A 57671-nucleotide genomic window follows, 5' to 3' on the forward strand; every position below is an offset into this window, starting at 1 on the left:
GGCCCCACCTCTTTGAACTGGCAGAAAGGCACCCGGATATGACTTTCATGCTCTACACCAACGGCACGTTAATTGATGACGCCGTTGCCGACCGCCTAGTGGAAGTGGGCAACATTACGCCGGCCATCAGCCTGGAAGGCTGGCGGGAACGCACCGACGCCCGCCGGGGCAAAGGCGTTTTTGACCGGGTCATGGCGGCCATGGACGCCTTGAGGGAACGGGGCCTGGTCTTTGGCGTTTCCCTTACCATTACCCGGGAAAACGTCGAGGAAGTAACCAGCGATGCCTTTATCGATTTCCTGCTGGAAAAGGGAGTTATTTACGGCTGGAGTTTCCACTACATTCCCATTGGCCGGGAACCCAATCCCGAACTGATGATCACTCCCGAGCAGCGGGCCTACCTGGTGGAGCGCGTGGCCTATATCCGTAACCACAAGGGCCTGCAGCTGGCCGATTTCTGGAATGACGGCGAACTGACCCTGGGCTGCATCGCCGGTGGCCGCCGCTACTTCCATATTACCGCCAGCGGGGCCGTCGAACCCTGCGCCTTTATCCACTTCTCCCTGGATAATATCAAAGAGAAAAGTTTAATGGAGGTGCTCCAGTCGCCCCTCTTCCGGGCCTACCAGCAGCGCCAGCCCTTCAGCGATAATCTGCTGCGTCCCTGCCCCTTAATTGACGTTCCCGCAGCCTTACGGCAGATCATTGCCGCCACAGGGGCCAGGCCTACCCACCCGGGGGCGGAAACGGCCTTAAGCGGACCCATTGGTGCCTACCTGGATGCCAATGCCGCTCGCTGGGGCGCAGTTGCCGATAGAATCTGGCAGGAACGCCACCCGGTGGAAGCAGAAAAAGAATTGACAGCCGGGAAATAAAAGGATATGCTGGGGGTAACATGGTATGGGAGAGGGACGCCTATGCTTACCAGACGCCGATCCCAGTTCCTGGACAGGATCAGGGCAATCTACCAGGAAACCGGGGAGCCGGTCCATTATATTACCGTAGCTGAAGCTTTACAGGTCAGCAAGTGGACAGCCTACGATGTGTTGCTGGAGCTGGAGAAGGAAGGTTTCCTGGAACGGCAGTATATCGTCAACAGTAACGAAAAAACGCCGGGCCGCTCCATGATAATGTTTGTTCCTACCCCCCTGGCCGAAAGTCATTCTACCTTTGCCCTCGACTGGCAGCAGGCCCGCTCCAGGTTGCTGGAAACCTTAAGCAACCTCTTACCCCGGGAGGCCGGCCGGGTGGCGCGGGAACTATTAGAAGAGATGCCCGGCAAGGCCCACCCGGTAATTACCAGCGCCTACACCCTGACTATCCTGCTGGTGTATTTGAAATCCCTGGGGGAAAAGGCCCTGCAGCTGGTGCGCAGTGCCCTGAAGAAAGCGCCACGGCCGGAAGCCGGCCTGCTCCTGGCGACGGGTACGGGCTGGGGCCTGGCCGCCAATATGCTGCCCCAGGGTAACCTGGCCGGACAGCTGGCTGCTTATTTGAGCCGCCTCCAGGAGCAGATCGAGAATTTAACTGGCGGCGAGCACAAACTGCTGCTGGATTTTCTTCATGAAGCCCTGGAACGGGCCAGTTAAAAGGTAAAAGCCCGGTGCTGTATCAGCCCGGGCTTTTTTAAACTAAATGGAGGCTTAAGCTGATGTCCCTGCGGCGCCGTTATATCCACCTCCACCGTTACCGCCAGGTAGTGAATGTCCTGGCCCGCTATGGTTTTGGCTATCTCCTTGACCAGCTGGGGTTGGGCGAGCTAATCTTAAGGCGACCGCGGCGGGAAGCCCCCTTATCTCCCGGAGCGCGCCTGCGCCTGGCCCTGGCTGAACTGGGTCCTACCTTTATCAAGCTGGGGCAAATTTTGAGCACCCGCCCCGACCTTTTGCCAGCGGATATCATTGCCGAGCTGGCCCGCCTCCAGGACCGGGTGCCGCCCTTTCCCTTCGCCGCAGTTCAACATACGGTAGAAAAGGAGCTGGGCCAGCCCCTGGAACAACTCTTTCGCGAATTTGATCCCGAGCCCCTGGCGGCCGCCTCCATTGGCCAGGTACACCGGGCCACCCTGCCCGGGGGCAACCAGGTCATCGTTAAGGTCCAGCGGCCGGGCATAGCAGAACAGGTGCGGGTGGACCTGGAAATTATCTTCGACCTGGCCCGCCTGGCCCAGCGCCATACGGCTTACGGCCAGATCTATGACTTCACCCAGATGGTAGACGAATTTGCCCGCGCCATGGAGGGAGAACTGGATTATACCCGGGAAGGCCGCCATGCCGATCGCCTGCGGGAAAACCTGGCCGGCAACCCCCAGGTCTATATTCCGGCCGTTTACTGGGATTATACCACTGTGCGGGTGCTGACCCAGGAATATGTAGAGGCGGTAAAACTAAACGACCTGGAAGAAATAGACCGGCGGGGTTATGACCGCCGGCGGATAGCCACCAATCTGGCCCGGGCCATTTACCAGCAGGTCCTGGTGGATGGCTTTTTCCACGGCGATCCCCACCCGGGGAACCTGGCGGTACTGCCGGGGGAAGTGATTGTCTTTATGGATTTTGGCCTGGTGGGGGCTTTAAGTGAGGAGCGCCAGGAGCAGTTTATCAACCTGATGCTGGGCATCATCCGCCGCCGCAGCCAGGATGTCCTGCGGACCATTTTGGCCATGGGCGTGGTGCCGGACGGGGTGGATAGGAATGCCCTGAGGCATGACATTGAAACCCTGCGCGATCGCTATTACCACCTCGCTTTAAGCCAGATCAGCCTGGGCCGGGCCGTTGAAGAGCTGCTGCAGCTGGCCTTCAAATATCGTTTACGCCTGCCGCCGGAACTAACCCTGCTGGCCAAGACCCTTATTACCCTGGAAGGCCTGGCCCGGGAATTGGACCCCACCCTGGAGCTCGCTGAACTGGCCGAGCCCTATGGCCGGGAACTCTTACGCCGGCGCTTTAGTGCCGGGGCCCTCTGGCAGGCCCTGGCTGATAACCTGTCTTCCACGTGGGAGATGCTGCAGCACTTGCCCCGCCAGTTCCAGCATATAGTGGAAATGCTGGAAGGGGGAGAATTAACTCTTAAAATTGAACTCCTCAATTTACGCTCCCTGGTGCGGCAGATTGACCGGATTATTAATAAACTAACCATGAGCGTAGTCCTGCTGGCCTTCAGCATCATCATGGCCAGCCTGATTATCAGTACGGCCCTGGGAGCGCCCGGTACCAGCCTCTTTTTCCGCCTGCCCACCCTCGAGATTGGTTTTGGCGCTGCCGGTTTAATGCTTTTGTGGCTGCTGGTGGCCATGTGGCGGGGTAGTCGTGATTGAATAATGTCTCCTGTTAAGGCGAACAATGGAGGTAAAAAGCGGGGGGATGGCCATGCCTTACAGGATAACCAATGCCTGCATTGCCTGCGGCGATTGTACGGTGGTTTGCCCCCGGCAGGCCATTACGGAGGACGGCAGGCCCCATGATGGTGGCGGCAGCAATTCCTGGGAAGGAGTCGCACCCGGGGGGGTTAGGAACAGTTCCCCTGGCAGTCCGGCCGCTTTTTTCCGGATAACGGCTGACTGTGATGCTTGCGGCTGCTGCCGGGAGGTTTGCCCGGCCGGGGCCATTATCTGGGAGGATTAGGCGGGCGGGAGTATGGAGCAGACAAAATTACTGTTGCCAGGCAGGAAAATAGCTTTTTCTGGCGAAAAGGAATAACGTTCCAGGGGGTAGCGGTGTGCGGCGCAAAGAATGGCTTGACTACCTGGGCATTACAACCGGCACCTTGATTACCGCCCTGGGACTGGTGCTTTTCCTGGTTCCCAATAAAATTGCCGCCGGCGGCGTCAGCGGCCTGGCCACGGTGCTCCATTATGTCTTCGGCTGGCCGGTAGGCCTGACCATGCTGGCCCTCAATATCCCCCTTTTCCTGGCCGGGCTGAAAGTCCTGGGCTGGAATTTTGGCCTCAAGACCCTCTACGGTACCCTTATGCTTTCCGTATTTACCGATGCCCTCACCCTGTGGCTCCATGCGCCCACGGCCAATGCCCTGCTGGCCTCTATTTACGGCGGCCTCATGAGCGGTGTGGGGCTGGGAGTTGTTTTCCGCTCCGGCGGGAGCACCGGTGGTACCGACCTGGCGGCCCTCCTCTTTGGCCATTTTCTCCATATCAGCTCCGGGGTGGGCTTGCTCCTGGTTGATGCCCTGGTAATCAGCCTGGCGGGCCTGACCTTTAATGTAGAACTGGCCCTGTATGCCCTGCTGGCCCTAATTTTAACCAGCCGGGCCATTGATGCCATCCAGGAGGGCAGCGGCTATGCCAAGGCAGCTATCATCATTTCCGACCATGCCGAAACCATAGCCCGGCAGGTAATGGAGCAGCTGGATCGCGGCGTAACCGGCCTGGCTGGCCGTGGGCTGTATACGCGCCAGGAACGGGAAGTTTTACTGGTGGTGGTGCAGCGGTCCGAGGTCAGCCGCCTTAAAGCGCTGGTGGCGGCCATTGACCCGCGAGCCTTTGTCATTGTCAGCAATATCCATGAAGTTCTGGGCGAAGGTTTTCGCCAGTGGAGGAGATGATGGGTTTGACAGCAGATTTTCCAGAGTTAACGGCAACGGCGCGTCGGCTGCGGCGGCACATCATCAGGATGGTTGGCGCGGCCGGTTCCGGCCACCCCGGCGGGTCTTTATCGGCGGTAGAAATTATGACGGCCCTCTATTTTAAAGTCATGCGCCTGGACCCGGCCCGGCCGGACTGGCCGGAGCGGGACCGGTTTGTCCTTTCCAAGGGCCATGCCGCCCCGGTCCTTTACGCTGCCCTGGCGGAAAGGGGCTTTTTCCCGGTGGAAAGGATCACCACCCTGCGCCAGCTGGGCAGCCCCCTGCAGGGCCACCCGGACCGTAAAGTCCTGCCGGGAGTGGAGGTTTCCACCGGTTCCCTGGGCCACGGCCTGGCCGTAGCCAACGGCATGGCCCTGGCCGGCCGCCTGGACGGGCGGGATTACCACGTCTATGTCCTCCTGGGCGACGGCGAACTGGAAGAAGGCATGGTCTGGGAAGGGGCCATGGCCGCCGCCCATTATCACCTGGACAACCTGACGGCCATTGTCGATCACAATCATCTCCAGATTGACGGCCGGGTAGAAGACGTCATGTCACCGGAGCCGGTGGCTGATAAATTCCGCGCCTTTGGCTGGGAAGCAAAGACCATTGACGGCCACGATTTCGGCCAGATCCTGGCCGCCCTGGCCTGGGCGCGGCAAGTAAAGGGTAAACCGGCGATTATTATCGCTGAAACCATCAAGGGCAAAGGGGTCAGTTTCATGGAAAACGAGGCCGGCTGGCACGGCAAAGCCCCGAAACCGGAAGAAGTGGAAAAGGCCCTGGCCGAGCTGGCCTGACCGCTACCCCCATGGGCGGCTGACACCCGCCGCCGGTGATGGCTGTTAACGACGGTATGTCCCATAGACGCGAAAAGCAGGGTGCCGGTAAAAGAACCTGCGGGGTGAAGGCCTCCGGCACTCAATCTGGAGTAAGAAAGCTGTTGCTCATACAAGGGCGTACCCCTTGAGGGAGACGCGGAAGAACAAGTAGGGTGAACAGGAAGCCCTTGAGAGATAATACCTTTAGCAGGACACTATTATCGGAGGAAGATATATATGACCAAGATTGCGACCAGGGAAGCTTACGGCAGGGCCCTGGTGGAGCTGGGACGGCAGAACAGCCAGGTAGTGGTCCTGGACGCCGACCTGTCCAAATCCACTATGACCCACTACTTTGCCCAGGAGTTTCCCGAGCGCTTTTTCAATATGGGTATCGCCGAGCAGAGCCTCATGGCCACGGCCGCCGGCCTGGCCTTGAGCGGCAAGATCCCCTTCGCCAGCACCTTTGCCGTCTTTGCCACCGGCCGCGCCTACGACCAGGTGCGTAACGGCATAGCCTATCCTAAAGTAAATGTTAAGATTGGGGCCACCCACGCCGGACTCACCGTGGGGGAAGACGGGGCTTCCCACCAGGCCATCGAAGACATCGCCCTCATGCGCGCCATCCCCAACATGACGGTCATCGTCCCGGCCGACGGGGAGGAAACCAGGCAGGCCGTCTTCGCGGCCGCCGCCCACCAGGGACCGGTGTACCTGCGCCTGGGCCGCCCGGCCGTGCCGGTTATTTACAACGAGAATTATCAATTCCAGATTGGGCGCGCTCACACCTTGCGACAGGGAAAGGATGCGGCCATTATCGCCTGCGGCGTCATGGTCCATGAGGCCTTGAAGGCAGCGGAAGAACTGGCCGCAGCAGGCCTGGACGTCATGGTTGTTAATATGAGCACCATCAAGCCCCTGGACCGGGAGGCGGTCCTGGCGGCGGCAGCCACCGGGGCGGTGGTGACAGCCGAAGAACACACCGTCATCGGCGGCCTGGGGAGCGCCGTCGCCGAGGTCCTGGCCACGGAAAAACCCGTCCCCCTGGCCATGGTCGGCATCCGCGACACCTTCGGCGAGTCCGGCAAGCCGGACGAGCTGATGGCCAAATACGGCCTGACGGCAGCAGACATCGTGGCGGCGGTGAAGGGGTTAAAGGGAAAAAAGGATTAAAATCAAAGTCTCCCTGGAAGCCGCCCTCCGCCGGCGTCCCGGATAAACTGACTACCACAGTTGACTTCTGCGACTTAAAGAACCGCATCGACATTAAACCGCCCCTTAGGGGGCGGTTTTTACTTTTAGCGTGGGGGCAATGCGCCCGCGTGGATGCCGGGACCGGGCCGGTGCCATGACGCCGGCGAGCCGGGGAGGCGTTTCGGGAATTAGTAGGAGCGCTGAAATAATATTGATAATTTGGAAAATATCAGGTGCAGGGGCTGGCAGGAGCGGTGAATAATGTGACGAGGTCTGTTTTTCGTTTGATCGACATGCCGCGCTTCCGGGAAGGAACGCCGGCGAACCGGGGCCGGGGGAACGACTGTCAATGACTGGTTGGGAATAGAACGGGATGGCTTAAAGAGTTACGATTATACATCGTCCGGGATCTGGAGGGCGGCGATAAAGGCGGCGATGTTTTTGGCCGGGACGCCGGTGCGCTCGGACAGCAGCTTGACCAGTGGGTCGGCGGCCAGGGAACGATAGCTGGCCAGGGGTAACGGGGCAGCGGCTCTTTCGACGCCCACCAGCTCGTCCAGGGAAACACCAAAGAGTCGGCTCAGCCTGACCAGCGTCTCCAGGCCGGGCTGCTTCGTCCCGCGCTCCCAGTTGGCGACAGTGGGACGCTCGACGCCGACCATCCTGGCCACGTCTTCCTGCCGCAGGCCCTTCCGCTGGCGCAGCTCCTTTAGCGACTCGCCGAACTTCAGCACGATCATCACCTCCAAAGTTTCTAATAGAAACCTTATATGTTTGGAATCCTATTGACAAGTTTCCAACAGATTACATATAATGTTTCCAGACGGCACATCAGGGGATGAGCAGTACGAGAGAAAAGGAGGCAGCTAATGCGCACTGCCCTGCGCAGGGTCCGGCTCCAGGCCGGCCTGACGCAATCCGAACTGGCCCGACGGGTTGGGTTGACGCGTGCTTCCTACACGAACATCGAGAAGGGGCGCAAAAACCCTTCCGTGGGCACCGCCCTCCGCATCGCCCGGGCCCTCAACCGGCCGGTTGAGGAGCTCTTCGCCGACGAGTCCCCTGCCGTCCAGGACGCCAGGAGCGGAAGGAGGGCGATGCGGGAGGAAGGTTGAACGGGCTCCAGGTGCGTACCGTCGGAAGTAAATATTGCCGTTGCTGCCGCGGATTATGCACAGGGCCGCGGCCTGCCCGGGGAAAGCTGGTGTGCCAGCCGGCGGGCCGGGCGCCGGTCCCGGCGGCGGCGATGCCCGGAGGAGGTGGGAGTAGCAAAGAGAGGGTAGATACGGGTGCACCGGTGACATCCATATCGAGGCAGCTAAATCTCAGCGAGGAGGGTATTGAAAAGAGTGAGTGCGCAATCTTTGACTAAAAGTTTTAAAAAGGCGCGCAGAGCCGTAGCCGTAGTGGCGGTCCTCGCCCTGCTTTTGGCGCTACTGCCGGCGGTGCCGGCGATGGCGACTGCAGCGAATGTCAACGTGTCTCCAAGTTCCGGCAAGGCAGGCGCCGTTGGGAGCTATACTATTACCTTCAGTTCCGACACTTCAGTTAATCCAGGCGACCAGATCGCCGTAATTTTCCCCAGCGCGTTTGGAGACGCGAATGCCGCGGTGGAAAAGGTTACGGTAAACGGTGCAGTGTACAGCTTCAGTGCCCAGCGCCAGGCGCCCGGAGTGTGGTCCCTATACTACACTGGAAGCCAGGCTATTCCGGCGAACGTTTCCTACGCGGTTTACTTCAACAATCTAGTGAACCCCACCACAGCAGACAGTTATCAGATTACGGTCCGCGCCCCCTATCCCACCGATGCCGGGAGTTCGGCAAGTGTAACGATCACTCCAGCGGATCCTGTTAAGCTGGTGATCCAGGGTCTCACGGATGAAGACGGTAGTGCACCTGGCATCCAGATAACGGTCGGTAGCACCCAGAATTTGGTTATCACACTGGTCGACCGGTACGGCAACGTGGGCGCAGAGAACAGCACCGGCAAGGACATCCACGTAAAGCTGACCGATACCGATACCCAGGCTAACTTTGGTAGCAACCAAGAAGTCGAGGTAACAATTGCGCAAGGAGCCACGCAAAATACTGCGGCGTGGACGCCCAAGACCGCTGGCACGGTGACCATCACCGCCACCGACGTGACGGAAAACCCGAACCCGCAGATGCAGGCGGCTTCGGTGGACGCGCAGGTGCGTGCTGCCGCTCCCGCTAGCATTCTGCTGGACGGACCCAGCTATCTCGATAAGGACGCAGAGGGTGCCTATAACGTCACTTTGAAGGATGCCTATGGGAACACGGCCCCAGCACCAGCAGGTGGCATCACCGTTACCCTGGCTGCCAGCCCCGGTGATGGCGTAACTTTCACACCCAGCAGCGTTGTGATCCAAGAAGGTCAAAGCTCAGGCACCTTCAAATTCAAGAGCAGCAAGGCCGATATGTACAACATCACGGCGTCAGCTACCGGTCTGGTGCAGGCCGAAAAGAGGGTCGCCGTGGGCGTGACCGTCCTGAGTAAGCTTGCCGTCACCGCACCGGCTACGGGCGAGGTTGGTATTGCCAACGAAATCACCATCGAGTTAAGAGACCAGTTCGACAAATCGTTTGCCGCTCCGAACGACCTGACGGTCACCCTGAGCACCGACAAAACCGGTACCTTCTACGACAAGCCCTCGAACGGTACTAGCATCCTCAGTGTAACCGTTCCAAAGGGCCAGAGCAGCGTCAAGGTCTACTACGTGCCCGGCACCAACGCCGTTGGCGCTCACAAGCTGATCTTCTCGACTGTTCAGCTTTTGAGCGACGGGCGCTCTACAGGTACCACCGTCACGGCTGAGGCCACCATCAACGTGGGCACCGGCGCTGAGCTTAGCCTCGTGGTGAGCGGGCTCAACTTCACCGCCGGCCAGCGGGGCGAGGTCACCATCACGGTTAAGGACGGCCACTACAACGACGTTCCTGCAGGCCCGAACGGCCGTGTGGTCTACCTGGAAACCGAGAGCCCGACCGGCAAGTTCTACTCTGCTGCTGAGGGCGGCGACCCGATCACCCAGGTGACCATCCCGGCAGGGCAGGCAAGCGTGAAGGTCTACTACGTGGACACCGAGAGCTGGACCAAGAAGGCTATGGCCGACGGTAAGCTTTCATCCGCAGCTGTTTCGGATAGTGGGCTTTACAGCTACACTGTGGCCTTCCGCTCTGAGGGTGTGATTGGCTTCTCCGGAAAGGCTATCGTCAATCCGGACGAGGCCAAGGCCATCACCCTGGACATAGCGCAGCAGGATGTGAACGCGGTGCCCGATTCGATTTGGACCCAGATCGGTTCCAAGATCGGCGCCACCGACCTGATCGGTATTGCCAAGATGCGCGTCGGCGTGGTCGACCAGTACGGCAATCCTGTGCCGCAGAACACGCTGCTTCGCATCTCGGTGAAGAACGACTCGCCGTCGGCGTTCCTCTGGGTTGACTACGCGGAACTCGAGAACGGCGAGTGGGCTGAGGAACACGATGCCTGGCTCATCGTCACCGCGCCTAGCACGTACAACGTGACCGCTTCTGCGGGCGGCTTCGAAGCCGTCTCGAAGCAGGTCGTCTTCGAAGAGCCGTCCCTAGAGATCGTAGCTCCGGCTACGGCCCTGCCCGACACCCGCGTGCCGGTGATGGTAAGGCTCACCAACCTATGGGCTTCCGGCCGTGACCTCGAGGTTGACCTTGCCACCAGCACGACGAACAGCGCCTTCTACGCTACTGATCAAACCGCGGAGCCCATCACCCAGGCAGTCATCCAGGCATATAACAGCGAAGTCACCGTATACCTCGAAAGCGACGACCCGCTGGGCACCGCAGTTGAGCTCACCGCCTCCATCGCCGACCTTAACCTGACGGCAAAGGCAACTATCAACCTCGGCAGGAGTGCTGATGGTACTACGACGCTGAGCCGCGGCTGGAACATCGTCTCCACGCCGTGGACGCTGGCTGAGGGCAAGAACACTATCGATCAGGTTCTGTCCCATCCCGAGTACGTAGAGCAGGCCTACGGCTACGCCAATGGGCAATGGTATCAAGTGACCACCGCGGATCCAGCGACCATGGAACTCCGACCGCTGGAGGCGCTGTACGTGAAGCTCAAGGGTGCCACCGACGCGGCCTTCTGGGCGAGGCGCGGCCTGGGCACGCCGCCGGTGCGGGATCTGGCGGCTGGCTGGAACCTGATCGGCAACCCGGCGAGTAGTGCAACGGGAGCGAACGAAGCTCTCTCCAGCATCACTGGCAGCTACGCGGTGGTGATCAACCCGGCCGGTTGCAACCAGGGTGACTGGGTCTATACCCCGCAGACGGCAACGGTACCTAACATGGAAGCTTTCCGCGGCTACTGGGTCTACATGACCAAGGCCGATAAGTTGGCTGGCCAGGCTATGCCGCCGCTGGAGTAGGGGGTAGGTAAGGAATGCGCAGGCAGCGCCACGTAAGGCTCTTGAGCATGTTGGTGGTCGCTGCCCTGCTCTTAGCGGTGATGGGCGGAGGGCTGGCCCTTGCGCAGGGCACGCCCTCCGCACCCGTCTTGCCGCAGAGCTTCTGGGGCAGCGTGAAGGACGCGAGCGGTAATCCCATTATCTCTGGGACCGTGGAGGCTTGGATGAGCGGCATGAAGCAGGATAGTATCGCCATCGTCAACGGGCAGTACGGCGGTCCTGGTGGTTTTGATGAAAGGTTAGTCGTTCAAGGGACAAGCGAGGAAGTAGGTAAAACCATTGAATTTTATGTGAATGGTGTCAAAGCTAATGAAACGTACCAGTACGCGCCAGGAGAAAAAACGAACCTTAACTTGACCGTAGCTGGAGCACCCCAGCCTCCCCAAGATACTACCCCACCAGCGGTGGTCAGTACGGATCCGGCTGACGGTGCCACTGGAGTTGGGGTTGATAAGACTATCAATGTAACTTTCAGTGAAAGCATTCAGGCAGGAGATGCAAAGGAAGGCGTTTTAGTTAAGGACTCCGCGGGCAACGCGGTGGCTGTGAACACAAGCATCGAGGGCAATATTCTCAATGTAAAGCCAAGCACAAGCCTCGCATACAATACCAAGTACACCGTAGCCATCCCCGCCGGCGCTGTGAAAGACGCGGCGGGTAATAACCTAGCGCAGGCCTACGTGTTCAGCTTCACCACCTCCCAGGCAGTAACGAAAGTAGAAATAAGCGTGCCTTCTGATGGCAAGCTGGACAACTTCACCATGCCGCCTGGCGCTTCCAGCGTAGTTTTGAACCAAGGCGGCGCTCAGATGGAAATCCCGCAAGGCGCTTTTAGCGGCGCAGCAGCAATCACTTTCAAGCCTGTGGATAATACTGGGCTTCCCGGCGCCAGCTCGATAGGCCAGGTCTTTGAAATAAAGATCGAGAAAGTGACCCTTTCCCAACCGGTGACCCTGCGACTGCCTGCACCGGCCGGCGATCGGGTACGGGTGTTTAAGCTGGTAGGCGGCCGCTGGGTTAACCTTGGAGGCACCGTAAGCGGTGGATATGTAGAGGTAAGCCAGAACTTTTTTAGCCTCTTCGCCGCTGCCAATGCCCCGGCACCTCCTACAGCCAGCCCGGAACCCGGCAGCTACACTGGCAGCGTGCAGGTGACCCTTTCTGCGGAATCTGGCGCCACTATCCTTTACGGGCTTAACGCTCCCCCGCAGAACACCTACACAGCGCCCATAACGCTGACCTCGAACGGTACCATCCGGTCGGTGGCAGTGAAGGACAACCTCACCAGCGATGAGGTGAACTTTGCCTACACCGTAACCACTTCCACCGGCAGCAGCGGGGGCGGCGGTGGCGGTGGTGGGGGAGGCGGTGGCGGCGGCTCGACCACCCCTTCCACCAACCGGGTAGAGCAGCCCATCCAGTCCAGTGCGGCGACGGTAGCTGAACTCTCCGGCGTCGCCCGCGTTGACGTGCCGGCCGGGGCGGTTTCCGGCACGGGCGCGACCATCGCCGCCGAGGTGAAAGACGACTCCCTGGCCGCCCAAGCCGGCATGCCCCTCATCAGCAAAGTCGTCGACGTGACCCTGAACAACGGTACCTTGAGCGGGCAGCTAACCATCACCCTCTACTACGATAAAAGCAAGCTCGCCGCCGATCAGCAACCTGTGGCCTGCTATTACAACGCCAGCCAGGGGCAGTGGGTGCGCCTTGAAGGTAGCGTGGACGAAAATGCCGGCACGGTGTCAGTCACTGTCGACCACCTCACCACCTTCGCCGTCTTCGCCGCGGCCAAGGAAGAAACGCCGCCGGTGACCTTCAAGGACATGCAGGGCCACTGGGCCACCGGGACGGTCAGCCGCCTCGCGAGCATGGGCGTCATCTCCGGCTATCCAGATGGTACCTTTAAGCCTGACATCCAGATCACCCGGGCGGAAGCCACCGCCATCCTGGCGCGGGCGCTGAAGCTGGCTCCGGGCACCGAGCAGGACCTGAAATTTAAAGACAACGCCGCCATACCAGACTGGGCCCGTGGGGTCGTCGCAGCGGCTGCCAGGGAAGGGCTGGTGAAGGGTTATCCCCAACCGGACGGCTCGGTAACTTTTGAGCCCGGCCGCTCCATCTCCCGGGCGGAGCTGGCCGCCATAGTGGTCCGCATCCTGGCCATGAAGTCGGGCGCCCCGGCGCCGGCCGAGCTCAAGTTCACCGACACGACCAGCATCCCCGTCTGGGCGCGCCGGAGTGTGGCCCAGGCTGTAGCCAGCGGAATCGTCGCCGGTTATCCCGACAACACCTTCCAGGCCGAGCGACCCGTCACCCGGGCGGAAGCCGCGGCCATGATCCTGCGCCTTCTGGATAAGATTGGAACCTAGGGAGGCCAGTAAAAGTTGCAAGAAGCAAACCAGAAATAACCGTTAAAGAAAAGGCAAAAGGCGGGGCAATTTAAAGCCTCGCCTTATTTTGTTGCGGATAGTAAAGTTTGGCTGACTGTCCGGGGCTCCTGCTCTTTGTTAGCAGCGCCCCGGTTTTATATACAGAGTAGACTGCCAGCGGCCCCTGACTTGAGTGGAATTCCCAACCGGTAAAGGCAAAATTACCGGCGACCGGATGGCATGGATCTGGCAGATAAAAGCCGTCTGGATGACAGGACCCGCCTCAAAATATCGGGCAAAATCACTGTTCCAGCTGTTTCTTCAACACGGCGATCTCGTCCGGAGTAAGCCCCGTAGCTTTAACAATGGTCTCTATATCGACGTTGAGCAGCAGCAGGTTCCGGGCTACTTCTCGTTTGCCCTCCAATTTTCCTTCCAGTTTTCCTTCCAATTTACCTTCCAGTTTCCCTTTCTGTTCGCCTTCTTTTAAGCCTTTTAACAAAGCCTGCTGTTGCATCTCTTCCAGGGTTATTTCCAGGTTGTAAATCATCCGTTCCACCTCCCAGGGATTGCTTGCGTCCAGGATGCCGTCGATTTTTGCGCTAAAATCTCCAGGTATTCTGGGCTTGACGACGTTCTTCAGCCAGGTCGTAAAATGGCGGAACTCATCAGGCGTGAGCCGCCTTAAAATACCTGATAGTTTCTGCAACCTTCCAACCAGGTCTTCCGGGTGCATCCTCTGGTCCAAAAGAAAGATGCCGGCTATCAGATTGGCCACCCTGATTAGCTCTTCTTCGTTGTAACGGTTGACGTCAAATAGCAGGTAGCGGTAGTCCAGAAAATGCCCGCTGAAGTCTTGGTAACCGTCTAGCATTTCTTTGAAGGAGAGCGCCGCCGTCCAGGAGCCGGCCCCGTTGTAGAGCACCGCCGGGATGATGGGCGGCAGGCGGAAATGCTTGCTCTCCCGCTCGTGCTGCGGGGTGTTGTTGTAGATTTCCCGCCAGATTTCAACCATATAGAGCAGCAGCCGGAAAGGGATCAGGTAGTCTACCGTTGACTGCAGCTCCAGCAGGACGTAAAAGATGACGTTTCTATCTTTGGTCTTGAGCCGGTAGACGATATCGGCTTCTTTCTCGCTGAAATCCTGGAGGACGTAGGACTTGTTCACCAGATGAGGTCGTCGGCGTCAATGGCCTCCACCCAGTCTTCCCGGACGAAGGTCTTCAGCAGTTCCAGGAATACCCTTTTGTCGGCCAGGAGCTGCCTGTAACCCTTGTCGTGGGGGTGGTGGGGAGGCCGGGGTTGCCCTTCATTTTCCGGCAAGGGATCACCTTCTTCTGGATTTTATTATAGCATATTTTTGTGGTATGACCGGTGGGGAGAGATATTCGCTGGCACAAAAACGCTAACGGGTGTAGCTATAGAATGCATAAAGAAGGTTTATTAGCCACCTCGCAGTTGAATGGATTTTATTTTGTAACGGAATACCCCGCCCGGTGCATTTACTTCTACTTCATCACCGACTTTTTTTAATAATAATGATTTGCCTACCGGTGATATATATGAGACATCTCTTTCCCCTATACTATTATGAAAGGGATTCACTATGCAAAACTTAAGAACTTCCTGGGTGTCCAAGTCTTGAACTTCAACTTCACTACCGATAGTGACAAAGGGGACTTGACCGCCCGCAGTTTGTGACTTATTTACATTTCTAATAAGCTGGTCAATCTGTTTTATATAATCTTCAATAAGCTTCACAAACTCATTACGTTCTTTTGACGGCTCAGGGAAATATTGTTCAACAAGTTTATTCTTCCCTTCCTCGACTTCTACCAAGTGTTTGACTAAATTTTCAAAGGTAGCTTTCGACAAGGTAACCTTAGCCAATTTAATTCCTCCCAGCATTTGCCCATTAAATGGAAAATCCCATATAAAGCGTAAGGGCGCTTCGCCATAGCGGCGGAGCACCCATTTCAATTACAATATACCATCAGAAACAATCATTGTCAACGGAGTATGATATTGCCATTTAATACAAGGGGTTAAAGTTTCTGGTATTTTCAAAAACAATCCATAACAGTATCGGTAATGTACCATGGACCAAAGTGGTGTACCCCAGCCAAGGCGGGCAGCCCTGCGCTTTAACTCCCTAACGTCCTTTTCGGTAACCGGAGGGTTACCGATATTAGATAACGATGAGACTTTTCTCATCCAGATTGATAACAAAATCGATAGACAAATTATTACAATAACCACCAACCAAAAGGATTCTCGCCATTTGTGTCGAAAACAACCCATGTGGTTGTTTTTTCTTTTCCCCTGGAGGTGCTGGTTTGAGTTTAATCCAATTTTATAATGTTACCAAGGTTTACCCGCCGCATATTACCGCTCTCGATGACCTCAGCGTGAAGATAGATAAAGGCGAATTTGTTTTCCTGGTAGGGCCCAGCGGGGCCGGGAAGACGACCTTTATCCGGCTCCTTTTCCGGGAAGAAGTGCCCACCAGGGGGCAGATTCTCATTGGCGGCCGGAGTATTGCCCGTCTAAAAAGGAGTGAAGTACCTTTTTTGCGGCGCAATATCGGCATCGTTTTCCAGGATTTCCGCTTACTACCGGAATGGACTGTTTTTGAAAATGTAGCCTTTGCCTTACGCGTGATCGAAGTTTCTCCCCGGGAAATTAAACCACGGGTCGAAAAGGCCCTGGAACGGGTGGGTTTGAGCAACCGGGCGCGGATGTTTCCCCACCAGCTGTCCGGCGGCGAGCAGCAGCGGGCGGCCATCGCCCGGGCCATCGTCAACAACCCCCGCATCCTGGTGGCCGATGAACCTACCGGCAACCTTGACCCGGCAACATCCAGGGAAATAATGAAGCTCCTGGAAGAAATAAACTACCAGGGGACCACCGTGATCATGGCCACCCATGCCTGGGATATTGTCAACAGCATGCGCAAGCGGGTTATTGCCCTGCAACAGGGCCGGCTGGTACGGGACGACCGGGAGGGGGCCTACGGTTATGAAGCTTAGAACGGCCGGCTATTTTTTCAAACAGGCCGGCATATCTTTGTGGCGCAATTTCTGGATGAGCCTGGCGGCGGTGGCCAGCGTGGCCATCTCCATGTTTCTCCTGGGAGCCTTTTTGCTCCTAGTCTTTAATGTCAACTATATTGCCGCTAACCTCCAGTCCAATGTCGAAATCGCCGTTTTTCTCCAGGTTGATACCCCGCGCCAGGCAGCTTACCAGGTCCGGGACCAGGTCAAGGCCATGCCCGGCGTGACGGAGGTAACCCTGGTTCCTAAAGAAGAAGGTTTGAAGCAATTAAGCCAGCAATTTGGCGGCGAAGAGGAGCTCTTAGGGGCTACTGGCGGCGTCAACCCCCTGCCCGACTATTTGCGGGTCCGGGTGGCCGACCCGGAAACCATTCACGAAGTGGCGGGGGCTATTGCGAAGCTGCCAGGGGTGGAAAAAGTAAATTACGGCCAGGAGATTGTCGATCGCCTGTTTGCGGTAGTGCGCTGGCTGCGCTGGCTGGGAGCGGGCATTATTCTCGTTTTGGGGCTGGGGGCCCTCTTCCTGATTATCATCACCATCCGCCTGACAGTTTACTCCCGCCGGCGGGAAATCAACATCATGAAGTATGTAGGTGCAACCGACTGGTTTATTCGCTGGCCCTTTTTCCTGGAAGGCCTTTTCTTAGGGCTGGTGGGCTCCGGGTGTGCGGCCCTGGCCATTTATGCCGGTTACAGCCTGCTCTTAACCAGGGCGGGGGCGGCCCTGGTTTTCATACCCCTCCTCAATGACCGGGGACTGTTGTTAAACAGCGTTTTGAGTCTGGTGGCCGGAGGTGCCCTGGTAGGAGCCCTGGGCAGCCTCCTCTCTATCAGGCGTTTCCTGAAGGTCTGATCTAGCGCAGAAGGGAGGTGAAGCCATGCGCGGTAAAGTTACGGCCTGGTTGATCCTGGCGGTTTTTGCCCTGGGTATGCTGCCGGCCTACGGTGCTACCCTGGATGAACTGCAAAAGCAGCAACAGCAAATCCAAAAGAATATCGAGGACCAGCAAAGGCTCCTGGAGCAGAAGAATGATGAAGGCGAAGCCCTCCTGCGGCAACTGCAGCAATTGGAACAGGAGATCAAGGAAAAGGAAGCCCAGATAGCCAGGCTGGACCAGGAACTGAACGCCGCCCAGGCGCGCGTCCAGCAGGCAACTCTCAAGCTGCAGCAGGCCGAAGCGGCCCAGGGAAAACGCATGGATATATTGCGGACCCGCCTCAAGGATATCTACCAGGTGGGCCAGGTAAATTACCTGGAAGTCCTCCTCCAGTCCACCAGCCTGGAAGATTTCCTGGTGCGCATGGAACTCCTGGCCAAGATCGCCCAGGGTGATATGAAGCTCATCCAGGAGATCAAGGCTGAACGGGAAAAGATTGCCGTCCAGAAGGCCGAGCTGGAAGCCGAGCGGGATAAGATTGCCCAGCTGCGGCGCCAGGCCGACGGGGAGCGGGTGCAGCTGGCTTCCCGCCAGGAAAGCCGGCGGCAGCTCCTGGCCCAGGTCGAGGCCGAGAAAAAGCGGGTCGCCGCGGCCCTGGATGAAATGGAAGCCCTGGCCCGCCAGATTGCCGCCAAAATCCGGGCCGAGCAGGCCAAAAGCAAACGCCAGCTGGCACCTGGTGGCACCAAAGGTATGCTCTGGCCGCTGCCGGGTTATACGGATATTTCTTCTCCCTTTGGCTGGCGCATCCATCCCTTGCTGAAGACCAGGCGCTTCCATGACGGCGTTGATCTCCCGGCTCCTGCGGGGACGGAGATCATCGCCCCGTTAGACGGCCAGGTCATATCTACCGGCTACCTGGGGGGGTACGGCAATCACATTGTCATTGATCATGGCGGGGGGTTGTCCACCATGTACGCCCACCTGTCGGCAATCCTGGTCCGGGAGGGCCAGGAGGTAAAGAAAGGCCAGGTAATTGGCCGGGTAGGTTCAACGGGTTGGAGTACAGGCCCTCATCTCCACTTTATGGTCCTGCTCCAGGGTGAGCCCACCAACCCCATGAATTATTACTAATCTCTATCCCTGCTACATAAATTAAAGTATGGGTTCAGGGAATGTTTTAGAGCAGGCGGTGGTTGGCGTGGCAAAGATCTGGCGACAGGTTACCAACGGGCTACTGGTCCTTTGTGTCCTGGTCACCCTGGCCCTGGGGGTGGGGGTGGCGACCCACTTCCAGGAAGTAGAGCAACTGGTTAAGACCTATACCCTGTTGCGCTTCCAGGCGCTGGAGCCCATCAACACGGACAAGCTTATGGAAGGGGCCATCAGGGGCATGGTGGATGCCCTTGATGACCCTTATTCTACTTATCTTGATGCTAAAACCTACCGGCACCTCCAGGAAAGCGTTAGCGGCAGTTATGGCGGCGTTGGCCTTTTGATTACCCTGGATGAGAAAGACAAGAGGCTGATGGTGGTTTCTCCTTTTAAGGGCACCCCGGCCCAGCGGGCGGGGATTAAAAGCCGGGATTATATCGTCGCCATCGACGGCCGCGATACCACCGGTATGGACCTGGAGACGGCCTCCAACCTGATGCAGGGGCAGCCGGGCACCAGGGTCGAACTCACCATCCTCTCCGCCGGCGAGAGTAATCCCCGCAAGGTAACCCTGACCCGGGAGATTATCAAGGTACCGACGGTGGATGGCAAAATACTTCCCGGCCATCCCGGCACCGGTTATATCAGCCTGACCATGTTCAATGAACAGACGGCCGGCGACCTGGGGCGGCAGCTGAACGAACTGCGCCAGCAGGGGATGCAGAAGTTGATCCTGGATTTGCGCAATAACCCCGGCGGCGCCCTGCCGGCGGCCGTCGATGTGGCCAGCTATTTTGTGTCCAGAGGGCCGGTGGTTTATATCGCCGACCAGAAAAATACCGAAGCCCTCATGGCCCGGGGGTATGCCCAGCCCCTGCCCCTGGTGGTCCTGGTGAATAAAGGCAGCGCCAGCGCGGCGGAGATTGTGGCCGGGGCCATCAAGGATACGGGCAGCGGCACCCTGGTGGGCGAGACGACTTTTGGAAAAGGTATAGTGCAGACGATCTTCCCCTTACCCGGCGGCGGCGCGGTGAAGATCACCACCCACAAATACCTGACCCCTGGCAAGCATGATATAAATAAGAAGGGGATTACCCCCGATTACGTAGTCCCAATGGACCCCCAGCTGGAACAGCAGGTCCTGGCCCGCGCCCCGGACCTGGAGCGGGATGTCCAGTTGCAGAAGGCGCTGGAGGTGCTGGGGAAATAGGATATACTCCGGAAAGGTTCCCGAGAATCCACAATCCTTGTAATTACTTGCTTGTCCTTCACAATCTGTTTCCTGTATGGTATAATTTTCCTTGAACATACAGGTTCGTATCTTTAGCTGTTTCAGCTGGGGGTTAAGGTATATACATTTAGATCGGGAACAATTGCTTAGAAAAAGCAAACAGTGGAAAAGATTTAACGCCTGGGAAGTGAAGGAGGCCAAAGTCGAAACTACCGAATTGTCAGCGGTATTCGACTGGTTTGGCGCAGCCTGGGAATTAGCGCGAAAACTTAATCCTGCCTGGGCTGAAGGAAAAATTGACACGAATAAGATTCGGCGTATACAAAAAATGAGAGCTGCCTTAGCTCAGTTAGGAAATTGTAGCGGGGTATTTTTTAATGGACGCTCTCGAACGTAGTTTAAAGCAGATAACCACTTTTTTACAGTATTTTATTTAGAGTGTTTATCAAGATGACCGGTGCAGGCAGGACAATTATCGGAAGAGAGGACTTCCGCGGGGGCATATTTTATATTTTACTACTATAGTACCCCCTTTTTTTATAACTGGAACAGGGAGGATGAGAACTGATATGCGCCACATTCTCTTTGTCATCGACATGCAGAATGATTTTGTCGCCGAAAGTGGGGCTTTAAGTTTTCCCGCTGCTAAGGAAATAATACCTTTCATAACAGGCAAAGTGAAAGAAGCCCTATCCCAGGGGCAGGAAGTGCTTTTTACCCTTGATACCCATGCCCCCGGTGATGCCGAATTTCAAAAATTCCCGCCCCATTGTTTAGAGGGAACCCCCGGCCAGGCCCTGATCCCTGAGTTACAGGCGCTGATTGCCCCTTATGAGGGGACAGGGCAGATTAAATTGCTCAAGAAGAACCGCTATAGCGCTTTCTTTAACACCGATTTAGATGCCTGGCTGGGGCTGACGCCTGGCAGCCCTATGGAAAAGGTGAGCCAGGTCGACCTGGTGGGCGTATGTACTAACATTTGCTGCTTTTTTACGGCTGAAGAGCTGGCCAACCGTGATATTCCTGTCCGCGTCCTGGCAGAAGGTATGGCTTCTTTTGACCTCGAAGCTCACCGCTGGGCCCTGGACCAGATGCGGCGGGTTCTGGGGCTCCAGGTGGTTGAATAATGGCCTGCCGGAGTTAACCGGGCCTGTTTTCTGGAGAGGATCATATGCCGGAAAAGCTACAACTGGTAGCCAAAAACTGCTATATTTACCGGGCTGGAGACAGCCCGGTAGCGATTCATGTTTACCTGAGTAAAAAACTCCTGGCCACTTTTACGGAGACTGAGGCCCTGGAGCAGCTTTATAACGCCTCCCTCTTACCCGGGGTAGTCGGGCCGGTCATCGGCATGCCTGATATCCATACCGGCTACGGCCTGCCTATCGGCGGGGTGATGGCTGCCGACTACGAGCGGGGCGTCGTCTCTGCCGGGGCGGTGGGGATGGACATCAACTGCGGCGTGCGGTTATTGACTACCAGAATCCCGGCCGCTGATATAGATCGGGCCATGCTTACAAAGCTGCTGGCAGCCATTGCCCGGCGGGTGCCGGCGGGAGTGGGGCGTATCAGCCAGGTTAAAGAACTGCGCCGGGCTAGCCTGGAAGCCGTTGCCGCCGGCGGCGCCGGGTACTTTATCAGAGAGGGTTTTGGCCGCCGGGAGGACAGGGAGAGGATAGAAGATGGCGGCTGCCTTTCGGGAGCCGACGTAGCTGCCGTGAGCAAGGCGGCGCGGGAGCGGGCCGACCAGCTGGCCACCATCGGCGGCGGCAATCACTTTGTGGAAATCGGCAAGGTGGCGGCCGTCCTGGAGGAGGGGCTGGCCGCCGGCTTCAGGCTCCAGAAGGACCACCTCTACATTTTAATCCATACCGGCAGCCGGGGCCTGGGCCACCAGATTTGCACCGATTACAGCAACCTCATGTGGGCCAATGCGGAACGAAACGGTACGCCGGCACCGGTCAAAGGGCTGGCCTGCGCTCCCATCGCTGCGCGCGACGGCCAGAATTACCTCAAGGCCATGGCCCTGGCTGCCAATTATGCTTTTGCCAACCGCCAGCTCATTACCCACTTTGTCCGGGAAGGTTTTGTTGAAGTGTTAAAAAAGCCGGAGGAAGAACTGGGCCTGGACCTTCTCTATGACGTGGCCCATAACATTGCCAAAAAAGAAAAGCATGGTGCCAGGTGGCTTCTAGTCCACCGCAAGGGGGCGACCCGGGCCCTGCCCGCAGGGCATGGGGACAATCCCGGCTGCTACCTGGCAACGGGACACCCGGCCATTATCCCGGGAAGCATGGGGACAGCCTCCTATGTGGTGGTAGGGACGGGCGAGATAAATAAGACTTTCTGCTCGGTCAACCACGGTGCCGGCCGGGTTATGTCCCGGAAAAAAGCCCGGCAGGAATTTTCCCGGGAGGATTTATTGAACCAGATCGGCGGTGTCGTTATCGCTGCCCGGGATATTAAATTTTTAAAAGATGAAGCGCCCCTGGCCTATAAAGATATCGATGCGGTTGTCGCCACCCTGGCGGAAGCCGGCCTGACCCGGCCGGTGGCCAGGCTGCAGCCCCTGGGGGTGCTGAAGGGTGAAGGGGAGGAAGCTTAAGAAAGCGAGATGGCCGTTAGTGTGGACGTATGACCTGTAGATATAGCATTGAATAAGGCGTTTAAGTGATCATGCTAAAATTTTTATCGCAAAACTTTCAGGCTCAAATCTTTGGCAGGCAGGGTTCACGGCGATTTTTGATGCGTCAGCACTGGAGGGCCGCCGGGACCCTGGTTGTAGAATTAAATCTAGCTTTATGATACAATTGTCCAGAAAGCGGAGTGAAAGCGGAGTGATCCCGGAGAGGGTCCCGGTCATGATGTTAAACTACACTTAACGGGTCGGCCGTCGTCTACCGGCGGGGGCAGAACAATGGTATTATAAAAAGTCGTGTGAGTAGGTATGATTAGATAAAAAAAGGCAATTCGTTGAGGTATAATAGAAGCAGGGCAGGAGAAATTTGAGTTATCCTGGACAGAGTCGCCGGTTGTTACGAAAAAGGCGTGCCGGGAGAGCTGCCGAGTTGGATGCTTAGTAGAGGGGTTATTTTTAGCCATGAAAGGGGGTTAGACGCGATGGCAACGGAATTTAGAGGTATAACTCCAGAATTATACCATGCTATTATAGCTATAGTTGATCAGCGCATGGCGGAAATCAAGGTTACCCGTGCAGATTTCGATGATCTCAAAGATGTAGTCAAAGAATTGGCCGAGGCTCAGAAGCGTACCGAGTATAAATTGGAGGAGCTGGCCGAGGCCCAGAAACGAACGGAAGCGGAATTGCAGCAGCTGGCGCGTCAGGTGGGTTCCCTTTCCGCTACAATGGGTTTTGGCCTGGAGGATATAGCCAGGGTGGTCCTACCCGGTTATCTGGAACGTAACCTGGGTGTAAAGATAGATAAGCTTACCAGGAAATATATAGATGCCGGCGGCGAACCGGTGGAAATCGATCTTTTTGGCTCCGGGACAAAAGCTGGACGACCGGTGACGGTGCTTGGCGAGGTAAAGGCACGCATCTACAGCCGGGAAGTAAAAACCTTTGCCCGTAAGGTTGCCAGGGTACGAGCATCACTCCAGGGCGAAATACTAAAAGTAATGTTCGGCTACCTGATTCACCCATCGGCGTCGGAATTAGCGACCCGGGAGGGGATAATCCTGGTAGCCTCGTATGAACGCTAAAAATAATTGCCTCAGGATACCATGTTCGCCGTTAGACCGGCCCGGGGTAGTATACCCCGGGCCGCTATGATATAATAGCTCCCGGAAGGGGGAAGCGCCATGCCGCCCTTTGTCCTGAAGTCAGACTACCAGCCGCGGGGAGACCAGCCGCAGGCCATTGCCGCCCTGGTGGAGGGGTTGCAGAAGGGTTACCGCCACCAGACCTTGCTGGGGGCCACCGGCACCGGCAAGACCTACACCATGGCCCAGGTCATCCAGGCAGTGCAGCGGCCCACCCTGGTCCTGGCCCCCAACAAGACCCTGGCGGCCCAGCTCTGCGGCGAGTTCAAGGAGTTTTTTCCCGACAACGCCGTCGAGTATTTTGTCAGCTACTACGACTATTACCAGCCGGAGGCCTACGTGCCCCAGACGGATACCTATATCGAAAAGGATAGCTCCATCAACGACGAGATCGACAAGCTGCGCCACTCGGCTACCGCCGCCCTCTTTGAGCGGCGGGACGTCATCATTGTAGCCAGCGTTTCCTGTATCTACGGCCTGGGCTCGCCGGAGGACTACAGCACCCTGATGCTCTCCCTGCGGGAGGGCCAGGAATACGACCGGGATGCCATTTTACGGAAGTTGGTGGACATCCAGTACAGCCGCAATGATTACGACTTCAAGCGGGGCACTTTCCGCGTCCACGGCGACGTGATTGAGATTTTCCCGGCTTCCTACCATGAGAAGGCCGTGCGGGTGGAAATGTTTGGCGATGAAATCGAGCGCCTGCTGGAGATCGATACCCTGACCGGGGAGGTCCTGGCCCGGCGCCGGCATGTGGCCATCTTCCCGGCCAGCCACTATGTGGTGGAAGAAGGCAAGATGGAGCGGGCTTTAAAAAGCATTGCGGCCGAGCTGGAGGAACGCCTGCAGGAACTGCAGCGGCAGGGGAAGCTCCTGGAGGCCCAGCGCCTGGAGCAGCGGACCCGGTTTGACCTGGAGATGATGCGGGAAGTCGGCTTCTGCAAGGGCATCGAAAACTATTCCCGCCACTTGACCGGCCGGGCGCCGGGGGAGCCGCCCTATACCCTGCTGGATTACTTTCCCGACGACTTCCTGTTGATCATCGATGAGTCCCATATCACCGTGCCCCAGATCGGCGGCATGTATGAAGGCGACCGTTCCCGCAAGCAGACTTTGGTAGATTATGGTTTTCGTTTGCCCTCGGCCCTGGACAACCGGCCCTTGACTTTTGAGGAGTTTTGCCGGCACATCAACCAGGTAATCTACGTCTCGGCGACACCGGGGCCATATGAACTGGAACACTCCCAGCAGGTGGTGGAGCAGATCATCCGGCCTACCGGCCTGGTGGACCCGGAAGTCATGGTGCGGCCTGTCAGGGGCCAGGTTGACGACCTGGTGGGCGAGATAAATAAGCGGGTGGCCCGAAATGAGCGCGTCCTGGTGACCACCCTGACCAAGCGCATGGCCGAGGATTTGACCGATTACCTGCGGGAACTGGGCATCAAGGTGCGTTACATGCACTCCGATATCGGCGCCATTGAGCGCATGGAGATCATCCGCGACCTGCGCCTGGGGGTTTTTGATGTCCTGGTGGGGATTAACCTGCTGCGGGAAGGGCTGGACCTGCCGGAGGTTTCCCTGGTGGCCATCCTGGATGCCGATAAGGAAGGCTTCCTGCGTTCGGAGCGCTCCCTGATCCAGACCATCGGCCGGGCCGCCCGCAACGCCAACGGCCAGGTCATCATGTACGCCGACACCATTACCGCCTCCATGCGGCGGGCTATAGATGAAACCAACCGCCGCCGCCAGGTGCAAATAGAGTACAACCGCCGGCACGGCATTATCCCCCGGACCGTCAGCAAACCGGTGCGGGATATTATTGAAACCGCGGTGGCCGAGGAACCGGCCAGGTACCAGGCGAGCCAATCCCAGGCTAAGGAAAAGAAAAAGGGCCAGTTTACGAAACGGGAGCTGAAGTCCCTCATCAGCCAGCTGGAGAAAGAGATGCGGGCGGCAGCCAAAAGGCTGGAATTTGAACGGGCCGCAGAACTGCGTGATGCCATCCTGGAGTTAAAGCTGCAGGCGGGTTAGCACTGAAAACCGCGCTTTTCCCATGTTTCGCGTTCCTTCCTGACATAGACGTCTATCTCTTCTTTGGTTTGGCCGTAGACACCCTTTAATGCTCCGGCCAGCAATGCAGTGTAACTTTTTTACAACTAACAAGTGGTTTTGACAAGAATGGGTGATTAATGTTGCCATTTATCGCCGATCTCCACGTCCACTCCCGTTACTCCCGGGCCACGAGCAAAGATGCCAGCCCGGAAAACTTCTACCGCTGGGCCCTTTATAAAGGCGTGACCCTGGTGGGCAGCGGCGATTTTACCCATCCGGCCTGGCGGGAGGAACTGCGGGACAGGCTGGAGCTGGCGGAGGAGGGCCTTTACCGCCTGAAGGAGGAATTCTGCCGGGCGGTAGAGGAAGATACCGACCCTGCCGGGCGACCTGTCGTGCGTTTTATCATCAGCGGGGAGATCAGCGCCATCTATAAAAAAGGCGGGCGCACCCGTAAAGTCCACCACCTCATCCTCCTGCCCGATCTTGAGGCAGCGGAAGCCCTCAGCCGCCGCCTGGAGGGCATCGGCAACCTCCATTCCGACGGCCGGCCTATCCTCGGCCTGGACAGCCGCCAGCTCCTGGAGATGACCCTGGAGGCCTGCCCGCAAGCCATCTTTATCCCGGCCCATATCTGGACCCCCCATTTCTCCCTCTTCGGCGCCAACTCGGGGTTTGACAGCATAGAAGAGTGTTTTGAGGACCTGGCCGGTTACATCTATGCCGTGGAAACGGGCCTTTCCTCCGACCCGCCCATGAACTGGCGCCTTTCCGCCCTGGACCGCCTTACCCTGGTTTCCAATTCCGATGCCCATTCTCCCCGCCACCTGGCCAGGGAGGCCAACATTTTCGACACCGAGCTTTCTTACCCGGCCATCCGCCGGGCCCTGCAAGAACGGGAGGCGGCCGGCTTCCTGGGAACATTGGAGTTCTTTCCCGAGGAAGGCAAGTATCACTACGACGGCCACCGGGCCTGCAATATTTGCTGGCCGCCGGCCCGGACGCAGGCGGCAGGTGGAATGTGCCCCGTCTGCGGCCGCAAGGTGACCGTTGGCGTGCTGCACCGGGTGGAGGTACTGGCCGACCGGGAAGAGGGGTTTCGCCCGGAGGGCGCCCGCCCTTACAAGAGCCTGGTTCCCCTGCCGGAGGTGCTGGCGTCAGCCCTGGGCACGGGTACCAATTCTAAAAAGGTCACCGCCCTTTACTTTGACCTGCTCCGACGCCTGGGCCCGGAACTGGTAGTGCTGCGGGAGGCCCCCCTGGAGGCCATCGCCCGGGTGGCCGGAGCATCGGTGGCTGAAGCCATCCGGCGCATGCGCGCCGGTGAAGTGGAAACCCGGCCGGGTTTTGACGGCGAGTATGGCCGGATCCTGCTGCTCCGGCCGGAGGAGAGGGAGTATTTCCTAGAGCAGGCCAGCCTGTTTGGGGAAGACGTAGAGATTGCTGCCGCAGCAGCTAAAAGTACCGGCCAGGCAAGGACAGCCGGGGAAAAGGCTAAACCCGGTAAGGCCGTAAAGGAGCACGCAGCGGCAAAAGGCAGCGATGCGGCAGCGCCGGCGAGGCGGTGGGCAGACCCGGACGGGTTAGCCGTGCCGGCAGGGGGAGGGGCGGTGCCGGCCATAGCAGCGGACCAAAACCAGCCGGCAGGCCCTGCCGGTGGGGAACCTGGTCCGGTTAAGACGGCAGCAGGCCCCGGGGTTCCCCTGGCCGGCCTCAATGAGGAACAGCGGCTGGCAGTCACCGCGGCAGCGGGGCCGGTTATTGTCCTGGCCGGGCCGGGTACGGGTAAGACCCGTACCCTGGTCCACCGCCTGGTCTACTTAATAGGGAGGCGAGGCATTGCCCCCAACCAGATTACGGCCGTCACCTTTACCAATAAAGCGGCCGCCGAAATCCGGCAGCGCGTGGTAGAACTCCTGGGGGAGGCCGGCGGGATTGAAGATTTAACCATCGGCACCTTTCACAGCATTTGCCTGGACCTGCTGCGGTGCCGGCCGGGACAGGACCGGGCAATGGCCTTTGCCTTTGCCGGCCAGGAGCAGCCCACCGTCCTTGATGAAACCGACGCCAGGAGCATCCTGGCAGAGATCCTGCAGGAAAGCGGCAAGGCCGGCTCCCGCCAGGCCCTGAAGCTGCAGCGGCAGATTTCCCTTCTTAAAAGCCGTGGCTTGCTTCCCCCATCCCCCGGGGTTCCTGAGGACCTGCGGCCGATTTACAGCGCCTACCAGGAGCGGCTGGCCGAATACGGTGTCCTGGATTACGATGATCTCCTGCTCCGGGCGGTTGAGTTGCTGGACGGTTGGATGGCTGCCGGGGAGGACACCCCGGAGGTTAAAAGGCTGCTGGCCCGGTTTACCTACCTCCTCGTTGACGAATTCCAGGACGTTAATCCGGTCCAGTACCGGCTGATCAGGCTCTGGAGCGGCGACGGCGGCAATCTTTTTGTCATCGGCGACCCCGACCAGGCCATCTACGGCTTTCGCGGGGCCAGTAACCGTTTTTTCCGGCAGCTCCAGGAGGACTTCCCGGCAGCACGGGTTTGCCGGCTAACCCGCAATTATCGCTCCACGCCCACCATCCTCCGGGCGGCTGCGGCCGTAATTGCCCATAACCAGAAGAATACCGGCCTGGAGGTTACCGGGGAACCACGCCTGGTAGCCAGTAAGCTCTCCCCGCAAAATGCTCACGGCAACACTGCTTTGCCTGGAGAGCAGGAGCTGGTGGCTGTCAGAAAAGATGGCCCGCCTGTCCTGCACCTGGAGGTCCCCGGCGAGATGGCTGAGGGCATCGCCATTGTCAGGGAGATCGGCCGCCTGGTAGGCGGCACGACCATGCTCCAGGCCCACGGCCAGGGAGGCATGGTACCGGTGGAAGTCCTGAGGGGCAGGGAAGGGGAAGCCCTCGGGTTTGCCGATATAGCCGTCCTGGCCCGGACGGGGCGCCAGTTAGAAACCCTGGAAGAATGTTTCCTGAAGGAGGGGATACCCTACCGGCTGGTAGGTCGCGAAAGCTTCCTGGAAGACCGGCCGGTACGGGAGGTCCTGGCCTTTTGCTGGTGCCTGGTCAACCCGGAAGACGATTTCCATATTTATCGCTGCCTCGGTGCGGGCCCCTTTGGCCAGGATAAAAGAGATATTGCCCTGGTCCGGGAGACGGCCAGGCAGATGCATTGCCCGGCCTGGCAGGCCATAGAAAGGTTAACGGCAGGCGAGGCGTCGCCAGGGGCAGCAGCCAGGAAGGGTTTGCTGGCCTTCAGGAATGCCGTGGCAACCTGGAGGACCATAATGCTTAAGGAACCTCCTGAGGGTCTCCTGGCCCGCTGGCTGGAGGAGCATAACCTCCAGGGAGTGGCCAGCATGAACCGCCTGCTGCGGGTGGCGGCGCGTTTTGACGACCTGCATGCCTTCCTGCGCGGGGTCGTCCTGGCCGGGGAAGCAGACCATGAGCGCTGGGGCAACAATGTTACTACCCCCGAAGCAGTAAGCCTGATGACCCTCCATGCCGCCAAGGGGCTGGAGTTCCCCGTGGTCTTTATTGCCGGTGTAGAAGATGGATTGCTGCCCCTTAAAGAGCGCCCTGGCATCGCTCCGGAGGGAGAAGATGTTCACGGGGAGCCTTCTCTAGTGATGAGCCCTACCCGGGGAAGCGGGGAAAGTTTGGCTGAGGAACGCCGCCTGTTTTACGTCGGCCTTACCCGGGCGCGGGATATATTGATCCTGGTATCATCCCGCAGCAGGGATTTCGCTGGTACAAAGATACCCGCCCGGCCCTCTCCTTTTCTCCTGGAAATACCTCCGGACTGCCTGGAGAAAAAGGTCTGGACTGGAAAGGCACGGGGGAAGCAGGGTGATGACGAAGGGAAATATAAGCAGCTGAGCCTGTTTTAAAAATGGGACTTTAAAACCAGCACCCTTAACGGAATTACCAGGTTAAGGAACGCATCCGGGTAGCGGCGCCGGGCGGCGGTTATATCTGCAGCAGCGCCAACAGCCTGCCCAGCTACGCCAGGCTGGAAAACGCCCTGGCTATGCGGGACGCCATTAAGAAGTATGGCAGGTATCCTATTGAGTTAGATTAGTCCAAGTGTGCGCTTAATGCGGGGGGCAATGCCCCCCGCTTAAGTTACATCTTTTTCCCGGCCGGATAAAAATACCCGGTCGTTTTTGTTTAAGGGTTCCCGGGGTTCGCTTATTTATAGTAATATGTTTATATAAGACTAGCATAGGGGGAGGGAACATCAATTTGATGCGGCGCATTATCGCCTGTGAAGTTTTGCGCTATGAAATGGAAAGCCTGGGCGTGCAGGCGGACGAAGCCATATTTTTAAAGCAGGGCCTGCACCGGACCCCGGACCTGCTGCAGGCTACCATCCAGGAAAATATTGATCAATTAGAAGCCGGGAGTTACCGCGGCAGGATTATCCTGGGTTACGGGCTTTGTGGTAATGGCATCGCCGGTCTTAAAACCAGGTACTGCGATTTGGTATTTCCTGGAGCCAATGACTGCATTGACCTCCTCCTGGGTTCCTGCCAGGCCCGCCAGGAAGATACTCTGAAGGGCTACGCCTACTACTTCAGCCCCGGCTGGGTCGCTTTCAGTGAGAACTCTTATACTGAATACCAGCGCTGCCTATCCCTTTACGGGGAGGAAACGGCCCGCTGGGTTATAGGCGAGATGCTCAAGGCCTATAAGCGGGTGACTTATATTGATACCGGACTACAGTCTGGTGAGGAAGATCGCCAGTTTGTCAGGTTATTTGCCACAACCTTTAATCTTATCCCGGATGAAATTCAAGGTAGCCTGGAGTGGCTGGCTCGCCTTTTACATGGCGAAGGTGACGATGTAATTAAGCTTGCTCCTGGAACGGCAATTGAGGCCGATAAACTGGGGCTGGCAGGGAATATTCTAAGCCAGTGACAGGGCGATCATTAGCGCCACCCATTTCCCCTTTAAAGCTAAGGCAGTAAGTAAACTGATTCCGCGACCGGGTAAATACCCGGTCTTAATTTTTGTACGCCCGGCCCCTCCACTCGGTAGCAGCATCCTGATTATTCCCTCCAGGTATGCCCTTACTGGCGTTTATGGTATAATACTGGCGAGAAGCAAGGTATTACCCTGGCCAGGTTTTACGCCTGGCGCTAAGCCCGGGGAATTTCCCGAGGGGGTATCTTATGGCCACTGATAAAATCGTCATCCAGGGGGCACGGGCCCACAACCTGAAAAATATTAACGTTACCATCCCCCGGGATAAACTGGTAGTCATTACCGGCCTGTCGGGGTCGGGGAAGTCTTCCCTGGCCTTTGATACCATCTATGCCGAGGGACAGCGCCGTTATGTCGAGTCCCTCTCTTCCTATGCCCGGCAATTCCTGGGCCAGATGGACAAACCTGACGTTGACGTTATCGAAGGACTATCCCCGGCTATTTCCATTGACCAGAAGACGGCCAGCCATAACCCCCGTTCCACAGTAGGCACGGTGACGGAGATTTATGACTACCTGCGGCTGCTTTTTGCCCATATCGGCCGCGCTCATTGTCCCCGGTGCGGCCGGCCCATTACGCCCCAGACGGTTTCCCAGATGGTGGACCGCCTGCTGGCTTACCCGGAAGGGACCCGTTTCCAGGTTATGGCCCCCATTGTCCGGGGCCGCAAAGGGGAGTACCGCAACGTCCTGGAGGAGATTCGCAAAGAGGGTTACGTGCGCGTCCGGGTGGACGGGGAAATCCGGGAAACGAGCGAGAATATCAATCTGGCTAAAAATAAAAAGCATACTATAGAGGTAATCGTGGACCGCCTCCAGGTGCGGCCGGGGGTGGCCGGCCGCCTGGCCGAATCCCTGGAAACGGCCTTGAAGCTCGCCGGCGGTATTGTCCTGATCGATATCGTCGGCCAGGAAGAGTTGCTTTTAAGCGAGAAATTCGCCTGCATCGAGTGCGGCGTCAGCCTGCCGGAAATCACGCCGCGTCTCTTTTCTTTTAATAATCCCTACGGCGCCTGCCCGGCATGTACCGGCCTAGGTGTAACTATGAAGGTCGATACCGACCTGGTCATTCCCGATCGCGACCTTACCTTAAGGGAAGGGGCCATAGCGCCCTGGAGCCGCAGCAATAACGGTTACCAGCAGATACTGGAGTGCCTGGCCGAACATTACGGTTTCAGCCTGGATGTGCCCGTGCGGGAGCTCAAGCCGGAGCACCTGCAGGTCATCCTTTACGGTTCCGGGCAGGAGCGCATCAAATTCCGCTACACCAACCGTTTTGGCGACCGGCGCACTTACGAAGCCCCCTTTGAGGGGGTCATCCCCAATCTCGAGCGGCGCTACCAGGAAACCCAGTCGGAGTGGGCGCGGGCGGAGATTGAAAACTATATGAGCCAGCAGCCCTGCCCGGCCTGCAAGGGGGCGCGGTTGAAACAGGAAGCCCTGGCCGTCCGGGTTGGCGGCCTTAATATCTGCGAAGTGGCGGCCCTTAATGTCCGGGCGGCGGCCGGGTTTTTGCGCAATTTAACTTTAAGCGAGCGCGAGGAGATAATCGCCCGCCAGATTTTAAAGGAAATCCAGGCCCGGTTGCAGTTTTTGCTGGATGTGGGCCTGGACTACCTGACCCTGGACCGGGCGGCGGCCACCCTCTCCGGGGGGGAAGCCCAGCGCATCCGCCTGGCCACCCAGATCGGGTCGCAGCTCATGGGCGTCCTGTACATCCTGGACGAGCCCAGCATCGGCCTGCACCAGCGGGACAACGCCCGCCTGATTGCCACTTTGAAGCGCTTGCGGGATCTTGGCAATACGGTCATCGTCGTCGAGCATGACGAGGATACCATGCGGGCCGCCGACTATATCATCGACATTGGTCCCGGGGCCGGGGAGCAGGGCGGCCGGGTGGTGGCGGCCGGTACCCCGGCAGAAGTAATGGCCAATCCCCGTTCCCTCACCGGCCAGTATTTGAGCGGCCGGCGGCGTATCCCGGTGCCGGCAAGGCGGCGCCGGCCGGGCGACAAATGGTTGACCGTTAAAGGCGCCCGCGAGCACAATCTGAAAAATATCGATGTCAGCTTTCCCCTGGGCCTGTTTATCGGCATTACCGGTGTTTCCGGCTCCGGCAAGAGCACCCTGGTCAATGAGATCCTCTACCGGGCCCTGGCCCAGCGCTTGAACGGTGCCCGGACCAACCCGGGGGCCTTTGCGGCCATTACCGGCACCGAGCACCTGGACAAGGTCATTGAGGTGGACCAGTCGCCCATCGGCCGGACGCCGCGCTCCAATCCGGCCACCTATACCGGTGTTTTTGACGACATCCGCGCCCTCTTTGCGGCCACCCCGGAGGCCCGCACCCGGGGCTACAAACCGGGGCGCTTTAGCTTTAATGTCAAGGGTGGCCGCTGCGAGGCCTGCGGCGGTGATGGTATTATTAAGATTGAGATGCATTTCTTGCCCGACGTTTATGTACCCTGTGAAGTCTGCCAGGGGAAGCGTTATAACCGGGAGACCCTGGCCATAAAATACAAGGGAAAATCCATTGCTGACGTCCTGGCCATGACTGTGGACGAGGCGGCGGAATTTTTTGCCGCCATTCCCCGCCTGCACCGGCGCCTTGCCACCCTCCAGGACGTGGGCCTGGGCTACATCACCCTGGGCCAGCCGGCCACCACCCTTTCCGGGGGGGAAGCCCAGCGGGTGAAACTGGCCGCGGAACTGGCCCGGCGCAGCACCGGCCGGACCATGTATATCCTGGACGAGCCCACCACGGGTTTGCACATGGCCGACATCGAGCGGCTGTTGAACGTCCTGCAGCGCCTGGTGGATGCCGGCAATACGGTTGTGGTTATCGAGCATAACCTGGATGTCATCAAGTCGGTGGACTATATCATCGACCTGGGCCCCGAGGGCGGCGAGGGCGGCGGCCGGGTGGTGGCCGCCGGCACGCCGGAAGAGGTCTGCCGGGTAGCGGAATCCTATACCGGCCAGTTCCTGGCCCCCGTCCTGGAGCGGGATAAAGAGAGGCAGGCGGGCCGGGACCTGGAAGGAAGCCCGGAGTACGGCCCTCCGGCGGGACATCAGGACCTGCCCCGGGTAGTAGGGCAGGAGTAGATGAGGAAGGGATACCATGGACCTGGAGGAGAAACTGGCGCGCCTGCCGGACCACCCCGGCGTCTACCTCATGCGCGATGCCAAAGGCGAGATCATTTACGTCGGCAAGGCCGCTTCCCTGAAAAACCGGGTGCGCTCCTATTTCCGCGGCCAGCACCAGCCGCGGACGCAGGTCTTAGTCAGCCATATTGCCGACTTCGAGTATATCCTGACGGATAACGAAGTCGAGGCCCTGATTCTAGAGTGCAACCTGATTAAAGAACACCGGCCGCGGTACAACGTCAGTTTAAAGGACGACAAAAGCTACCCGTATATCAAAATTACCACCCAGGAACAGTTTCCCCGGCTGCAGATCACGCGCTCCCTGGTCCGGGACGGTTCCCGCTACTTCGGCCCCTATACCAACGTGGGGGCTTTGCGGGAAACCTTAAAAATCCTGCGCGGCCTTTTCCCGGTACGCACCTGCCGGGAGACGCCCCTGCAGCACCGCAGCCGGCCCTGCCTCAACGCCCATATTAACCGCTGCCTGGCTCCCTGCAGCGGTACAGTCGACCCGGGGGCCTACCGGGAAGCGGTAGATAATGTTATCCTGTTCCTGGAAGGGAAGCATACCACCCTGGTCAAGGAATTAAAGGAACAGATGGCAGCCGCCGCCGAACGGCTGGAATTTGAAAAGGCAGCCAGGTTGAGGGACCAGCTGCGGGCGGTGCAGGAGGTCTGTGCACGCCAGAAAATTACTGACGCTGGCGGCGATGATGCCGATGCCGTTGCTTTCGCCCGGGAAGGGGAAGCGGCCCTGGGTCTCATCTTCTTCAGCCGGGGGGGTAAGGTTATCGGCCGCGACCATTTTTTCCTTACGGGGACAGAGGGCTTATCCCGGGCCGAAATTATGGCGGCCCTGCTGAAAGAATATTACAGCCGGGGAGTAGAAATTCCCCCGCAAATCCTCCTCCATGACGAACCGGATGACGCCGCCACCATCGCCCGCTGGCTGGGCCACCTGCGCGGCGGCCGGGTCGATTTAAAGGTACCCAAACGGGGTAGCAAGTTAAAGCTGCTGCAGCTGGTCCATGAAAATGCCGTCAGCCTCCTCCAGGAGCACCTCCTGGCCCGCCAGCGCCAGGAGGAGGGTGGCAAGGCGGCCCTGATGGAACTGCAACAGGTCCTTGGCCTGCCGCGCCTGCCGCGGCGCATGGAAGCCTATGATATTTCCAACTTCCAGGGGAACAGCCCGGTGGGGGCCATGGCCGTCTTTGTGGATGGCCGGCCGTTGACGTCGGCCTACCGCCGCTTCCAGATCAAGACGGTCAAAGGCCCCAATGACTTTGCCTCCCTCCAGGAGGTTTTAAGCCGGCGTTTTCACCGCGCCGCCGGGGAGGACCCGCGTTTTGCCGAGTTACCGGATTTCGTCCTTATTGACGGGGGCCTGGGCCAGCTTCATGCCGCCCGGGAGGTCATGGCGGCCATGGGTTTGACGTCAATTCCTACCTTTGCCCTGGCCAAGGAGGAAGAGCTGCTGTTCCGGGAAGGCAGCCCTGAGCCGGTTCGCCTGCCCCGGGATAGCCGCGCCCTGCAGCTCCTGCAGCACTTGCGGGATGAGGTGCACCGCTTTGCCATTACCTACCACCGCCAGAAACGGGAAAAGGGCGCCTACCGTTCGGTACTGGATGACATTCCCGGCGTAGGTCCCAAACGTAAAAAAGCCCTGCTGCGCCGTTTTGGGTCTGTTGCTAAGATAAGCGGGGCCACTCTAGAAGAATTAATGGCCGTAGAAGGGATGAACCGGGCGGTAGCAGCCCGCATCCTGGAAGGCCTGGGGAGGAAAAATAATGGGGAGAATCCGGCTGGTAGCCCTTGACCTGGACGGGACGTTGTTAACCGACGATTTAGTTATTGAGCCACGGGCTAAAGAAGCCATAAGGAGAGTCCGGGAAAGGGGCATAACCGTAACCCTGGCTACGGGGCGCATGTTCAGCTCGGCCAGGCCCTACGCCGTGGAGCTGGGACTGGATTTACCGCTCATTGTTTACCACGGCGCTCAGGTGCGCCACTCGGGGAGGGGGGAAATCCTTTTTGAACGCACCATTCCTTTACCCCTGTCCCGGTATTTAATAAAACACATTCGCGAATTTGGTTATGCCTATAACGTTTACCTGGATGACCGGCTCTATGTCGAAAGCATCCAGGCGGAGAACGAAGAATATGCCCGGCGGGCTGGGGTGGATTTACACCGGGTGGAGGATATGCTAACTTTTCTCCAGGAGGAGAAAAGAGAGCCCCTGAAGATCGTTGCCCTCCGTGACGGCCCGGAACTAGACCCCCTGGAAGCGGCCATCCGCCGGGACGTGGGGGAAGGGGTTTACCTCACCCGGTCACTGCCTCATTACCTGGAAATGCTCAACCCCGAGGTTAACAAGGCCCGGGGGCTCCAGGCCCTGGCGGAACTGGAGGGTATCCGGCCGGAAGAGATCATGGTTTTTGGCGATAGTTATAATGATCTCCAGATGTTCCGCTATGCCGGCCTGGCGGTGGCCATGGCCAACGCGCCGGCGGAAGTCCGGGCGGCCGCCGATTATGTCACCGGCAGCAATAACGATGGCGGTGTGGCCCGGGCCCTGGAGAAATTTATCCTGGGAGGTTGACCTGTGCTGCAGTCCTTCCGGGCTGATTACCATGTGCATACCCGGCGCAGCGACGGCCGGGCCAGTGCCAGGGATATGGTGGCGGCGGCCCGCCGGGCCGGGCTGGAAGAAGTGGCCCTGACCGACCACGGCCCGCGCAATATCGGGGTGGGCGTCAATGCCGCCGGCGTATTCTTACGCCTGAAAAGGGAAGTGGCAACCTGGGAGTCCCCGGGCATCCGGGTGCTGGTGGGTGCCGAGGCCAATATTGTCGGTTTAAACGGGGAAATCGACATCCCGGCCGCCGTTTACCGGCAGCTGGATCTCCTGCTGGTAGGGCTCCATCCCTATGTCCTGCCCTGGGATTGGCCAGCGGCCCGCGACCTGGTGCTGGCCAACCAGCTCCAGGGACGCAGCCGCCGCTGGCGGGCAAGGGCCGTGGAGGCCAATACGCGGGCTTTAATGGCGGCCCTGGAAAAGCACCCTGTCTTTTGCCTCACCCACCCGGGCCTGGGGATGCCGGTAGATATTGAGCCCCTGGCCCGGGCCTGTGCCCGCGCCGGCACCCTGTGGGAGGTAAATACCGGCCACCTCTACCAGCGTCCGGAAGAACTGGCCCGGGCAGCCCGCTGGGGGGTGAGGTTTGTCGTCAACAGCGACGCCCACCAGCCGGCCACTGTGGGCCGCCTGGAAGAGGGGTGGCAACTCCTGCGCGCCGCCGGGATACCCCCGGAGCAGGTAATAAACTTGCGTCATTGATGCTTTTTAAGGGAGGGGAGAGTAGTGACGGCAAGCAACTATCCACGTCTCGTCATTGTAACTGGCCTTTCTGGAGCCGGCAAGACCCAGGCCGTGCGCTGCCTGGAAGACCTGGGCTTTTTCTGCGTTGACAACCTGCCCCCCTCCCTGATACCTGGGCTGGTTGATCTCCTGGGGCAACCCGCCAAAGAAGGGGAAGGGATCAACAAGGTAGCCCTGGTTATGGACATCCGCGGCGGCCAGTTTTTCGACGGCCTGGAGGAAGCCCTGGCCTACCTGGATGGCCGGGGTATCCCCTACGAGATCCTTTTCCTGGAGGCGGCCGATGAAATCCTGGTGCGGCGTTATAAAGAAACCCGGCGCCGCCACCCCCTCTCCAGCGGCGGCCAGATTCTGGAAGGTATTATCGCCGAACGGCGGCGCCTGGAAGAGCTGCGGGGCCGGGCCAGCAAGATTATCGATACTTCCGAACTGACGCCGCGCCAGCTTAAGGAGCAGGTAAGCGAACTTTTTGGCGACAGCCGGCGGCAACTGGTGATTAACATTATTTCTTTTGGCTATAAATACGGCATTCCCCTGGATGCCGATCTGGTTATGGATGTGCGCTTTTTGCCCAATCCTTTTTATATCCCCGCCTTACGCCCCTTTACCGGCCATGATCGCTGTGTGGCTGAGTTTGTCATGTCTACCCCGGAGGCCCGGCAGTTTATCGAACAGTTTGCCGCCCTCCTGCGCTTCCTGATCCCCCATTACCAGCAGGAGGGCAAGTCCCACCTGGTCATTGCCATTGGCTGTACCGGTGGCCAGCACCGCTCGGTGACCCTGGCCAATAGACTGGGAGAAATACTCCGGGGCGATAATTACGACGTAGTAGTCAAGCACCGCGACGTAGTACGTTATCTGAGCAGCGGCAGCAGGAGGTAGGCAGGCGGGTGGAGGGTTTAAAGTGGCTTTACCCGGGTTTAAAGATTAAACGCTGGCTGCTGCTGGCTGCCGTGGGCCTGTTTTTGCTGGTTTCCGGGTTAACAGTTATCCTGGGGGTTACTTTATTAGCCTCGGCGGAAAGGGGCGTTACCTGGTTTATCCTCCATACCCTGGGGGCCCTGGGCTCGCCCTTGCTGGGCGGGGTGATGGCTGCCGGCCTGGGTCTGGCCCTGATTATTCTGGGGGTCCAGCGCCTGGCTGGTGCGGTTTTTAAAGTCCTGTTGCCCGGCAATACCTGTAACCCCTGGCAACTTTTTTACCGGCGCCAGTACCTGGCGAAAGGACCCCATATAGTAGCTATTGGCGGGGGTACGGGCCTGGCCGTCCTCCTGCGGGGGTTGAAAAAATACACCCGCAATCTCACGGCCATTGTCACCGTAGCCGACGACGGCGGCAGCTCCGGCCGCCTGCGCCAGGAGTTAAAAATTCCGCCACCGGGGGATATTCGTAACTGCCTGGTGGCCCTGGCCGATACTGAAAGCCTGATGGAGGATCTTTTCAGTTACCGCTTTTACCAGGGAGAGGGCCTGGCCGGCCACAGCCTGGGAAATCTGCTGCTGGCGGCTATGACGGATATGGCCGGTGATTTTGACCGTGCCATCCAGGAACTGGCCCGGGTGCTGGCGGTTGGCGGCCGGGTTATTCCTTCCACTACCAGCCATGTCGTCCTGGGAGCCGAACTGGCTGACGGTACCACCATCCTGGGGGAAAGCAATATCCCCCGGGCCGGCAAGCGCATTAAAAGGGTGTTTTTACAACCGGCCACCTGCCGGCCGCCGGCAGCCGCCCTGGAGGCTATACATAAGGCTGATGCCATCATTATCGGCCCGGGAAGCCTCTATACCAGCGTCCTGCCCAATTTACTTGTGCGCGGTTTGACTGAAGCTTTACGCCAGTCCCCGGCACCGGTGTTTTATGTCTGCAATATCATGACCCAGCCGGGGGAAACTGACGGCTATACAGTAGCCGATCACCTGCAGGCTCTTATTGATCACTGCGGCCCGGGCCTGGTGGATGTAGTTATTGCCCATCGCGGCCCTATTTCCCGCGGTGCCCTGCGGCGTTACGGCGAAAAGGGGGCGCGCCCGGTGCTGATTAACGGGCCGGCGGTGGCCAGGATGGGCGTTGAGCTCCGTACGGGCTGGCTGGTGGACGAGACCCATGTAGTCCGGCACCACCCTGAACGCCTGGCCGGCTTGATTATGGAAGAATTTTACCGCCACCATTCCCGGCGCCGGCAGCGCCTTATATACCTGGTCCGGGAGAAGTTTCGTAACCTGGCCCATTAACCGGGGGGCCGGATGGATGAACCGTACAGGAATAAAATATTCCGGAGTGGGGCTAATGGCGATATCCTTCTCCTTCGAAACCAAAGAAGAACTGGCCCGGGTAAAAAAACGGCGGCCCTGCTGCGCTGAGGCCGAACTGCTCGCCATTTTACGCCAGGGTAACCTGGCCGGTTTACCGGGGGAGGGGGTAATCCTGCTGGCAACCACCCACGCTGCCATAGCCAGGAGGGTTTACTCCCTGGCCAGGGCAGTGCTGGGCCTGCCGGTCAAAGTACAAACTGAGCGCCGGAGCGGTAAAGGCCGGCCGGTTTTTAAGGTTTTAACTCCGGCCGGGGTAGAAGCATTGCAGGCCTGGCTGGCCGCCAGGACCGGGGCGCCGGCGCACCAGTGCTGCCGGGCCGCCTACCTCCGGGGTACCTTCCTGGTAACCGGCTCCGTCAATAAACCATCGGCAACCCATCACCTGGAATTTCTCCTCGATGGGGAGGAGGAAGCTGCCCGCCTCCAGGAGATTATCCAGCAACTGGAACTCCAGCCCCGTCTCAGCCGGCGCCAGCGCGGGCTGGTCCTTTACCTGAAAGACAGCGAGCAAATTGTCCGGGCTTTAAGCCTCATGGGGGCCCACAGTGCCGTCCTGGCCTATGAGAACGCCCTCATCTTTAAAGAAATGCGTAACCGGGTCAACCGCCTGGTAAACTGCGAGACGGCCAACTTGAGCAAGACCGTAGAGACGGGTTTACGCCAGGCAGAAAATATCCGCTACCTGGTGGCCACCCTGGGCTGGGATGGATTACCTGCCGGCTTGCAGGAGATAGCTGCTTTACGTCTCCAGCACCCGGAAGCAAGTTTAAAGGAACTGGGGGAAATGCTGGTACCGCCGGTAGGGAAGTCAGGGGTCAACCATCGCCTGCGCCGCCTGGAATACTTAACCAGGCAGGTGCGGGCCCGGAGGGGGGAAATAGATGCGGCGCACGATAACCTACCCTGTTAACGGTCATAACGCCATGGCCTCCTGGCGCCGGGTTGCTCCTTTATGGCGGGTAGCCTGGAATTTTTTTTGGATTGAACTCAGCCGCTTTTTACCCTTTTTGCGCCTGAAAAGCTGGCTTTTACGCCACCTGGTAGGGATGGATGTAGCGCCGACGGCTGCCATAGGGGTTATGGCCATGCCGGATATCTTAAGGCCGGATCTCATTCATATTGGCCCCGAGAGTATTATTGGTTATAATGTCACTATTCTGACCCACGAGTTTTTACCCCGCGCCTACCGCCTGGGGGCAGTGGAAATTGGCGCCTGGGTTCTCATTGGAGCCAATGTCACCATTTTACCAGGAGTGCGCATTGGCGATGGAGCCATTGTTGGTGCCGGAGCGGTAGTTACCCGGGATGTCCCGGCAGGGACCATGGTCGGCGGCGTCCCGGCGCGGGTGATAGGCAGGTTGGATGGGGACACCCGGACATGTCGCCCGGGGCCGCCCCTTTCTCTGGAACAGGAAACTGCTCCCTGGAAGGAGATGACCGGTGGGGAGGAAAACAATGGGAAATAACTGGTTAAAACACCTTCTCTGGGAAGCGCCCTACCAGAACTGGTTCCTGGTTACCCTGGCGGTTATCAATCTCCTGGGGTCTATTTATGGTTACTACTGGTACCGGGAGCAACTGGCCAGTACTCCTTTAATATGGTGGCCCTTTACCCCCGATAGTCCCCTGGCGACAACCCTTTTCGGCCTGGCCCTGATCCTGGCATTCTACCGCCGGGAAAGCGGCCTGCTGCGGCTGGTGGCAGCAACGGCAGTGATCAAATACGGCCTGTGGGCGATGGTAATCATAAGTGATTACTGGCTGGCAGGTGCCCGGGTGACGGTGGTAGAGGCCGGCCTGTGGCTATCCCACCTGGCGATGATGGTCGAAGGCTTCCTCTTCCTGCGGCACTGGCCGGTCGCTCCCTGGCAGCTAACCCTGGTGGTCCTGTGGTTGGGGTTAAATGACTTCGTTGACTATGGCCTGGGGCTGCACCCCTATCTCTTCAGCCCCGGCCAGGAAAGCCTGGCCCTGGCAACGGCCGTGGGCTTGAGCCTGGCCTTAACCTTTTACCTGGCCCGGGCAATAAATTGGTCCCGCGGGCAGGAAAAATAGTCAGGAAGGACGAATAGTATAAATTAGGGGGGGGAGAGTCATGCGCGAACGTTTAGGCCTTAACCTGGAACAGGCGCAAAAGTTAATCATGACGCCGGAACTGCGCCAGGCCATTGTTGTCCTGCAGCTCTCCACCCTGGAGCTGGCTGAATACGTCCAGCAGGAACTCCAGGAAAACCCGTTACTGGAAGTAAGGGACGAGGAAGAAGTTGCCGCGGTCGATGAACTGGTAGACGATCATGAGCCCTTCGAAATTGACTGGCAGGAATATTTCCAGGACGGCAGCGATTTGGGTTATGTCGGCGTTCCCCGGGAGGAACGCCCGGAATGGAATCACCAGAACCTCCTGACCGGCCAGCCTACGCTGCAGGATCATTTACTGCTCCAGTTAAAAATAGCGGCCTCGACAACCCGCGAGCTGGAGATTGGGACGTTCTTAATCGGCAATTTAGACGCTAACGGTTACCTGAAGATTAGCCTGAAGGAAGCAGCCGCCTGTTTAAAGGTTTCCCCTGCGGCCGTCTGGCGGGTACTGCAGTTAATCCAGCATTTTGATCCCCCCGGGGTAGGAGCCAGAAACCTTACGGAGTGCCTGCTCCTCCAGCTGCGCCAGCGGGAAGATGCTCCCCCGGGAACGGAAAAAATTATTCGCCACTTTTTAACCGATGTTGCTGAGGGGCGGCTGACCCGTATTGCCCGGCGCCTGAACATGAGTCTCCCGGCTGTCCAGGCGGTGGTGGATTATATCCGCACCCTGGACCCCAAGCCGGGTCGCTCCTTTGGCGGCGGCCAGGAGAACCGCTATATCGTACCCGATGTAATCATTGAGCGGGTGGGTAGGGATTACGTGGTCCTGGTCAATGACCTGGCCATGCCCCGGCTGGGCATTAACCCCCTTTACCAGGCCTTAATGCGCCAGGAGGGGATTTGCGACGAGGCAACCCGGCGTTTCATAGAAAGCAAGCTCAATGCCGCGGCCTGGCTTATTCGCAGCCTGGAGCAGCGCCGGCTGACCCTTTACCGGGTGGTCAACTGCCTGGTGCAAGAGCAGCGGGAATTCCTGGATAAAGGTATAAAATACCTGAAGCCCCTGACCATGCGCCAGGTGGCCGCATCCTTAGGCATCCATGAATCTACCGTCAGCCGGGCGACGGCCAATAAATATGTCCAGACGCCCCAGGGAGTCTTTGAATTAAAATTTTTCTTCGCCAGCGGCGTGGAAAAAAAGGGCGGCGCTGCTGCCGCCGAAAGTATCAAAAAAATGATTGCCGAAGCCATCAGCCGGGAAGATGCCGCCAATCCCCTGACGGACTTGCAGTTGCAGGAACTGCTGCAGCAGCAGGGGATCAAGATATCCCGGCGGACGGTGGCCAAGTACCGCGACGAGCAGGGCATTCCCGCCGCTGCCAAAAGAAAACGTTACTAGGCTGGCAGGGGGCCAGGCGCCCCCTGCAACGGTTAATTCTGTCTATTTGTAAAGGAGGATTTTGGCGATTTGTGTTGAATAGTGAATGATGGTACAAGCGATATCATTATATTGCCTGTTACTTTATGGTATAATAAAATAAAGCATGGCAGGTGGGAAGAACCCGGGTCAACCTGCGCCAGACAAACAGGGTTACATCTCACATCTTATAAAGGAGGAGTAATACATAATGGCAGTCAAAGTAGGTATTAATGGATTTGGGCGGATCGGCCGCCTGGTATTCCGGGCTTCCCTGGAGAAACCGGAACTGGAAGTTGTAGCCATCAACGACATTACCGACGTCCAGACCAATGCCCACCTCTTGAAGTATGATTCCGTCCATGGTCGCCTCAATGCTTCTGTTGAGGCCAGGGAAGATAGTATCGTTGTTAACGGCCGCTCCATTAAGGTTATCGCCGAACGGGACCCGGCCAAACTCCCCTGGAAGGACCTGGGTGTAGATATTGTCATTGAATCTACCGGCGTCTTCACCGATGCCACCAAAGCGGCGGCCCACCGCCAGGCAGGGGCCAAAAAGGTCATTATTACCGCCCCGGCCAAAAACGAAGATATCACCATCGTCATGGGCGTCAATAATGACAAGTATGATCCCGCCCGGCACCATGTTGTTTCCAATGCCTCTTGCACCACCAACTGCCTGGCTCCTGTGGCCAAGGTCCTGCATGAAAACTTTACCATTCTAAGGGGCCTGATGACTACCGCCCACTCCTATACCAACGACCAGCGCATCCTCGACCTGACCCATAAAGACCTGCGGCGGGCCCGGGCCGGTGCCCTTTCCATCATTCCCACCACCACCGGCGCTGCCAAGGCCATTGGCCTGGTTTTACCCGAACTGAAGGGTAAATTGAACGGACTGGCCATGCGGGTGCCCACCCCCAACGTTTCCGTCGTTGACCTGGTAGTGGACCTGGAAAAACCGGCCACGGTAGAAAGCATCAATGCCGCCCTGAAGGCTGCCGCCGAGGGTCCCATGCAGGGTATCCTGGGTTACTGCGAAGAACCCCTGGTTTCCCGCGATTTCAACGGCGACCCGCGTTCCTCCATTGTCGATGCCCTGTCCACCATGGTTATCGATGGCACCCTGGCCAAGGTGGTGGCCTGGTACGACAACGAGTGGGCCTACTCCAAACGGGTCGTCGACCTGGCGGCCTTTATGGCTGCTAAAGGGCTGTAAAGGGACGGTCGCCGCAAGGCGGCCGTTTCGCATGCCGGGGCAATAAAGATACTTGCACGAAGCCGATAGTCTTGTTGGCTATTGAAGTGATGATGCTGTGTCCCGGAGACGCGAATAGTGGAGCGAAGGTCAAAAGAACAGGCGAGGTGAGGCAACCGCTGCCGCCGCCGAGGACGCCTGAGCGTGCCAACCACGGAGCCCGGAGCCTGTACCCGCCGGCTCCGAAGCTGATAGATGGTATCAACATTCATTTTTACCAGAAATCCATTTTTGAAGGAGGCATCACTGGTGGCCAAGTTAACCCTGAAGGACCTGGAGCTCAATAATAAACGGGTACTGGTGCGGGTCGACTTCAACGTTCCCCTGGAGGCAGGCCGGGTAACCGACAACACCCGCATCCGGGCAGCCCTGCCGACCATCCAGTACCTCATTGACCACGACGCCCGGGTAATCCTCATGTCCCACCTGGGGCGCCCCAAGGGCAAAGTCAAGGAAGAGCTGCGCCTGGACCCGGTGGCTAGAGAACTGGAAGGCCTCCTCGGCCGGCCGGTACATAAGGTCAACGATTGTATTGGCCCCGAAGTGGAGGCCGCGGTAGCGGCTCTAAAACCCGGCGAGGTTCTCCTCCTGGAAAACCTGCGCTTTTACCCGGAAGAAGAGAAAAACGACCCCGAATTTGCCAGGAAGCTGGCCTCCCTGGCCGACCTTTACGTCAACGACGCCTTCGGCGCCGCCCACCGCGCCCATGCTTCCACCGAAGGCGTGGCCCACTACCTGCCGGCGGCGGCCGGGTTCCTGCTGCAGAAGGAAATCGAAACCCTGGGCAAGGCCCTGGCCGACCCGGAACGCCCCTTTGTAGCCATTATCGGCGGGGCCAAGGTATCCGACAAAATCAGCGTTATCCGTAACCTCCTCACCAAGGTGGATACCCTGATTATCGGCGGCGGTATGGCCAATACCTTTTTGCGGGCTAAAGGTTATGCCATGGGCAAGTCCCTGGTGGAAGAGGACCAGGTCCCCCTGGCCAGGGAGCTTATGGCAACGGCAGAGCAGCAGGGGGTAAAGCTGCTGCTGCCCCGGGACCTGGTGGTGGCCCAGGAGTTCAAGGCCGATGCCCCCCACCAGGTAGTGGCTACCAGCGCTGTCCCCGACGGTTGGATGGCCCTGGACATCGGCCCCGAAACGGCGCGGGAGTTTGCCAGTGCTTTGACCGGCGCCCGGACCGTTGTCTGGAACGGGCCCATGGGCGTCTTTGAAATGGATCCCTTTGCCCGCGGCACCGAGGCTGTGGCCCGGGCTGTGGCGGCCGTGGACGGCATGACCATCGTCGGCGGCGGGGATTCCGTGGCGGCTGTGGAAAAGATGGGTGTGGCAGAGAAAATAGGGCATATCTCCACCGGCGGTGGCGCATCCCTGGAGTTCCTGGAAGGCAAGGCCCTCCCCGGGGTAGTAGCCCTGACGGAAAAATAGGGCGAGGGGAGGGATTAGCTTGCGCCGACCGGTTATTGCCGGCAACTGGAAGATGCATAATACTACCGAAAAAGCCAGGGAGCTGGTTACCCTGTTAAGGCCCCTGGTAGGCACCACCGGCGTGGAAGTAGTCGTCTGCCCGCCCTTCACGGCCATAGCGGCAACGGTCAATGCTGCTGCCGGTTCCAATATCTCGGTAGGCGCCCAGGACCTTTTCTGGGAAGACTGGGGTGCCTATACCGGTGAAGTGTCCGGCCCCATGCTGAAGGATCTGGGTTGCCGTTATGTCATTATAGGCCATTCCGAGCGCCGCCAGTACTTTGGCGAGACCGATGCCACCGTCAATAAAAAGCTCCATGCTGCCCTGCGCCACGAGCTGGTCCCCATCGTCTGCGTCGGCGAAACCCTGGCCGAAAGGGAAGCCGGAAAGACCCTGGACGTGGTCCGCCGCCAGGTGCAGGAGGGTTTGCAGGGGCTGGTACCAGGCCAGGTGGAAACCCTGGTGGTGGCCTATGAACCCGTCTGGGCCATTGGCACCGGCCGGACGGCTACGGCAGCCGACGCCCAGGAGGTCATCGCCTTTATCCGGGAGACGTTACGGGCCATGTATGGCGAAGAGGCGCAGGCCACCCGCATCCAGTACGGCGGCAGCGTCAAGCCGGAAAATATTGCCGAGCTCATGGCCCAGCCGGATATTGACGGCGCCCTGGTAGGGGGCGCCAGCCTGGATGCCATTTCCTTTGCGGCCATTGTCAACTATAAAGAACACTAGGTGAAAGGGGGGAGTTGCCGGGCGGTGCTGAAGCAGCGTTCACCCGGTGGCCTTCCCCAATAACAAGGGAACGGGAGAAATCATCTTGGTCAATGTTAATCGCCCTTTAATGTTAATGATCCTCGACGGTTTCGGCCTGGGTCGCCCGGGGGAAGGCAATGCCATCAGCCAGGGCCGTTTACCCAATTACCGCCGGCTGCTGGCCGAATACCCCCATACCCGCCTCCAGGCTTCCGGGGAAGCCGTGGGCCTGCCGGCAGGCCAGATGGGCAACTCCGAAGTCGGCCACTTGAATATTGGCGCCGGCCGCATTGTCTACCAGGAACTGACCCGGATAACCAGGGCCATCCGCGACGGCTCTTTTTTTACCAATGAAGTGCTCCTGGCGGCGGTGCGGGCGGCAAAGGAACGGGGTGGCGCCCTGCACTTGATGGGCCTGGTCTCCGACGGCGGCGTCCACAGCCACCTGGAGCACCTGTATGCCCTCCTGGAACTGGCCCAAAGGGAAGGTCTGGATCAAGTTTACATCCATGCCTTCCTGGACGGCCGCGACGTGCCCCCGGCCAGTGCCGCCGGGTACCTGGAGCAGGTGGAGGCAGAGTGCCGGCAGCGGGGGATAGGGGCCGTCGCCAGCATCATGGGCCGTTACTACGCCATGGACCGGGACCGGCGCTGGGAGCGCACGGAGCGGGCCTACCGGGCCCTGGTAGTGGGAGAAGGCCACCACTTCCCTTCCGCGGCGGCGGCCATCCAGGCTTCTTATGACCGGGACATTACCGATGAATTCGTGGAGCCTGCCGTAATCACCCGTGAAGACAGGCCCCTGGCGGTAGTCCGGGATAAGGACAGCGTGATTTTCTTTAACTTCCGCGCCGACCGGGCACGGCAGCTAACCCGCGCCTTTGTGGACAGGGAGTTCGAACCCTTTGACCGTCCCGGCGGGCGCCTGGACATCCAGTTTGTCTGCCTGACCCAGTACGACGTCACCATCCCGGCGCCGGTAGCCTTCCCGCCTCAGGTTTTAACCAACGTCCTGGGAGAGGTCATAGCCAGTAACGGGTTGAAGCAGCTGCGCATTGCCGAGACGGAAAAGTACGCCCACGTCACCTTTTTCTTTAACGGCGGCGTGGAAGAACCCTTCCCCGGCGAAGACCGCTTGCTCATTCCTTCGCCCAAAGTGGCCACCTATGATCAAAAACCTTCCATGAGCGCCCGGGAAGTTACGGACGCCGTCCTGGAACGCCTGGACAGGTACGACTTTATCGTCTTAAACTTTGCCAATCCCGACATGGTCGGCCATACCGGCGACCTGGCAGCCGCCATTGCTGCCGTGGAAACGGTGGACGAGTGTATCGGCCGCATTGCCGCGGCCATGGAGGAACGCCGGGCGCCCCTCCTGGTAACGGCCGATCACGGCAACGCCGAAGAAATGCGGGAACCCGACGGCGAGCCCCATACGGCCCACACCAGCAATCTCGTACCCTTTATTTTAGTCGACGCCGGCTACCGGGGCACTGCCTTAAGGGAAGGGGCCCTGGAGGACGTAGCCCCCACGGTACTGGAAATCCTGGGGCTGCCCCAGCCGGCGGAAATGACCGGGAAAAGCTTGATAGAAAAAGCAAATTAACACGGAGGTGTTCTAAGCCTATGACCATTATCAACGATATCTACGCCCGGGAGATCCTGGACTCCCGCGGCAACCCCACAGTAGAGGTGGAGGTATTCCTGGAAGGCGGCGGCTGGGGCCGGGCGGCCGTGCCCTCGGGGGCTTCCACGGGAGCCTATGAAGCCGTAGAGCTCCGGGATAAAGACGAGAAGCGCTACCAGGGTAAAGGTGTCCTGGACGCCGTCAACAACGTCAATGCCATCATCGCCCCGGAACTGGTGGGCATGGATGCCCTGGACCAGCGGGAAGTAGACCGGCAGCTCATCGAGCTGGACGGTACCCCCAATAAAGGCAAGCTGGGGGCCAACGCTATCCTGGGAGTTTCCCTGGCCGTGGCCAAAGCGGCAGCCGACGCCCTGGGCCTGCCCCTGTACCGTTACCTGGGCGGGGTCAATGCCCATACCCTGCCGGTACCCATGATGAATATTTTAAACGGCGGCAAGCATGCCGATAACAACGTGGACATCCAGGAGTTCATGGTCATGCCTGCCGGCGCCGGCGACTTTGCCGGTGCCCTGCGCATGGGCGCCGAGGTTTTCCACAGCCTGAAGGCGGTCCTGAAGGGTAAGGGCCTGGGTACAGCCGTCGGCGATGAAGGCGGCTTTGCCCCCGATTTGCGTTCCAATGTGGAAGCTATCGAAGTAATCCTGGAAGCCATCACCAAAGCCGGCTACGAGCCGGGCAAAGATTGCTTTATTGCCCTGGACCCGGCGGCAACGGAACTTTACAAGGAGGGCAAATATGTCTTTGCCGGGGAAGGCGTTACCCGCACCAGCGACGAAATGATTGACTTCTGGGCGGACCTCGTCGAGAAGTACCCCATTATCTCCATCGAAGACGGCCTGGCCGAGGACGACTGGGAGGGGTGGCAGAAACTCACCAAACGCCTGGGCCATAAGGTACAGGTGGTGGGCGACGACCTCTTCGTTACCAATACGGAACGCCTGCGCCGCGGCATAGAGACGGGTGCGGCCAATGCCATCCTCATCAAGGTGAACCAGATCGGCACCCTGACGGAAACCCTGGAAACTATTGAGATGGCCAAGCAAGCCGGCTACACGGCCGTTGTCTCCCACCGTTCCGGGGAAACGGAAGATACCACCATCGCCGATATCGTGGTGGCCGTCAACGCCGGCCAGATCAAGACCGGCGCCCCCTCCCGCACCGACCGGGTGGCCAAGTACAACCAGCTCCTGCGCATTGAAGAAGAGCTGGATGCCGCCGCCCTCTACCCGGGCCTGAAGGCCTTTTACAACCTGAAGAAGTAGCATCCTTTAGGAAAAAGAAACCCCGGCGTGGTAAACCATGGCCGGGGTTTAATATATCCTCAGAACCATCCCTTACGCCGGAAGAAAAACAGCATCACCGCCGCCAGCAGGGCCATGACCCCTAGCACGGTAAAATAGCCGTAGCGCCATTCCAGCTCCGGCATGTAGCGGAAATTCATGCCGTAGATACCGGCGATGAGGGTTAAAGGCATCATTATCGTAGTAATTACCGTCAAGACCTTCATGATTTCATTGAGGCGGTTGGAGGTCAGGGAAAGGTAGATTTCCAGGGTGGAGCTGGCCAGGTCATGGAAGGTTTCCACCTGGTCGATCAGGCGCAGCATTTCGTTGTAGATATCCAGGAAAAAGACCCGGTTTTCCGGTTTTACCAGCTTGAACTCGGGATAGGCCAGGAGGTTGATTATATCCCGCTGGGCGCCAAGAATTTTGCGCAGTTTAATGGCCTGGCGCCTTAAGGTGAAGACTTGATTGAGAATCTGCCGGGTGGGCCGGCGGAAGACTTCCTCTTCCAGGTATTCGATTTTACCTTCGGTACGGTCAAAAAAGGTAAAAAAGGTTTCCGTCAGGGGTTCGAGCAGGCTGTAAAGGATAAAGTCGACGCCCTTCTGGAAAAGCTGCGGGTCCTGGCGGTACTGGTGCCAGAGTTTGGTTACGAACTCCAGTTCTTCCTGGTGGACGGTAACGATAAACTTGGGACCCAGGAAGACATTGAGAGCTGTGGTCAGGGAACGCTGGTAGGCCTTCACACAGCGCAGGGTGAGGAAGGCATATTCATCATACTGGGCCATCCCGGGCCGGTAGTGGGGGTGACGGCAGTCTTCTACGGCCAGGGGGTGAAAATGGAAGAGGTCCGTCAAGAGGTCCAGTTCCGCCGGGGCCGGCTGTACCAGGTCCAGCCAGGTAAACTCCTCGCTCTGGCGGGGCTGGAATCCTGGGGGCAGATTTTCCTTGAGTCCCTGTTGCTGGTGAAAAATTAAGAGGCGCTGCATGCAAATCACCTGGAATCAGTTTTTCTTTAGTTTACCACAGGAGCGGCTGTCAAGTACCGGCTTATGACAATATTGTTCCGGTGGGAGAAGGGTGTTAAAATGGTAGATGGCATTCACTACCTGGCGGCCGCTATCTTCGGTTCGGGAGTATCATCCTGGAGTAAAGATTTATTCCGTTCTATGCTCGGCTATACGGCTCCCGGCCTTACTGCTTGGGCTAAAATAGCCCTGGCAGGAGGGATTATTTACTTATTATGGGCGGAAATTGAGGCATGGCGGCCAAAAAAGTAGCGGCATACCAGCAGAAGGATGAAAATACAGCATGACGGGCTTCAATGCGGACCTGGCTTCAGCCAGTTCCAACAAGTCTCCGGTCGCCAACTTCCGGCCTCCGACTTCCGCAATATATATCGGCACCTCTGGTTACAGCTACCGCGACTGGCTGGGCTACTTTTACCCGCCGGGGCTGGCGGCAAAAGATATGCTGCCCTATTACTCCCGGGAATTTAACTTTACCGAGGTTAATTCCTCCTATTATGCCCTGCCGCGGCCCCAGAACCTGGAGCAAATGGCCCGCAAGGTGCCGGACGGGTTTATTTTTGCCGTGAAAGCCTACCGTACCCTGACCCATGAGCGGGGTGATAGCCTGGCCAGCGACAGCCGGCAGTTACGCCAGGCTCTCCAGCCCCTGGTGGACCGGGGCCAGCTGGGGGCTGTCCTGCTCCAGTTCCCCTTTTCTTTCCGCAATAACCAGGCCAACCGCGAGCATTTAACCAGGCTGAAAGAACTTTTACCCGACGTCCCCCTGGTGGTGGAATTTCGCCACAACAGCTGGGTGAATGACGCCATCTGGGATTTCTTACAGCATCACGAACTGGCCTATACCTGTGTCGATGAGCCAGCCCTGCCGGGACTGGTGGGGCCGGTGGTCCGCTGTACGGCGGCAGTGGCCTACGTCCGTTTTCACGGCCGTAACGCGGCAAAGTGGTGGCAGCATAAGGAAGCTTATGAGCGCTATGACTACCTTTATACCCCGGCAGAGCTAAAAGAATGGCTGCCGGGCATCGCTTACCTGGCTGGCCAGGCGCGCCAGGTCTTTGTGGCCTTTAACAACCATTACCACTCCCAGGCAGTAACCAACGCCCGGATGCTGAAGGACCTGCTGGCCGGGGTTTAATGGTTGTAAAAATAAAGCCTCCCGCTTTCCAGGGCGCAGGCAACCCGGCCCTGGTCCTTCAAGTAGCTTAGAAAGGCCGACAGGCTGGCCAGGTTAAGGAAATACTGGGGAATGTCCATAGGGAGATTCTCCTGGATGGCCAGCTCTGCCAGGAGGTCTTCCCGGGTCAGGGGCCGGGTCAGGAGTTCGGTAATCCTGTCCAGGCAGGCATTAATCTGCCGGCGATTGCTGGCCAGGACGGGGGCCGGGTCAGCAATAACTTCCGGGCTGTGGGCCGGCAGTAAATACTTGATCTCCAGGCCGGCCAGGGCTTCCAGGGTTGCCAGTTGAGCTTTAATGTCCTGCAGGAAGGGTAAAGGGTATTTGGCCAGGATAGCCGGGTGAAAGACGGCATCGCCACTAAAAAGGACACCATCGGGGGTCAGGAAAGCCAGGTGCCCGGCGGCATGCCCCGGAGTGGCGATGGCCTGGATACGCTGGTCCAGGAGCTTCAAAGGTCCAGGGCTGATGGTACTGTCTACTCCTACCGGCCGGGCAAAAAGAAGAGGGATTTTTATTTCCGCAAAAGGGAGGGCACCGTACAGGGCCTTTACCCCCAGCAGGTTATCTTCCATAAATATTTTTTCCCCCGCTGATGCCAGGATCTCCAGGCCGGGGTAAAATTCCTTTAATAAACGGTGGGCACCGAAATGGTCGGCGTGGCCATGGGTGGTCAGGAGGTATTTGGGTTTGAGGCCGCTGGCGGCCAGGACGTCCTTGATCTTATGGGCGATGGTATTGTTGATTCCCGAATCGATCAGCAGGCAGTAACCGCTTTTAGTAGTATAGACGCCTGCATTGGTGGCGCCGGGAATATAGCAGGTATGGCCATGAATTTTTACCAGTCCCACCAGGTTATTTTTCCTTTCTAAATGGTAATAGCCATTTTATCCTGATTTTATCATATTTACATTCAGGGGTGGAACTACCTGAAGGGCATAAAAAAAGTGCCACCCGGGCACTAATCGTTAATCGATACAAAGTCTTTACAATAGCCATCCCCGTTACGGGGCGGGTAAATACGGCCACAGTAGTGGTTGTTCAAGCAATATACGCATTCTGTCATTTCGCAGGGGGTAATATTAGCGCTGGTTGCGGGGAGCGTGGCCATAACCTTTTGTCCCTCGGGGAAAGCCTCTTTACTGGTATTACCATAAATCTCCTGGAGCATAACCCATCCTCCCCTCCTGGTGCTAAGGATATTGTATCATGTATACACTAAATCCCAAAATGCTTTCTAAGCCTGTTTTACCATGATTTGTCGGGTTTGCCGGCGCGGAGGTTGATGTTTTACTCTCGCAGGAAGATTTATGTTTTTCCTTGCTTAACCGGGTATTTATTTGTTAAAATTATGGCGTCACGGCAGCGCAGCAGGGAGGTGAAGGTTTTGCTGCATACCATTATCCTGGTTCTTGATATGCTGGTAGCCCTGGGACTGATAGCCACAGTCCTTTTACAGTCCGGTCGCAGTGCCGGTATGTCCGGTGCCATTGCCGGCGGCGCGGAAGCCATCTTTGGCAAGAAGAAGGGCCTTGATGAATTTCTCAGCAAGGTGTCAGCAGTCCTGGCCGGTTTGTTCCTGTTGCTGACTTTACTCCTCTCGGTTATTTGAGCCGGCAAAATTTTTACCATTGTACATTTTTAGGGTGAAGGCGATATTATGTGGGCGGTGGCGCCCAATTTTTTTCATGGAGGTTGATTTTGAATGACCCGGCAGGAAGCATTACAACTAATGGAGAAACACCTTAAGAATAAAAACCTGCGCAAGCACGCACTCGCCGTGGAGGCAGTCATGCGGGCCCTGGCCCGGCACTTTGGCGAGGATGAGGAGAAATGGGGCCTGGCCGGTTTGCTCCATGATATCGACTATGAAAGCACCAAAGACGATCCTAACCGTCACAGCCTGGTGGGGGCTGAAATGCTGGCCCGGGAAGGTTTACCTGAAGAAGTGGTTTACGCCGTTAAGGCCCATAACGAGCGCCATGGCCTTCCCCGGCCGGACCTGATGAGTAAGGCCCTGTATGCTACTGACCCCCTGACGGGGTTGATTGTAGCTGCGGCCCTCATTCGCCCTGAAAAGAAACTGGCCATCGTTGACGTGCCCTTTTTACTTAATCGTTACCATGAGAAGTCCTTTGCCCGCGGGGCCAGCCGGGAGACGATAGCCGCCTGCAGCGAGCTGGGCCTCTCCCTGGAAGACTTTATGCATATTGGCCTGGCAGCCATGCAGGGGATTGCCGGCGAACTGGGCCTTTAGGTAAGACACCCGGTTAGCAACCGGGTATCTTTTTACCAGGACAACAGGAAATAATATAGCGAGGAATATTTCATCCTGGACACATTGCGAAAGGAAGCCTGTATGGACAAAGAAGAATTATTGTGCCTCATGCGGACCCAGTCCTACCGGCCCCTGACGGCGGCAGAGTTAATGGAGGCGCTGGGCCAGGAGGATGAGGAAGCCTTCCGGGAATTGCTCCATTCCCTGGAACAGGAAGGCTATATTGTTCGCACCCGCAAGGATAAATACGGCCTGCCGGAAAAGATGGGCCTGGTCAGCGGCCGCCTCCAGGCTTCGACTAAAGGTTATGCCTTTGTCGTGCCCCGGGAAAAGGAGCAGGCCGATGTTTATATCAGCGCCCTCAACCTGAACGGGGCCATGCACGGAGATCTCGTCCTGGCCAGGATTTTACCCGCTACTACCGGCCGGCGGCAGGAGGGAGAAATTATCCGCATCCTGCAGCGGGCCAACAGGCGAGTGGTAGGAACCTTTACTGCCACCCGGCATTTAAGCTTTGTGATGCCCGATGATGCCCGTTTGCACCAGGATATCCTCATTCCCCCCGGCAATTCCCTGGGGGCCAGGGAAAAGGATAAGGTCGTGGTGGAGATTACCCGCTGGCCGGAGGCCCGGCGCAGTCCCGAGGGGCGGGTGGTGGAGGTACTCGGCCAGGCGGGCCGGCCGGGAGTGGACGTTTTAAGCATCATCAAAAAGTATGACCTGGAGCCGGAATTTCCCCCCGAGGTTTTACGCGAAGCCGACGGCTTAAGCAAGGAGTTTGGCCCCCGGGAACTGGCCGGGCGCCGGGACCTGCGGGACTGGCGCCTGGTGACCATTGACGGTGCTGACGCCCGCGACCTGGATGACGCCGTGTCCCTGGAGCTTTTACCCGGTGGTAATTACCTCCTGGGAGTACATATTGCCGACGTCAGTTTTTACGTCCGGGAAGGCAGCACCCTGGACCGGGAGGCTTTCAACCGGGCGACGAGCGTCTACTTTGTGGACCGGGTCATTCCCATGCTGCCGCCCCGCTTATCCAATGATATCTGCTCATTAAATGCTGGCGAGGACCGCCTGGCCATGACGGCTTTGCTGACTATCACCCCGCGAGGTACGGTAAAGGACTACGAACTTTTTCCTTCGATTATCCGCGTCCGGGAGCGGATGACCTATGACGCCGTGCGGCGCATCCTGGTAGATGGCGACCCGGAACTGGTGGAGCGCTACCGGGAACTGGTACCAGATTTCCAGCTCATGGCCAGGCTGGCAGCTGTTTTAAAGCGACGGCGGGAGAAACGGGGGGCCATTGATTTTGATTTCCCGGAGGCTAGAGTGGAACTTGACGATCAGGGCCTGCCGGTGGCCATTATCCCGCGCCGGCGTTCGGTAGCCGAGGGGATTATTGAAGAATTTATGATTGCCGCCAATGAAGTGGTGGCCAGGCACCTGTATGAGCTGGCCGTTCCAGCCGTTTATCGGGTCCACGAGGAACCGGCTCCGGACAAGATGGAAGAGCTCAATAACTTCCTGTCCTTCTTCGGGCTACAGATCAGGCCCAACCGGGAGGGGCGGGTTAACCCCCGGGCTTTCCAGGAGATCCTTACCGCCGTCCAAGGGCGGCCGGAGGAGCGGGTGATCAGCACCGTCATGCTGCGTTCCATGAGGCATGCCCGTTACGCCGGCGAGTGCCTGGGACACTTTGGCCTGGCCTCCCCTTATTACTGCCACTTTACCTCTCCCATCCGCCGCTACCCGGACCTGGTTGTGCACCGCATTTTACGGGAAACCTGGTCCCCGGGAGGGTTAACACCGCAATGTATGGCGGAACTCGAGGCCTTTGTGGCCCTGGCTGCGGCCCGGGCTTCGGAAAGAGAAAAAGTGGCTGAGGAAGCCGAGCGGGAAGCCCTGGATATGAAGAAGGTCCAGTACATGGAACGCCATGTGGGAGCTACCTTCACCGGAGTTATTAGCGGGGTGGTACCTTATGGCTTCTTTGTCGAGCTGGAAAATACCGTCGAAGGCCTGGTCCATGTATCCACCCTTACGGACGACTACTACCATTACCAGGAAGACCAGCTGGCCCTGGTGGGCGAACACACCGGCAAAGCATTTCGTATCGGCCAGCCGGTGGAAGTGCTGGTGGCCAGGGTCAACGTTGAGGCCCGGCAGGTGGATTTTGAACTGGTTAAACCGGAGGCTACAGTGGACACCGGGCCCGGACCGGTGGCCGGAGTTAAAGGCCGGCAGCAGGTAAAATCGCGAGAAAAGGACACTAGCCCGGCCGTAAGCAAAACCAGGCGTAAAATTCGCGGCCAGAGCCGGCGTAAACGGAATAAAGCTACCCGGGGCCGTTCATAATAGCCATAGATATTACCTCATTTAATTTAAAAGGAGGCAGGGGTATGCCCCGGCGGGTAGCAGTGGAAAGGGATCTCAGCGCCATCGGCGATCACCTAGCGGAAAACGGCCTTGAGGTCGAGCGAGTTGATATGACCAACCTGACGCCATCCCGGTTGCAGGGCTACGGGGCCGTCGTTATCAGCGGGCAGACAACCAACTTTATGGGCATGGAAGATATAAAAACAAAAGTACCGGTAATTGAAGCCGCAGGCAAGACGGCGGATGAAATTACGGCCATGGTGAAAGAACGCCTGCAGCTGCAAGATTAGGTAGAATCTGGGCGGCCCCTTGACGTTACCCCTGTGCGGTGTGTTATAATAAATCAGGCGGGAAAGCAGGAGTGACATCGATGGGCCGCCAGGTTAAAATTGTGACGGACAATCGCCGCGCCCGTCATGATTATTTTATCTTAGAGACCTATGAAGCCGGTATTGCCCTTACCGGTACGGAGGTTAAATCCCTGCGTAACGGCAAGGCCAATATCAAAGATAGCTACGCCCGGGTCGAAAATGGTGAACTGATTCTCCATGATATGCACATTAGCCCTTATGAGCAGGGGAACCGCTTTAACCACGAACCGCGCCGGCCGCGGCGCCTGCTCATGCACCGCTACGAGATCCGGCGCCTGTACGGCAAGATCAGGGAAAAGGGTTTGACCCTGATACCGTTAAAGGTGTATTTCAATGAACGCGGCCGGGCCAAGGTTGAGCTGGCCCTGGCCAAAGGCAAGCGACTCTACGACAAAAGGGAAGATATCGCCGCCCGCGACGCCCAGCGGGAAATCGCTAAAGCCTTCCGCGAACGGCAGAAGTTTTAACGTGGGGGCGTAATGGTTTCGACGGGGGTGGCATTGGCAGTAGTAGCCAGGCGAGATCCCACCGGCTCGTTAAACGGTGGAACGGTTATAAGTGCCGAAGACAATTTAGCTCTGGCTGCTTAATTAAAAGCAGCCCATCCGCCTGGTCCCGGCCTGCGGGGACCAGTACCGGGTGTCAAAGCTAGCAGGCTACCGGCAAGGCCCCGGCCTGGGGGCCTGAAGGGAATCCCAATCAGGCTGGCCTGAGGGCATCCGGTTTCCGGGAGGCCCGATGGCGAGAAGCAAAACGGAAACTATCCTGGTAGAAGCTACTGTGGGTGCACCTTCGGACGGGGGTTCGACTCCCCCCGCCTCCACCACCAATTAAATTTTTAAATAGGTTTATTCCCCGGCCTGGCCTTCAGTGGTTTCCAATCCTGGAGGTTCAGGCCGATTTATTTTTGTATATTAATAGATTTTCCGGGGAAAATATCCTTGAGGTGATGGTAAATGGTTTTAGAAGGTCTGGCGGGACCAATTGTTTTCCTGGGCGGGTTGATTCTCATGTTCCTGGTTGTGCCCTGGGAGCGAGTTAAGGAACTGGCCCTCGTCGGGCTGGTGGGCGGATTAGCCCTGGCTTTCGTGGTAGTTTACCTGATGCAAA

General features: G+C 58.2%; 48 protein-coding genes, 1 other RNA gene and 1 pseudogene (2 of these 50 only partly in view). 44 read left to right on the forward strand and 6 right to left on the reverse strand.

The annotated features are described in order from the left end of the window. The 7 genes from MGLY_RS07825 to MGLY_RS07855 form a co-directional block, all read left to right on the forward strand. Positions 1 to 875: the 3' portion of a radical SAM protein gene (locus tag MGLY_RS07825; RefSeq protein WP_156272834.1), read on the forward strand. It extends 517 nt beyond the left edge of the window; the window shows 875 of its 1392 coding nt (coding positions 518-1392); its start codon lies off the left edge, out of view; it ends in the stop codon at positions 873 to 875. 42 nt (positions 876 to 917) lie between these two features. Then, positions 918 to 1589: a LexA family transcriptional regulator gene (locus MGLY_RS07830; protein WP_156272836.1), complete on the forward strand. Its 672-nt coding sequence runs from the start codon at positions 918 to 920 to the stop codon at positions 1587 to 1589. Positions 1590 to 1651: 62 nt separating this feature from the next. After that, positions 1652 to 3316 (forward strand): ABC1 kinase family protein, encoded by a 1665-nt coding sequence (locus tag MGLY_RS07835; RefSeq protein WP_156272838.1) that lies wholly within the window; start codon positions 1652 to 1654, stop codon positions 3314 to 3316. 52 nt (positions 3317 to 3368) lie between these two features. Further along, positions 3369 to 3623: a 4Fe-4S binding protein gene (locus MGLY_RS07840; RefSeq protein ID WP_156272840.1), complete on the forward strand. Its 255-nt coding sequence runs from the start codon at positions 3369 to 3371 to the stop codon at positions 3621 to 3623. A gap of 94 nt (positions 3624 to 3717) precedes the next feature. Continuing rightward, positions 3718 to 4560, forward strand: a complete 843-nt coding sequence (locus MGLY_RS07845) for a YitT family protein (RefSeq protein ID WP_156272842.1) — start codon at positions 3718 to 3720, stop codon at positions 4558 to 4560. Positions 4561 to 4565: 5 nt separating this feature from the next. Then, the gene (locus MGLY_RS07850; RefSeq protein ID WP_277997906.1) at positions 4566 to 5381 is read left to right on the forward strand and encodes a transketolase; all 816 of its coding nucleotides are present in this window, start codon (positions 4566 to 4568) and stop codon (positions 5379 to 5381) included. A 258-nt stretch (positions 5382 to 5639) separates the two neighbouring features. Beyond that, positions 5640 to 6575 (forward strand): transketolase family protein, encoded by a 936-nt coding sequence (locus MGLY_RS07855; protein ID WP_156272844.1) that lies wholly within the window; start codon positions 5640 to 5642, stop codon positions 6573 to 6575. Between the two features lie 413 nt (positions 6576 to 6988). Here the strand turns inward: MGLY_RS07855 and MGLY_RS07860 are convergent, their stop codons facing one another. Continuing rightward, positions 6989 to 7336, reverse strand: coding sequence for a helix-turn-helix transcriptional regulator (locus MGLY_RS07860; protein ID WP_246187440.1), 348 nt, complete (start codon positions 7334 to 7336; stop codon positions 6989 to 6991). A gap of 129 nt (positions 7337 to 7465) precedes the next feature. Here MGLY_RS07860 and MGLY_RS07865 point away from each other — a divergent pair, with 129 nt between their 5' ends. The 3 genes from MGLY_RS07865 (at position 7466) to MGLY_RS07875 (ending at position 13437) form a co-directional block, all read left to right on the forward strand. Then, positions 7466 to 7711 carry a helix-turn-helix transcriptional regulator gene (locus MGLY_RS07865; RefSeq protein ID WP_156272846.1) on the forward strand — a complete coding sequence of 82 codons (246 nt, stop codon included), beginning with the start codon at positions 7466 to 7468 and terminating at the stop codon, positions 7709 to 7711. 234 nt (positions 7712 to 7945) lie between these two features. After that, a complete protein-coding gene (locus MGLY_RS07870) occupies positions 7946 to 11029 on the forward strand; it encodes a hypothetical protein (protein ID WP_156272848.1) in 3084 nt (1027 codons plus the stop codon). 14 nt (positions 11030 to 11043) lie between these two features. Then, positions 11044 to 13437, forward strand: a complete 2394-nt coding sequence (locus MGLY_RS07875) for an S-layer homology domain-containing protein (protein ID WP_156272850.1) — start codon at positions 11044 to 11046, stop codon at positions 13435 to 13437. A 301-nt stretch (positions 13438 to 13738) separates the two neighbouring features. On the opposite strand, the pseudogene MGLY_RS07880 reads toward MGLY_RS07875, so the two are convergent. Together MGLY_RS07880 and MGLY_RS07885 are read right to left on the reverse strand one after the other, a co-directional pair. After that, positions 13739 to 14760 (reverse strand): annotated as a pseudogene (locus MGLY_RS07880) (Rpn family recombination-promoting nuclease/putative transposase). A 120-nt stretch (positions 14761 to 14880) separates the two neighbouring features. Beyond that, entirely contained in the window at positions 14881 to 15327 is a 447-nt protein-coding gene (locus MGLY_RS07885; protein WP_156272852.1) for a GreA/GreB family elongation factor, read from the reverse strand. 446 nt (positions 15328 to 15773) lie between these two features. On the opposite strand from MGLY_RS07885, the gene ftsE reads away from it, so the two are divergent. The 25 genes from ftsE to eno all read left to right on the forward strand — a co-directional run bounded on the left by ftsE (position 15774) and on the right by eno (position 49307). Continuing rightward, a complete protein-coding gene (gene ftsE, locus MGLY_RS07890) occupies positions 15774 to 16466 on the forward strand; it encodes a cell division ATP-binding protein FtsE (protein WP_156272854.1) in 693 nt (230 codons plus the stop codon). After that, on the forward strand, positions 16456 to 17343 hold the full coding sequence (gene ftsX, locus MGLY_RS07895) for a permease-like cell division protein FtsX (RefSeq protein WP_156272856.1): 888 nt from the start codon (positions 16456 to 16458) through the stop codon (positions 17341 to 17343). Before ftsE ends, ftsX begins: the two co-directional genes overlap by 11 nt. Before the next feature lie 25 nt (positions 17344 to 17368). Further along, complete coding sequence (locus MGLY_RS07900) at positions 17369 to 18502, forward strand: murein hydrolase activator EnvC family protein (protein ID WP_156272858.1); 1134 nt, start codon at positions 17369 to 17371, stop codon at positions 18500 to 18502. 67 nt (positions 18503 to 18569) lie between these two features. Next, entirely contained in the window at positions 18570 to 19733 is a 1164-nt protein-coding gene (locus MGLY_RS07905; RefSeq protein ID WP_156272860.1) for a S41 family peptidase, read from the forward strand. Positions 19734 to 20323: 590 nt separating this feature from the next. After that, positions 20324 to 20881: a cysteine hydrolase family protein gene (locus MGLY_RS07910; protein ID WP_156272862.1), complete on the forward strand. Its 558-nt coding sequence runs from the start codon at positions 20324 to 20326 to the stop codon at positions 20879 to 20881. A gap of 44 nt (positions 20882 to 20925) precedes the next feature. After that, the gene (locus tag MGLY_RS07915) at positions 20926 to 22359 is read left to right on the forward strand and encodes an RtcB family protein (RefSeq protein ID WP_156272864.1); all 1434 of its coding nucleotides are present in this window, start codon (positions 20926 to 20928) and stop codon (positions 22357 to 22359) included. Positions 22360 to 22874: 515 nt separating this feature from the next. Next, positions 22875 to 23477 (forward strand): DUF8196 domain-containing protein, encoded by a 603-nt coding sequence (locus MGLY_RS07920; RefSeq protein ID WP_156272866.1) that lies wholly within the window; start codon positions 22875 to 22877, stop codon positions 23475 to 23477. Positions 23478 to 23576: 99 nt separating this feature from the next. Continuing rightward, on the forward strand, positions 23577 to 25571 hold the full coding sequence (gene uvrB / locus MGLY_RS07925) for an excinuclease ABC subunit UvrB (protein ID WP_156272868.1): 1995 nt from the start codon (positions 23577 to 23579) through the stop codon (positions 25569 to 25571). Positions 25572 to 25729: 158 nt separating this feature from the next. Continuing rightward, a complete protein-coding gene (locus MGLY_RS07930) occupies positions 25730 to 29479 on the forward strand; it encodes a UvrD-helicase domain-containing protein (protein ID WP_156272870.1) in 3750 nt (1249 codons plus the stop codon). 358 nt (positions 29480 to 29837) lie between these two features. Next, positions 29838 to 30509 carry a DUF1638 domain-containing protein gene (locus tag MGLY_RS07935; protein WP_246187479.1) on the forward strand — a complete coding sequence of 224 codons (672 nt, stop codon included), beginning with the start codon at positions 29838 to 29840 and terminating at the stop codon, positions 30507 to 30509. A gap of 254 nt (positions 30510 to 30763) precedes the next feature. Continuing rightward, entirely contained in the window at positions 30764 to 33679 is a 2916-nt protein-coding gene (gene uvrA, locus MGLY_RS07940) for an excinuclease ABC subunit UvrA (RefSeq protein ID WP_156272874.1), read from the forward strand. A 16-nt stretch (positions 33680 to 33695) separates the two neighbouring features. Further along, positions 33696 to 35537 (forward strand): excinuclease ABC subunit UvrC, encoded by a 1842-nt coding sequence (uvrC, locus tag MGLY_RS07945; RefSeq protein WP_156272876.1) that lies wholly within the window; start codon positions 33696 to 33698, stop codon positions 35535 to 35537. Further along, the gene (locus MGLY_RS07950; RefSeq protein ID WP_156272878.1) at positions 35509 to 36321 is read left to right on the forward strand and encodes a Cof-type HAD-IIB family hydrolase; all 813 of its coding nucleotides are present in this window, start codon (positions 35509 to 35511) and stop codon (positions 36319 to 36321) included. The genes uvrC and MGLY_RS07950 overlap by 29 nt, the downstream gene beginning before the upstream one ends. A gap of 3 nt (positions 36322 to 36324) precedes the next feature. Continuing rightward, a complete protein-coding gene (locus MGLY_RS07955; RefSeq protein ID WP_156272880.1) occupies positions 36325 to 37059 on the forward strand; it encodes a PHP domain-containing protein in 735 nt (244 codons plus the stop codon). 24 nt (positions 37060 to 37083) lie between these two features. Beyond that, positions 37084 to 37983 (forward strand): RNase adapter RapZ, encoded by a 900-nt coding sequence (rapZ, locus tag MGLY_RS07960; protein ID WP_156272882.1) that lies wholly within the window; start codon positions 37084 to 37086, stop codon positions 37981 to 37983. Positions 37984 to 37991: 8 nt separating this feature from the next. Next, positions 37992 to 39332, forward strand: coding sequence for a gluconeogenesis factor YvcK family protein (locus MGLY_RS07965; protein WP_156272884.1), 1341 nt, complete (start codon positions 37992 to 37994; stop codon positions 39330 to 39332). Positions 39333 to 39348: 16 nt separating this feature from the next. Next, positions 39349 to 40323 carry a DNA-binding protein WhiA gene (gene whiA / locus MGLY_RS07970; protein ID WP_156272886.1) on the forward strand — a complete coding sequence of 325 codons (975 nt, stop codon included), beginning with the start codon at positions 39349 to 39351 and terminating at the stop codon, positions 40321 to 40323. Next, complete coding sequence (locus MGLY_RS18465; protein ID WP_156272888.1) at positions 40295 to 40879, forward strand: acyltransferase; 585 nt, start codon at positions 40295 to 40297, stop codon at positions 40877 to 40879. Before whiA ends, MGLY_RS18465 begins: the two co-directional genes overlap by 29 nt. Further along, the gene (locus MGLY_RS07980) at positions 40869 to 41468 is read left to right on the forward strand and encodes a DUF1405 domain-containing protein (RefSeq protein WP_156272890.1); all 600 of its coding nucleotides are present in this window, start codon (positions 40869 to 40871) and stop codon (positions 41466 to 41468) included. The genes MGLY_RS18465 and MGLY_RS07980 overlap by 11 nt, the downstream gene beginning before the upstream one ends. 40 nt (positions 41469 to 41508) lie before the next feature. Continuing rightward, on the forward strand, positions 41509 to 42894 hold the full coding sequence (gene rpoN, locus MGLY_RS07985) for an RNA polymerase factor sigma-54 (RefSeq protein WP_156272892.1): 1386 nt from the start codon (positions 41509 to 41511) through the stop codon (positions 42892 to 42894). 229 nt (positions 42895 to 43123) lie between these two features. Continuing rightward, the gene (gap, locus tag MGLY_RS07990) at positions 43124 to 44131 is read left to right on the forward strand and encodes a type I glyceraldehyde-3-phosphate dehydrogenase (protein ID WP_156272895.1); all 1008 of its coding nucleotides are present in this window, start codon (positions 43124 to 43126) and stop codon (positions 44129 to 44131) included. 288 nt (positions 44132 to 44419) lie between these two features. Beyond that, a complete protein-coding gene (locus MGLY_RS07995) occupies positions 44420 to 45601 on the forward strand; it encodes a phosphoglycerate kinase (protein WP_156272897.1) in 1182 nt (393 codons plus the stop codon). Positions 45602 to 45620: 19 nt separating this feature from the next. Beyond that, on the forward strand, positions 45621 to 46373 hold the full coding sequence (tpiA, locus tag MGLY_RS08000) for a triose-phosphate isomerase (RefSeq protein WP_156272899.1): 753 nt from the start codon (positions 45621 to 45623) through the stop codon (positions 46371 to 46373). Between the two features lie 109 nt (positions 46374 to 46482). Next, positions 46483 to 48000 carry a 2,3-bisphosphoglycerate-independent phosphoglycerate mutase gene (gene gpmI, locus MGLY_RS08005; RefSeq protein ID WP_170291209.1) on the forward strand — a complete coding sequence of 506 codons (1518 nt, stop codon included), beginning with the start codon at positions 46483 to 46485 and terminating at the stop codon, positions 47998 to 48000. A 20-nt stretch (positions 48001 to 48020) separates the two neighbouring features. After that, a complete protein-coding gene (gene eno / locus MGLY_RS08010; protein ID WP_156272901.1) occupies positions 48021 to 49307 on the forward strand; it encodes a phosphopyruvate hydratase in 1287 nt (428 codons plus the stop codon). Between the two features lie 59 nt (positions 49308 to 49366). Here eno and corA read toward each other — a convergent pair whose 3' ends face one another. Further along, positions 49367 to 50317: a magnesium/cobalt transporter CorA gene (corA, locus tag MGLY_RS08015; protein WP_156276293.1), complete on the reverse strand. Its 951-nt coding sequence runs from the start codon at positions 50315 to 50317 to the stop codon at positions 49367 to 49369. A 99-nt stretch (positions 50318 to 50416) separates the two neighbouring features. Here corA and MGLY_RS08020 point away from each other — a divergent pair, with 99 nt between their 5' ends. Together MGLY_RS08020 and MGLY_RS08025 are read left to right on the forward strand one after the other, a co-directional pair. Then, complete coding sequence (locus MGLY_RS08020) at positions 50417 to 50608, forward strand: hypothetical protein (protein ID WP_156272903.1); 192 nt, start codon at positions 50417 to 50419, stop codon at positions 50606 to 50608. A gap of 31 nt (positions 50609 to 50639) precedes the next feature. Then, on the forward strand, positions 50640 to 51494 hold the full coding sequence (locus tag MGLY_RS08025; protein WP_156272905.1) for a DUF72 domain-containing protein: 855 nt from the start codon (positions 50640 to 50642) through the stop codon (positions 51492 to 51494). Here MGLY_RS08025 and MGLY_RS08030 read toward each other — a convergent pair. Together MGLY_RS08030 and MGLY_RS08035 are read right to left on the reverse strand one after the other, a co-directional pair. Beyond that, positions 51491 to 52384 carry an MBL fold metallo-hydrolase gene (locus tag MGLY_RS08030; protein WP_156272907.1) on the reverse strand — a complete coding sequence of 298 codons (894 nt, stop codon included), beginning with the start codon at positions 52382 to 52384 and terminating at the stop codon, positions 51491 to 51493. The genes MGLY_RS08025 and MGLY_RS08030 overlap by 4 nt on opposite strands. A gap of 110 nt (positions 52385 to 52494) precedes the next feature. Further along, the gene (locus tag MGLY_RS08035) at positions 52495 to 52704 is read right to left on the reverse strand and encodes a hypothetical protein (RefSeq protein ID WP_156272909.1); all 210 of its coding nucleotides are present in this window, start codon (positions 52702 to 52704) and stop codon (positions 52495 to 52497) included. Between the two features lie 180 nt (positions 52705 to 52884). Between MGLY_RS08035 and secG the strand changes: the two genes are divergently transcribed. From secG to MGLY_RS08070, 7 genes are all read left to right on the forward strand, one after another. Next, the gene (secG, locus tag MGLY_RS08040) at positions 52885 to 53145 is read left to right on the forward strand and encodes a preprotein translocase subunit SecG (RefSeq protein WP_246187443.1); all 261 of its coding nucleotides are present in this window, start codon (positions 52885 to 52887) and stop codon (positions 53143 to 53145) included. Between the two features lie 93 nt (positions 53146 to 53238). After that, the gene (locus MGLY_RS08045; protein ID WP_156272911.1) at positions 53239 to 53790 is read left to right on the forward strand and encodes an HDIG domain-containing metalloprotein; all 552 of its coding nucleotides are present in this window, start codon (positions 53239 to 53241) and stop codon (positions 53788 to 53790) included. A 102-nt stretch (positions 53791 to 53892) separates the two neighbouring features. Continuing rightward, a complete protein-coding gene (gene rnr, locus MGLY_RS08050) occupies positions 53893 to 56169 on the forward strand; it encodes a ribonuclease R (RefSeq protein WP_156272913.1) in 2277 nt (758 codons plus the stop codon). A gap of 44 nt (positions 56170 to 56213) precedes the next feature. Further along, positions 56214 to 56480, forward strand: coding sequence for a YkuS family protein (locus MGLY_RS08055; RefSeq protein ID WP_156272915.1), 267 nt, complete (start codon positions 56214 to 56216; stop codon positions 56478 to 56480). An 80-nt stretch (positions 56481 to 56560) separates the two neighbouring features. Next, the gene (gene smpB / locus MGLY_RS08060) at positions 56561 to 57028 is read left to right on the forward strand and encodes an SsrA-binding protein SmpB (protein WP_156272917.1); all 468 of its coding nucleotides are present in this window, start codon (positions 56561 to 56563) and stop codon (positions 57026 to 57028) included. A 3-nt stretch (positions 57029 to 57031) separates the two neighbouring features. Continuing rightward, positions 57032 to 57387: a transfer-messenger RNA gene (ssrA, locus tag MGLY_RS08065) on the forward strand. A 130-nt stretch (positions 57388 to 57517) separates the two neighbouring features. Further along, on the forward strand, positions 57518 to 57671 hold the beginning of the coding sequence (locus tag MGLY_RS08070; RefSeq protein WP_156272919.1) for a hypothetical protein. Its footprint extends 341 nt past the window's final position; 154 of the gene's 495 nt are visible here — the first part of the coding sequence; the start codon lies at positions 57518 to 57520; the stop codon falls past the right edge of the window.

This window comes from Moorella glycerini (assembly GCF_009735625.1).
Taxonomy (GTDB): domain Bacteria; phylum Bacillota; class DSM-521; order Neomoorellales; family Neomoorellaceae; genus Neomoorella; species Neomoorella glycerini.

What these genes read in the sequence shown, in the direction of transcription:
- rnr (WP_156272913.1), top strand. Translation starts at nt 53,893, where the DNA reads ATGGACAAAGAAGAATTATTGTGCCTCATGCGGACCCAGTCCTACCGG.
- MGLY_RS07830 (WP_156272836.1), top strand. Translation starts at nt 918, where the DNA reads ATGCTTACCAGACGCCGATCCCAGTTCCTGGACAGGATCAGGGCAATC.
- MGLY_RS07980 (WP_156272890.1), top strand. Translation starts at nt 40,869, where the DNA reads ATGGGAAATAACTGGTTAAAACACCTTCTCTGGGAAGCGCCCTACCAG.
- MGLY_RS08020 (WP_156272903.1), top strand. Translation starts at nt 50,417, where the DNA reads ATGGTAGATGGCATTCACTACCTGGCGGCCGCTATCTTCGGTTCGGGA.
- MGLY_RS07935 (WP_246187479.1), top strand. Translation starts at nt 29,838, where the DNA reads ATGCGGCGCATTATCGCCTGTGAAGTTTTGCGCTATGAAATGGAAAGC.
- MGLY_RS07920 (WP_156272866.1), top strand. Translation starts at nt 22,875, where the DNA reads ATGGCAACGGAATTTAGAGGTATAACTCCAGAATTATACCATGCTATT.
- MGLY_RS18465 (WP_156272888.1), top strand. Translation starts at nt 40,295, where the DNA reads ATGCGGCGCACGATAACCTACCCTGTTAACGGTCATAACGCCATGGCC.
- MGLY_RS08035 (WP_156272909.1), bottom strand. Translation starts at nt 52,704, where the DNA reads ATGCTCCAGGAGATTTATGGTAATACCAGTAAAGAGGCTTTCCCCGAG.
- MGLY_RS07900 (WP_156272858.1), top strand. Translation starts at nt 17,369, where the DNA reads ATGCGCGGTAAAGTTACGGCCTGGTTGATCCTGGCGGTTTTTGCCCTG.
- MGLY_RS07930 (WP_156272870.1), top strand. Translation starts at nt 25,730, where the DNA reads ATGTTGCCATTTATCGCCGATCTCCACGTCCACTCCCGTTACTCCCGG.
- MGLY_RS08055 (WP_156272915.1), top strand. Translation starts at nt 56,214, where the DNA reads ATGCCCCGGCGGGTAGCAGTGGAAAGGGATCTCAGCGCCATCGGCGAT.
- secG (WP_246187443.1), top strand. Translation starts at nt 52,885, where the DNA reads ATGGCGTCACGGCAGCGCAGCAGGGAGGTGAAGGTTTTGCTGCATACC.
- uvrC (WP_156272876.1), top strand. Translation starts at nt 33,696, where the DNA reads ATGGACCTGGAGGAGAAACTGGCGCGCCTGCCGGACCACCCCGGCGTC.
- gpmI (WP_170291209.1), top strand. Translation starts at nt 46,483, where the DNA reads ATGTTAATGATCCTCGACGGTTTCGGCCTGGGTCGCCCGGGGGAAGGC.
- uvrA (WP_156272874.1), top strand. Translation starts at nt 30,764, where the DNA reads ATGGCCACTGATAAAATCGTCATCCAGGGGGCACGGGCCCACAACCTG.
- MGLY_RS07950 (WP_156272878.1), top strand. Translation starts at nt 35,509, where the DNA reads ATGGGGAGAATCCGGCTGGTAGCCCTTGACCTGGACGGGACGTTGTTA.
- MGLY_RS07865 (WP_156272846.1), top strand. Translation starts at nt 7,466, where the DNA reads ATGCGCACTGCCCTGCGCAGGGTCCGGCTCCAGGCCGGCCTGACGCAA.
- MGLY_RS07855 (WP_156272844.1), top strand. Translation starts at nt 5,640, where the DNA reads ATGACCAAGATTGCGACCAGGGAAGCTTACGGCAGGGCCCTGGTGGAG.
- MGLY_RS07910 (WP_156272862.1), top strand. Translation starts at nt 20,324, where the DNA reads ATGCGCCACATTCTCTTTGTCATCGACATGCAGAATGATTTTGTCGCC.
- MGLY_RS08045 (WP_156272911.1), top strand. Translation starts at nt 53,239, where the DNA reads ATGACCCGGCAGGAAGCATTACAACTAATGGAGAAACACCTTAAGAAT.
- MGLY_RS07835 (WP_156272838.1), top strand. Translation starts at nt 1,652, where the DNA reads ATGTCCCTGCGGCGCCGTTATATCCACCTCCACCGTTACCGCCAGGTA.
- uvrB (WP_156272868.1), top strand. Translation starts at nt 23,577, where the DNA reads ATGCCGCCCTTTGTCCTGAAGTCAGACTACCAGCCGCGGGGAGACCAG.
- MGLY_RS08025 (WP_156272905.1), top strand. Translation starts at nt 50,640, where the DNA reads ATGACGGGCTTCAATGCGGACCTGGCTTCAGCCAGTTCCAACAAGTCT.
- whiA (WP_156272886.1), top strand. Translation starts at nt 39,349, where the DNA reads ATGAACCGTACAGGAATAAAATATTCCGGAGTGGGGCTAATGGCGATA.
- smpB (WP_156272917.1), top strand. Translation starts at nt 56,561, where the DNA reads ATGGGCCGCCAGGTTAAAATTGTGACGGACAATCGCCGCGCCCGTCAT.
- ftsX (WP_156272856.1), top strand. Translation starts at nt 16,456, where the DNA reads ATGAAGCTTAGAACGGCCGGCTATTTTTTCAAACAGGCCGGCATATCT.
- rpoN (WP_156272892.1), top strand. Translation starts at nt 41,509, where the DNA reads ATGCGCGAACGTTTAGGCCTTAACCTGGAACAGGCGCAAAAGTTAATC.
- eno (WP_156272901.1), top strand. Translation starts at nt 48,021, where the DNA reads ATGACCATTATCAACGATATCTACGCCCGGGAGATCCTGGACTCCCGC.
- corA (WP_156276293.1), bottom strand. Translation starts at nt 50,317, where the DNA reads ATGCAGCGCCTCTTAATTTTTCACCAGCAACAGGGACTCAAGGAAAAT.
- gap (WP_156272895.1), top strand. Translation starts at nt 43,124, where the DNA reads ATGGCAGTCAAAGTAGGTATTAATGGATTTGGGCGGATCGGCCGCCTG.
- MGLY_RS07915 (WP_156272864.1), top strand. Translation starts at nt 20,926, where the DNA reads ATGCCGGAAAAGCTACAACTGGTAGCCAAAAACTGCTATATTTACCGG.
- MGLY_RS07875 (WP_156272850.1), top strand. Translation starts at nt 11,044, where the DNA reads ATGCGCAGGCAGCGCCACGTAAGGCTCTTGAGCATGTTGGTGGTCGCT.
- MGLY_RS07840 (WP_156272840.1), top strand. Translation starts at nt 3,369, where the DNA reads ATGCCTTACAGGATAACCAATGCCTGCATTGCCTGCGGCGATTGTACG.
- MGLY_RS07860 (WP_246187440.1), bottom strand. Translation starts at nt 7,336, where the DNA reads ATGATCGTGCTGAAGTTCGGCGAGTCGCTAAAGGAGCTGCGCCAGCGG.